The organism is Paraburkholderia sp. 2C, assembly GCF_054589215.1.
The window spans coordinates 479,038-529,670 of the sequence record NZ_BAAILL010000032.1 but is presented as its reverse complement, the minus strand read 5'-3'; the positions used below and the strand labels follow the sequence as shown (position 1 = coordinate 529,670).

General features: G+C 62.8%; 44 protein-coding genes and 1 pseudogene (1 of these 45 running past the window's edge). 26 read left to right on the top strand and 19 right to left on the bottom strand.

The annotated features are described in order from the left end of the window. Nucleotides 1-284, bottom strand: a pseudogene (locus ACYPXD_RS10575) (hypothetical protein); the annotation flags it as partial. 191 nt (nucleotides 285-475) lie between these two features. Between ACYPXD_RS10575 and ACYPXD_RS10570 the strand changes: the two are divergent. Further along, on the top strand, nucleotides 476-1,183 hold the full coding sequence (locus ACYPXD_RS10570) for a dienelactone hydrolase family protein (protein ID WP_459710587.1): 708 nt from the start codon (nucleotides 476-478) through the stop codon (nucleotides 1,181-1,183). 86 nt (nucleotides 1,184-1,269) lie between these two features. Here the strand turns inward: ACYPXD_RS10570 and ACYPXD_RS10565 are convergent, their stop codons facing one another. Together ACYPXD_RS10565 and ACYPXD_RS10560 are read right to left on the bottom strand one after the other, a co-directional pair. Beyond that, the gene (locus ACYPXD_RS10565; protein WP_459710585.1) at nucleotides 1,270-1,620 is read right to left on the bottom strand and encodes a c-type cytochrome; all 351 of its coding nucleotides are present in this window, start codon (nucleotides 1,618-1,620) and stop codon (nucleotides 1,270-1,272) included. Beyond that, the gene (locus ACYPXD_RS10560) at nucleotides 1,617-2,885 is read right to left on the bottom strand and encodes a PQQ-dependent sugar dehydrogenase (RefSeq protein ID WP_459710583.1); all 1,269 of its coding nucleotides are present in this window, start codon (nucleotides 2,883-2,885) and stop codon (nucleotides 1,617-1,619) included. Before ACYPXD_RS10560 ends, ACYPXD_RS10565 begins: the two co-directional genes overlap by 4 nt. A gap of 272 nt (nucleotides 2,886-3,157) precedes the next feature. On the opposite strand from ACYPXD_RS10560, the gene ACYPXD_RS10555 reads away from it, so the two are divergent. Continuing rightward, nucleotides 3,158-3,979, top strand: coding sequence for an enoyl-CoA hydratase/isomerase family protein (locus tag ACYPXD_RS10555; RefSeq protein WP_459710581.1), 822 nt, complete (start codon nucleotides 3,158-3,160; stop codon nucleotides 3,977-3,979). 135 nt (nucleotides 3,980-4,114) lie between these two features. Here the strand turns inward: ACYPXD_RS10555 and ACYPXD_RS10550 are convergent, their stop codons facing one another. The 5 genes from ACYPXD_RS10550 to ACYPXD_RS10530 form a co-directional block, all read right to left on the bottom strand. Next, nucleotides 4,115-5,266 carry an ABC transporter substrate-binding protein gene (locus ACYPXD_RS10550; protein WP_459710579.1) on the bottom strand — a complete coding sequence of 384 codons (1,152 nt, stop codon included), beginning with the start codon at nucleotides 5,264-5,266 and terminating at the stop codon, nucleotides 4,115-4,117. A gap of 101 nt (nucleotides 5,267-5,367) precedes the next feature. Continuing rightward, the gene (locus tag ACYPXD_RS10545; protein WP_459710576.1) at nucleotides 5,368-6,300 is read right to left on the bottom strand and encodes a 3-hydroxyacyl-CoA dehydrogenase; all 933 of its coding nucleotides are present in this window, start codon (nucleotides 6,298-6,300) and stop codon (nucleotides 5,368-5,370) included. 112 nt (nucleotides 6,301-6,412) lie between these two features. Then, a complete protein-coding gene (locus ACYPXD_RS10540; protein WP_459711441.1) occupies nucleotides 6,413-7,150 on the bottom strand; it encodes an ABC transporter ATP-binding protein in 738 nt (245 codons plus the stop codon). After that, nucleotides 7,143-8,936: a branched-chain amino acid ABC transporter ATP-binding protein/permease gene (locus ACYPXD_RS10535; RefSeq protein WP_459710574.1), complete on the bottom strand. Its 1,794-nt coding sequence runs from the start codon at nucleotides 8,934-8,936 to the stop codon at nucleotides 7,143-7,145. The genes ACYPXD_RS10540 and ACYPXD_RS10535 overlap by 8 nt, the downstream gene beginning before the upstream one ends. Then, a complete protein-coding gene (locus ACYPXD_RS10530) occupies nucleotides 8,933-9,814 on the bottom strand; it encodes a branched-chain amino acid ABC transporter permease (protein ID WP_459710572.1) in 882 nt (293 codons plus the stop codon). Before ACYPXD_RS10530 ends, ACYPXD_RS10535 begins: the two co-directional genes overlap by 4 nt. Before the next feature lie 222 nt (nucleotides 9,815-10,036). Between ACYPXD_RS10530 and ACYPXD_RS10525 the strand changes: the two genes are divergently transcribed. Beyond that, complete coding sequence (locus ACYPXD_RS10525) at nucleotides 10,037-10,840, top strand: FadR/GntR family transcriptional regulator (protein ID WP_459710570.1); 804 nt, start codon at nucleotides 10,037-10,039, stop codon at nucleotides 10,838-10,840. 47 nt (nucleotides 10,841-10,887) lie between these two features. Here ACYPXD_RS10525 and otnI read toward each other — a convergent pair whose 3' ends face one another. From otnI to ACYPXD_RS10500, 5 genes are all read right to left on the bottom strand, one after another. Beyond that, entirely contained in the window at nucleotides 10,888-11,670 is a 783-nt protein-coding gene (gene otnI, locus ACYPXD_RS10520; protein WP_459710567.1) for a 2-oxo-tetronate isomerase, read from the bottom strand. Between the two features lie 47 nt (nucleotides 11,671-11,717). Then, the gene (otnC, locus tag ACYPXD_RS10515) at nucleotides 11,718-12,380 is read right to left on the bottom strand and encodes a 3-oxo-tetronate 4-phosphate decarboxylase (RefSeq protein WP_459710565.1); all 663 of its coding nucleotides are present in this window, start codon (nucleotides 12,378-12,380) and stop codon (nucleotides 11,718-11,720) included. Beyond that, nucleotides 12,377-13,672, bottom strand: coding sequence for a 3-oxo-tetronate kinase (otnK, locus tag ACYPXD_RS10510; RefSeq protein ID WP_459710563.1), 1,296 nt, complete (start codon nucleotides 13,670-13,672; stop codon nucleotides 12,377-12,379). The genes otnC and otnK overlap by 4 nt, the downstream gene beginning before the upstream one ends. 10 nt (nucleotides 13,673-13,682) lie before the next feature. Then, on the bottom strand, nucleotides 13,683-14,657 hold the full coding sequence (gene denD / locus ACYPXD_RS10505) for a D-erythronate dehydrogenase (RefSeq protein WP_459710561.1): 975 nt from the start codon (nucleotides 14,655-14,657) through the stop codon (nucleotides 13,683-13,685). A 163-nt stretch (nucleotides 14,658-14,820) separates the two neighbouring features. Beyond that, a complete protein-coding gene (locus ACYPXD_RS10500) occupies nucleotides 14,821-15,693 on the bottom strand; it encodes a FadR/GntR family transcriptional regulator (protein ID WP_459710558.1) in 873 nt (290 codons plus the stop codon). A gap of 221 nt (nucleotides 15,694-15,914) precedes the next feature. Here ACYPXD_RS10500 and ACYPXD_RS10495 point away from each other — a divergent pair, with 221 nt between their 5' ends. The 6 genes from ACYPXD_RS10495 (at nucleotide 15,915) to ACYPXD_RS10470 (ending at nucleotide 24,377) form a co-directional block, all read left to right on the top strand. Next, nucleotides 15,915-17,225 carry an MFS transporter gene (locus ACYPXD_RS10495; protein WP_459710556.1) on the top strand — a complete coding sequence of 437 codons (1,311 nt, stop codon included), beginning with the start codon at nucleotides 15,915-15,917 and terminating at the stop codon, nucleotides 17,223-17,225. 24 nt (nucleotides 17,226-17,249) lie between these two features. Continuing rightward, complete coding sequence (locus tag ACYPXD_RS10490) at nucleotides 17,250-19,205, top strand: D-apionate lactonase (RefSeq protein WP_459710554.1); 1,956 nt, start codon at nucleotides 17,250-17,252, stop codon at nucleotides 19,203-19,205. Between the two features lie 2 nt (nucleotides 19,206-19,207). Further along, the gene (locus ACYPXD_RS10485; protein WP_459710552.1) at nucleotides 19,208-21,169 is read left to right on the top strand and encodes a sugar ABC transporter ATP-binding protein; all 1,962 of its coding nucleotides are present in this window, start codon (nucleotides 19,208-19,210) and stop codon (nucleotides 21,167-21,169) included. Next, nucleotides 21,166-22,272 (top strand): ABC transporter permease, encoded by a 1,107-nt coding sequence (locus ACYPXD_RS10480; protein ID WP_459710549.1) that lies wholly within the window; start codon nucleotides 21,166-21,168, stop codon nucleotides 22,270-22,272. The genes ACYPXD_RS10485 and ACYPXD_RS10480 overlap by 4 nt, the downstream gene beginning before the upstream one ends. Before the next feature lie 43 nt (nucleotides 22,273-22,315). Next, entirely contained in the window at nucleotides 22,316-23,329 is a 1,014-nt protein-coding gene (locus ACYPXD_RS10475; RefSeq protein ID WP_459710547.1) for a substrate-binding domain-containing protein, read from the top strand. 181 nt (nucleotides 23,330-23,510) lie between these two features. Then, complete coding sequence (locus ACYPXD_RS10470) at nucleotides 23,511-24,377, top strand: class I SAM-dependent methyltransferase (protein ID WP_459710545.1); 867 nt, start codon at nucleotides 23,511-23,513, stop codon at nucleotides 24,375-24,377. Nucleotides 24,378-24,455: 78 nt separating this feature from the next. Here ACYPXD_RS10470 and ACYPXD_RS10465 read toward each other — a convergent pair whose 3' ends face one another. Next, a complete protein-coding gene (locus tag ACYPXD_RS10465) occupies nucleotides 24,456-24,770 on the bottom strand; it encodes a hypothetical protein (protein WP_459710543.1) in 315 nt (104 codons plus the stop codon). Here ACYPXD_RS10465 and ACYPXD_RS10460 point away from each other — a divergent pair. Next, nucleotides 24,760-25,056, top strand: a complete 297-nt coding sequence (locus ACYPXD_RS10460) for a hypothetical protein (protein ID WP_459710541.1) — start codon at nucleotides 24,760-24,762, stop codon at nucleotides 25,054-25,056. The two genes, ACYPXD_RS10465 and ACYPXD_RS10460, sit on opposite strands and share 11 nt — an antisense overlap. Next, nucleotides 25,016-25,387, top strand: coding sequence for a hypothetical protein (locus ACYPXD_RS10455; protein ID WP_459710539.1), 372 nt, complete (start codon nucleotides 25,016-25,018; stop codon nucleotides 25,385-25,387). Before ACYPXD_RS10460 ends, ACYPXD_RS10455 begins: the two co-directional genes overlap by 41 nt. Here the strand turns inward: ACYPXD_RS10455 and ACYPXD_RS10450 are convergent, their stop codons facing one another. Next, nucleotides 25,388-26,113, bottom strand: coding sequence for a GntR family transcriptional regulator (locus ACYPXD_RS10450; protein WP_459710537.1), 726 nt, complete (start codon nucleotides 26,111-26,113; stop codon nucleotides 25,388-25,390). Between the two features lie 173 nt (nucleotides 26,114-26,286). Here ACYPXD_RS10450 and ACYPXD_RS10445 point away from each other — a divergent pair, with 173 nt between their 5' ends. The 7 genes from ACYPXD_RS10445 (at nucleotide 26,287) to ACYPXD_RS10415 (ending at nucleotide 36,981) form a co-directional block, all read left to right on the top strand. Continuing rightward, nucleotides 26,287-27,507: a pyridoxal-phosphate-dependent aminotransferase family protein gene (locus ACYPXD_RS10445; protein WP_459710535.1), complete on the top strand. Its 1,221-nt coding sequence runs from the start codon at nucleotides 26,287-26,289 to the stop codon at nucleotides 27,505-27,507. Then, nucleotides 27,504-28,310 carry a 2-keto-4-pentenoate hydratase gene (locus ACYPXD_RS10440; protein ID WP_459710532.1) on the top strand — a complete coding sequence of 269 codons (807 nt, stop codon included), beginning with the start codon at nucleotides 27,504-27,506 and terminating at the stop codon, nucleotides 28,308-28,310. The genes ACYPXD_RS10445 and ACYPXD_RS10440 overlap by 4 nt, the downstream gene beginning before the upstream one ends. 109 nt (nucleotides 28,311-28,419) lie before the next feature. Continuing rightward, nucleotides 28,420-31,434 (top strand): FAD-binding and (Fe-S)-binding domain-containing protein, encoded by a 3,015-nt coding sequence (locus ACYPXD_RS10435; protein ID WP_459710530.1) that lies wholly within the window; start codon nucleotides 28,420-28,422, stop codon nucleotides 31,432-31,434. A gap of 325 nt (nucleotides 31,435-31,759) precedes the next feature. Next, nucleotides 31,760-33,049, top strand: a complete 1,290-nt coding sequence (locus tag ACYPXD_RS10430) for an MFS transporter (protein ID WP_459710528.1) — start codon at nucleotides 31,760-31,762, stop codon at nucleotides 33,047-33,049. A gap of 148 nt (nucleotides 33,050-33,197) precedes the next feature. Further along, nucleotides 33,198-33,980: an enoyl-CoA hydratase/isomerase family protein gene (locus ACYPXD_RS10425; RefSeq protein WP_459710525.1), complete on the top strand. Its 783-nt coding sequence runs from the start codon at nucleotides 33,198-33,200 to the stop codon at nucleotides 33,978-33,980. A 1-nt stretch (nucleotide 33,981) separates the two neighbouring features. Continuing rightward, nucleotides 33,982-35,229: a CaiB/BaiF CoA transferase family protein gene (locus ACYPXD_RS10420; RefSeq protein WP_459710523.1), complete on the top strand. Its 1,248-nt coding sequence runs from the start codon at nucleotides 33,982-33,984 to the stop codon at nucleotides 35,227-35,229. 177 nt (nucleotides 35,230-35,406) lie between these two features. Next, entirely contained in the window at nucleotides 35,407-36,981 is a 1,575-nt protein-coding gene (locus ACYPXD_RS10415) for a methyl-accepting chemotaxis protein (protein WP_459710521.1), read from the top strand. 33 nt (nucleotides 36,982-37,014) lie between these two features. On the opposite strand, the gene ACYPXD_RS10410 is transcribed toward ACYPXD_RS10415, so the two are convergent. From ACYPXD_RS10410 to ACYPXD_RS10395, 4 genes are all read right to left on the bottom strand, one after another. Next, on the bottom strand, nucleotides 37,015-37,317 hold the full coding sequence (locus tag ACYPXD_RS10410) for a nucleotidyltransferase family protein (RefSeq protein WP_459710519.1): 303 nt from the start codon (nucleotides 37,315-37,317) through the stop codon (nucleotides 37,015-37,017). Between the two features lie 209 nt (nucleotides 37,318-37,526). Beyond that, entirely contained in the window at nucleotides 37,527-38,297 is a 771-nt protein-coding gene (locus ACYPXD_RS10405; RefSeq protein ID WP_459710517.1) for an energy transducer TonB, read from the bottom strand. Further along, nucleotides 38,294-38,713: an ExbD/TolR family protein gene (locus ACYPXD_RS10400; protein ID WP_459710514.1), complete on the bottom strand. Its 420-nt coding sequence runs from the start codon at nucleotides 38,711-38,713 to the stop codon at nucleotides 38,294-38,296. Before ACYPXD_RS10400 ends, ACYPXD_RS10405 begins: the two co-directional genes overlap by 4 nt. A gap of 21 nt (nucleotides 38,714-38,734) precedes the next feature. Beyond that, on the bottom strand, nucleotides 38,735-39,346 hold the full coding sequence (locus tag ACYPXD_RS10395; RefSeq protein ID WP_459710512.1) for a MotA/TolQ/ExbB proton channel family protein: 612 nt from the start codon (nucleotides 39,344-39,346) through the stop codon (nucleotides 38,735-38,737). A 1,055-nt stretch (nucleotides 39,347-40,401) separates the two neighbouring features. Between ACYPXD_RS10395 and ACYPXD_RS10390 the strand changes: the two genes are divergently transcribed. From ACYPXD_RS10390 to ACYPXD_RS10355, 8 genes are all read left to right on the top strand, one after another. After that, nucleotides 40,402-43,062, top strand: a complete 2,661-nt coding sequence (locus ACYPXD_RS10390; RefSeq protein WP_459710510.1) for a TonB-dependent receptor plug domain-containing protein — start codon at nucleotides 40,402-40,404, stop codon at nucleotides 43,060-43,062. A gap of 216 nt (nucleotides 43,063-43,278) precedes the next feature. Next, nucleotides 43,279-44,895, top strand: coding sequence for a peptide ABC transporter substrate-binding protein (locus tag ACYPXD_RS10385; protein WP_459710508.1), 1,617 nt, complete (start codon nucleotides 43,279-43,281; stop codon nucleotides 44,893-44,895). Between the two features lie 15 nt (nucleotides 44,896-44,910). Further along, nucleotides 44,911-45,849, top strand: a complete 939-nt coding sequence (oppB, locus tag ACYPXD_RS10380) for an oligopeptide ABC transporter permease OppB (RefSeq protein ID WP_459710506.1) — start codon at nucleotides 44,911-44,913, stop codon at nucleotides 45,847-45,849. A gap of 4 nt (nucleotides 45,850-45,853) precedes the next feature. Beyond that, nucleotides 45,854-46,768: an ABC transporter permease gene (locus ACYPXD_RS10375; RefSeq protein ID WP_459710504.1), complete on the top strand. Its 915-nt coding sequence runs from the start codon at nucleotides 45,854-45,856 to the stop codon at nucleotides 46,766-46,768. 1 nt (nucleotide 46,769) lies between these two features. Further along, on the top strand, nucleotides 46,770-47,765 hold the full coding sequence (locus ACYPXD_RS10370; RefSeq protein ID WP_459710502.1) for an ABC transporter ATP-binding protein: 996 nt from the start codon (nucleotides 46,770-46,772) through the stop codon (nucleotides 47,763-47,765). Beyond that, complete coding sequence (locus tag ACYPXD_RS10365) at nucleotides 47,762-48,796, top strand: ABC transporter ATP-binding protein (RefSeq protein ID WP_459710500.1); 1,035 nt, start codon at nucleotides 47,762-47,764, stop codon at nucleotides 48,794-48,796. The genes ACYPXD_RS10370 and ACYPXD_RS10365 overlap by 4 nt, the downstream gene beginning before the upstream one ends. Before the next feature lie 148 nt (nucleotides 48,797-48,944). After that, nucleotides 48,945-49,592, top strand: coding sequence for a GTP cyclohydrolase I FolE (folE, locus tag ACYPXD_RS10360; RefSeq protein ID WP_459710498.1), 648 nt, complete (start codon nucleotides 48,945-48,947; stop codon nucleotides 49,590-49,592). A gap of 97 nt (nucleotides 49,593-49,689) precedes the next feature. Next, on the top strand, nucleotides 49,690-50,633 hold the 5' portion of the coding sequence (locus ACYPXD_RS10355) for a S1C family serine protease (protein ID WP_459710495.1). It continues 88 nt past the right edge of the window; the window shows 944 of its 1,032 coding nt (coding positions 1-944); it begins with the start codon at nucleotides 49,690-49,692; its stop codon lies beyond the right edge, outside the window.

Genomic DNA, 50,633 nt, shown 5'->3' with positions numbered 1-50,633 from the left:
ACCGTGGTGGTCGCGACCACCACGGCCCAGTAGATGGCGGGGTGATAGCGGTCGCTGCGCACCTGAAGTGTCAGCGTGATGACAAAAAACGCAAGGAAGATGAGTGTGGCGACCGCATAGCCGAGATTCAGCGTCATCGATAATGCATCGCCGCCTGTTTCGCCGACTGTGGTCGCAAGGATCTTTACGATCCAGAAAACCGCGGTGGCTTGCGGCACCTTGCTGAGCAGCCCGTCCTGACTGCTGGTTGTGCTGTTGCGGTACGTTGATGCTGATTGCGTCACTTTGCGCCTCCAAAGACCTATTCCACGTACGTGCGTCGTTTGTATCTGCATATGGAATAAGCACGATGTTGAAGGAAGGCGGCTTAAGGCTCCCTTAGCTGCACTGCACCAGAATCTGCACGGGCGCGCGGGCGGCGCTATGCTACTGCTTTCGCTGCTCCTCCTCCTTTTTCTGTCACTAAGGACTTTTCATGAAATCGCACCTCGGATCGATGGTCGGCTTTCGCCGGCCCGACGGCAAAGACGTCAACGGCTATCTGGCGAAGCCCGAAAACCCGCAGGGCGCGCCCGCGGTGGTCGTGCTGCAGGAATGGTGGGGCGTCAACGACCAGATTCGCGGCGTGGCCGACCGCCTCGCGCAATGCGGCTATCTCGCGCTGGTGCCCGATCTGTACCGCGGCAAATCGACCGTCGAGGAAGAAGAGGCGCACCACCTGATGTCGGGGCTCGACTTCGGCGATGCCGCATCGCAGGATATTCGCGGCGCCGTGCAGTATCTGAAGCAGCAAGCGCCGCGCGTGGCCGTGATGGGCTATTGCATGGGCGGCGCGCTCGCGTGGCTTTCGCTTTGTCAGACGCCGGAGCTCTCGGCCGGCGTGATCTTTTATGGCTACCCGCCAATCGACTATATCGACGCGTCGAAGATCAAGGTGCCGGTGCTCGCGCACTGGGCCACGCAAGACGCATTCTTCGCCGAGGCAGGCGTCGATACGTTGGCCGCGAAACTCAAGGAAGCGAATGTCGATGCGCAGTTCCATCGCTATCTTGCGCATCATGCGTTCGCGAACGAGACGGCCGTCGGCCCAGGCCGCATCGCCGGCACGCAGTTCGATCCGGTGTGGTCGCAACTGTCGTGGGATCGCACGCTGACGTTCCTTGCGCGCAAGCTTTGGGCTTGAGCCTTCGGAGCCGCAAGCATAACCCGCGTTGGTTTAACTGACGGGATGACAAGGGCGCGCGGTGCAGGCATCGCGCGCCCTTTTTGTTACGGCTTCAGGCTGTGATAGAACGCTGCGAGATTGGCGATATCCGTATCGGACAGCGGCTTGACGACGGTCGACATCATCTCGTTCTTGCGCTCGTCGCTTTTGAAGTCGTGCAGCGCCTTCACCAGATAGTCCTCGTTTTGCCCCGCCAGATTCGGCGCCTCGGGAAGCTTCGAGAGGCCGTCGAGCCCGTGGCACGCCTGGCATTGCACGGCCTTCGCGCGACCGGCGGCGATATCGGCCGCGAATGCCGCATCCGCGGCAGCGCCTGCAGCCGCGAATGCAGCCGCGAATGCAGCCGATATCGCGAGCAACGCGGCCGCCGATCCCGGTCGCGCCAGACGCGTCATTTCGCCCCCGTGTACGAGATGCGGTAAATCGCGCCCGCATAGTCGTCCGATACGAGCAGCGAGCCGTCCTGCAACTGCTGCACGTCGACCGGGCGGCCCATGTATTCGCCGTCCGGCGTGAGCCATCCCTCGGCGAAAACTTCGGCGGTGCCGGCCGTGCCGTCATCCTTGATCGGGATGTACATGAGGCGCGCCCCGATCGGTTTCGTGCGGTTCCACGAACCGTGCTCCGCATCGAAGATGCCACCCTGGTACTTCGCCGGGAACATCTTGCCCGTGTAGAACGACATGCCGAGATCGGCCGCGTGCGCGGCGAACTCGACCTGCGGGAAGACCACGCCGGCGGGCGGCGTGCTGTCCTTGTACTCTTCGGTGCGGACCTTGCCGCCGCCGTACCATGGGAAGCCGAAGTTTTCGCCCGCCTTCGTCGCGTGGTTCAGTTCGCCCGGCGGGATATCGTCGCCCATGCCGTCGACCTGATTGTCCGTGAACCACAAGGTGCCGTCTTTGGGGTTGAAGTCGAGGCCGACCGAATTGCGCACGCCGTGCGCGTAGACCTCGCGATTCTTGCCGTTCTGGTCCATGCGGATGATGCCCGCGAGGCCATTCTTGTCAAGCTCGCTTAGCTTGTCCTTGGGCGGCACATTCCAGGGCTGGCCCAACGCGATATAGAGCTTCTTGTCCGGCCCGATGCGGCACACGCGTGCGCCGTGATTGAAGCTCTCGAACTGCGTCGGGATCAGCTTGCCTTGCGGCACGACGACGGCCGCCGCGACATCGGGTCCGCCTTCGCCGAAGAACTGCGCGGCGGGGAACGCCAGCACACGGTTCTGTTCGACCACATACAGCACGCCGTCGGGCGAGAAGCACACGCCGTTGGGCACCTTGAACGTGACGGAGCTCGCGAACGAGACGACGTCGTCGGCAACCCGGCGCTTCGTGCGATCGGTGACTTGCCAGACGCGCGCGCGGCGCGTGCCGACAAACACGACGCCGGTCGACGGCTCGATTGCCATATGACGCGCATCGGGCACCACTGCATAAAGCTCGATCCTGAAGCCGGGGGGCAGCTTGATCTGCTTGAGGTTCTGGCGCAGCGCGTCGGCGCGCTCGCCGGTTTGCGGCACTGTTTCGGGCGGCGTCTTGTTGCCGGTCTGCTGGAAGTTGGACAGTGCGGTGACGTTATCTCCCGCCGCTTGCGCGGCGGGCAGGGTCGCGACGAGCGTCGCGACGGCGAACGGCAGAAGCTTGAGCGTTGCCTTCATTGCTGTGTCTCCATGGAATTGTGCTTTTGGCGACTGCAACTGCTGACTCGACTTTCTTTTACTTCATGCGCAAATCAGTAGCGTTATAGGTGATTTCACGTGGCGCGGCGCGGGAAAAACTCCCGACTTTCCCTACAGATTGCCTGCATTTTTTTCAGGCCGGAACGGTCGCATCGTCTTAAGCGGCATCGCGTCGGGGCGGTGACTTGACATTCCTTGCGGTGGGCGGCGCAATGAAAGCCTATTCCGATCTTCGACAGGGACGTCACGCAATGACTCGACCCAACGAGCAGTTTTCGATCGACCGGCGCAGCGATGCATATTGGCGCGTGACCTTTAGCAACCCGCCCATCAACATGCTCGATCCCGACACCATCAAGGAGTTGCAGGCGTTGCTCACGCAGATGGAAACGGACGAAGCGCTGAAAGTGGTGGTGTTCGACAGTGCCGATCCGGACTTTTTTATCGCGCACTACGACGTATCGCGTGCCAAAGACGCGTCGCGCGACCCGGGGCCGAGCGGCTACGCGCCGTGGATCGACTTTACGCATCGGCTCGGCAGCGTGCCGGTGCTCAGTATCGCGGCGGTGCGCGGCCGCGCGCGCGGCGTGGGCAGCGAGTTCGCGCTTGCATGCGATATCTGCTTTGCGAGCCTCGAGAGGGCGGTGTTCGGTCAGCCGGAGGTCGGCGTGGGTCTGATTCCGGGCGGCGGTGCGCTCGAGCGCTTGCCGCTCGCGGTGGGCCGCAAACGTGCGCTCGAAATCGTGCTCGGCGCCGACGATTTCGATGCCGCCACCGCGGAACGCTACGGCTGGATCAATCGCGCGGTGCCCGATGCGCGGTTCGATGCGTTTGTCGAACAGTTCGCGCAGCGCATTGCGCGCTTCGAACGCAATGCATTGCGTACATGCAAGGAACTTATCAATCGCACGACGCTGGCGTCAGCGGAGCATCAGAACGAATCGGCGCTCGCATTCAGAGGCGCGTTCGCATGGCCCGGCACGCAGCGTATGGCGGCGGCGTTGATGCAGCAGGGCCTGGGTACGCGCAGCGAGCTTGAACTCGATTTCGGCGAGTATTTGACGAAGCTCTGAAACGCTCGCTGTTGCGAGGTTCGAGCCCATATTTCAGACTCGGGAAGTAAAAAAGCCGCTGCGGCCAACCGGCCGCAGCGGCTTTCGTTTCATGCAACGAATGCAGCAATACAACGAATGCAGCAACGCTTCGCGTTATTGCGCGAAGTCGATATGCTTCACGAACACGATCTTGCCGTTGTCGTTCTTCACGATGTTGTAGCCATGCAGGCCGTCGCCGTTCGCATCGAACGAGTACGTGCCTTCCACGCCCTTATAGCCCTTGATCGCGTGCAGCGCCTTGGCGATATCGTCCGGCTTCGCGCTGTTCGCGTTCTTGATGGCGAGCGCGAGCAGCTTCACTGAATCGTAGGCCCACGCCGAATAGAAGTCCGGCTCAACCTTGTACGCGGCGCGATATTTCTGCGCATACGCTTGCGCTTCGGGGCTCGAATCGGGCGCGAAGTCGGCGATCGAATACGAGCCGTACAACGCGTCGCCGGCCAGCTGCATCGCGGTCGCGGTCGAAACCGACGGCGAGCCGATCCATGCCGCCTTCACGCCAAGCTGACGCAGCTGCTTGCCGAAAATCGCGACGTCGGTCGAGTTCGCGATATATGTGGCCACGATATCGGCGCCCGAGTTCTTCACCGCCAGCACGATCGGCGTGAAGTCCTGCGAATTGCTCGTGAAGCCTTGCACGATCACCGGCGTGATGCCCGCCGCCTTCAGCGCTTCGGTCAGCGCCTTTTCGCCGCCGTTGCCGAATGCATCGGTCGAATGCACGATCGCCCACTTCTTCAGCTTCAGCGTGTTCACGCCGTAGTCGGCGATCACCCGGGCCGAGTAACCGTCGTTCGGCCGTGCGCGGAAAATCCACGGGTTGTTCGCATGCGTGAGGCCGACGTCGGTGCCGCCCACCATGATCGGCAGCTTCGCGCGCATCACGGTCGGCGAAATCGCCTGGATCTGCGTGCTGCGCACCGTCGCGATCAGCGCCGAGAGATTGCCCGCGCTGGTCAGCTTCGAGATGGCGAGCACCGAGCCCGGGTTCGTGCTCTGGTTATCCTCGTTGCGCACTTCGAGCTGGCGGCCCAGCACGCCACCGGCCTTGTTGACTTCGTCGACGGCGAGCTTCGCGCCGTTCGCCTGATAGATACCGGCTTCGGAGCTTGGGCCCGTGCTCTCGGTCATCATGCCAAACGTGATCGGGTCGGCGGCGAATGCCGTCGACGTTGCAAGTGCGAGAGAGGCGGCGGCAGCCGTGGTGGCCGCGATCGCAGCCAGCCATGACGATGTTTTTTTCATTGAGGTGTGTCTCCGTACGTTCCGGGCCGGATGGCCCGGTGTGATGGTCAAGTGTTCAACTTCACAACGTCCCCAGCTTCAGACTTCATTGATTCGAACGTTCATTCGTTAGGCGCGCCGCGTTTGTGCACGACGAGGTTCATCAGCCGCTCGTCGCGCCATGCCGAGCGCGCGGGCCGCTTGTCGGCGGGCAGTTCGGCGAGGCGTTCCTGCTCGAGCTTGCCGAGCAGCGCGTCGTGCCATTTGCGCGGTGTCGCTTGCGTGGCGATGTCGAAATACAGCGGACCGTAGCGGCCGCAGTAATCGCGAATGCCGCCCGGCGCGTTCAGATCGATCGTTTCCATCGGGCCCATAAACGACCAGCGCAGGCCAAGGCCATCCTTGACAGCCTTGTCGATATCGCCGCCGCTTACATAACCGTCTTCGACGAGACGGAATGCTTCGGCAAGCAGCGCGCCTTGCAGACGGTTGACGATAAAGCCCTGAATTTCGCGGTTCACGACGATCGGCACCTGGCCCACGCGCGCATACAGCGTGCGGGCGCGCTCGATCACGGCCGGATCGGTCCACGGCGCCGGCACGAGTTCGACGAGCGGCACGACCGAAGGCGGATTGATCGGGTGGCCGACGAAGCAGCGTGCGCGGCAGGCGAGTTCTTCGGTAAATGCGGAAGCCGGAATGCCCGACGTCGAACTGGCGATCAGCGTGTTCGGGCCGACCAGCTTGTCGAGCTTCGCGTAGACCTCTTTTTTCGCATCGACAGTTTCGCGCACGTTTTCCTGGACGAAGTCCGCGCCGCGCAGTGCTTCTTCGAGCGAGGCCGTCGCGCTCACGCGCGCGATCACCACGTCAGGTTCTTCGTTGATCAAACCGACCGCGCGCTGTTTGACGAGACCGGCCATGACCGTGTCGCGCGCGGTTTCGACGGCTTTCGCATCGATGTCGAACAGCGTGACCGTGTGACCGGCGCGCGCGAACACCGACGCCCATGCACAACCGATCAAGCCGGCGCCGATGATTGCGATTTTTTCCATCTTCGACTCTCCTGTGTGTTCCGCAAACGGAACGAATAAGCGTGAATGCGAAGCGTCGCCGCGGCCAAAGCGACAGTGGCCGCGAGCGCCGGCGACGCAGCGTAAGAACGGGTTAGCCGGCCGCCGGCGCGGGCGTCTTGCCGCCGCCGAGATAGGCCGCGCGCACTTCTTCGTTGTTGAGCAGCGCGCCGGGCGTGCCTTCGACGATCACCCGCCCCGTCGACAGCACATAGCCGCGATCGGCCACCGACAGCGCCATATTTGCGTTCTGCTCGACGAGCAGCACCGTGGTGCCGCGCTCGCGAATCGTGCGGATCGTCGCGAACAGTTGCTGAACGATGATCGGCGCGAGGCCCAGCGACGGCTCGTCGAGCAGGATCAGCTTCGGCTTCGACATCAGGCCGCGCGCGACCGCGAGCATTTGCTGCTGGCCGCCCGACAGGCTCCAGCCGAGCGCGTTCGACAGGCGCTTGAGATCCGGGAAAATCGCGTACATCTCTTCGACTTCCGATTCGAGCGCGCGCCGCGGCACGTGGCCGCGCGGCGACGAGCCGATCATGATGTTTTCCTTGACCGTCAGTCCCGGAAAAATGCGGCGTCCTTCCGGCACATGCGCGATGCCCATCTTCACGATCTTTTCCGGCGATGCGCGCTCGATCGATGCGCCGTTGAAGCGGATCTGCCCGCGCGTGGCCGGCACGAGGCCCGAAATATTGCGCAGCGTAGTGGTCTTGCCCGCGCCGTTCGCGCCCAGCAGCGTGACGATCTCGCCTTGCTCGACGTGCAGCGACACGTCGTTCAGGGCCTGCACGTGGCCGTAGTGGCTTTCGATATTCGACAGTTCAAGCAGCGGCATGCGCGTTCTCCCCGAGATAGGCAGCAACCACGTCCGGATGGCGCATCACGTAAGCGGGCTCGCCTTCGGCGATCTTCTTGCCGAAATTCAGCACCGTGATCGTGTCGGATACCTGCTCGATCAGGCTGATGTCGTGTTCGATCAGGAAGATCGTCATGCCATGGCCTTTCAGGCGTTTCAGCAGTTCGCCGAGGTTCTTCTTTTCCGTGAGGTTCAAGCCGGCGGCCGGTTCGTCGAGCAGCAGAAAGCTCGGATGACCCGCCAGCGCGCGGGCGATTTCGACGAGACGCTGATGCCCGTAGGGCAGGTTCTTCACCGTCATATGCATCTGCTCGGCCATGCCGACGAACTTCAGCGCCGACATCGCGCGCTCGGTCAACGCGGCGCGGCTCGTACCGATCGGATTGTTCGCGCGCTGCGCGCCGACCATCACGTTCTCGATAACCGACATCGAGGCAAACAGGCGAATGTTCTGGAAGGTGCGGCCGATGCCGAAGCTCGCGCGCTGATGCGGCGACATCGCGGTAATGTCGACGTCGTCGAACAGAATGCGGCCGCTCGTCGCCTTGTAGATGCCGTTGAGCACGTTGAGCGTGGTCGTCTTGCCGGAGCCGTTCGGCCCGATCAGCGTATGCACGGTGCCGCGCGACACTTCGATCGAAATACCATCCACGGCTTTGACACCGCCGAAATGCTTCGCGACGTTTTCGAGCCGCAGAATCGGCGCGGGGTTCGCGATCGACACATCGAGTTCGAGCGGTTTGATGTGCTCGAGGTCCACTTTCGGCGCCTTTTTAAAGCGGTCGAAGCGGCCGCGCACGATGCCCCATATGCCGGCGGGCAGAAACACCATGATCAGGATCACGGCGAGGCCGTAGACGGCGAGGTAAATGTCCTTCAGAAAGCGCAGCCATTCGGGCAGCACGATCAGCAGGCCGGTGCCGAACACGCCGCCGAAGGCGGAGTCGGCGCCGCCCAGCAGCGTCATCGTCAGGAATTCGATCGAGCGCGCGAAGTTGAAGTTGTCGGGGCTGATGTACGCGAAGCCTGCGGCGTAGAACGCGCCGCCGACGCCGGCGAGCGCCGCGCTCATCGTGAATGCGGTGACTTTCACGCGTAGTGTGTCGACGCCGGTGACTTCCGCGGCGAGTTCGTTTTCGCGCACGGCCCGCATCGCGCGGCCGATGCGCGTATGCGGCAGCCACCAGACCAGCGCCACGGCCGCGTACAGAAACACGAGACACAGCACGACGTAGACGCGGTCGTCGGCGAACTGGAAGCCGAAAATCGACGGCCGCTGAATGCCCGCGACGCCGTCCGGACCTTGCGTCACGCTCGCCCAGTTCACCATCACGAGATCGAAGATCTGCTGAAAGCTGATCGTGATCATCGCGAGATAGTGGCCGCCCAGACGCAGCGTCGTGAGGCCGAGCACGAAGCCGGCGATGGTCGCGAGCCCGATGCCGAGCAGCAGCGTGATCCAGAAATTCAGGCCGAGCACGACGGTGCCGAGCCCGACTGCATAGGCGCCAAGGCCGAAGAACGTCGCCTGCGCGAGATTGATCTGCCCGGTATAGCCGAGCACGACGGTCATGCCGAGCACGGCGATCGCATACGTCGCCGCCTGCATGAAGATGTTCAGCACATACGGCGTAAGCGGAAACACGAACGGCACAAGTGCGAGCGCAACCGCGACGATGATCGCCGCGACGCCGCTGAAGGAAAACCGTGTGGCGCGCGTGCCCGGCGCCGGTCCGGTGGAGGCAGGTGCCTGGCTCATGCTTTCTCCGAAATCTTTTCGCCGAAGATGCCTTGCGGACGCAGCATCAGGAACAGGAACAGCAGCAGAAACGCGAACGCGTCCTTATAGGCAACCGAGATGTACTGGGCGCCGAAGCTCTCGACGACACCGAGCAGCAGGCCGCCGATAATCGCGCCCGTGATGTCGCCGAAGCCGCCGATGATCGCCGCGGCGAACGCCTTCAGCGCAATGATCGAACCCATGCCGATCGACACGAACAGGATCGGCGAGACGAGCGCGCCGGCCAGGCCGCCGAGCACCGCGCTATAGAAGAACGTGAACGCGATCATCGCCGCGACCGGAATGCCGACGAGGCGCGCCATGTCCTTGTCCTGCGACGTGGCCTGCAGTTTCTTGCCGAGCATCGTGCGTTCGAACAGCAGGTACTGGAAGGTCACTGCAATCGCGGTGAAACCGAGAATGGCGAGGTATTGCGTGTCCATGAACACGCCGCCGACGTCGATGCCGGGCGTGTCGAACAGGCGCTTCATCGCGCGCGGCTGCGGACCGAAGATATAGAGCGCGGCGTTCTGCATGAAGATCGACGCGCCGAGCGTGCTGATGATCACGGGCAGAAACGAGCGATGCCGCAGCGGGTAATACACGCCGAGCGCGAAGATCACACCAAAGATGCCGAGCACGACGAGCGCGAGCACGAATGCAAGCCAGTAGGGCAGGCCGCTGCTCAGAAACGCGACCATCGCGAAACCGCCGGCCATCGCAAAGTCGCCTTGCGCGAAATTGACGACGTTGGTGGCTCTGACGATCAGCACGAAGCCGAGCGCGACCAATGCATAGATCGAACCCAGCGCGAGTCCGGCAAACAGCACCTGGACGTTGTTGACCACGAAGCTCATGCGCTTCTCTCCTCTCTTGGGCGGCGCGGCCTGATTGCGCTGCACCGCTGACGTCGCGGCCATGATGCGGGCCGCGAACCGTGTCTCCCCGGGTGGTGGACTTAAACGACTACATGTATAAAATCTGTATGCGGATGGTATAAACCTGTTCCAATGCTGTCAACAGAAATCGGATTTGCGTACAATGACCGGATGGTCAAAGACTTTGAAAGGATGGGAAGAATGAGCCCGGCGACCCCACGCGTTGCGGCCGAGACAGACGAAACGGGTGGCACGTTCGATGCCGGCACGCTGGGCGAACGCGTCGCCGAAAAGCTGTTGTCGAAAATTCGTGGCGACGGTCTCGCACCGGGCACGCGCCTGCCTTCCGAACATGCGATGGCGCAGCACTTCGGCGTGAGCCGCACGGTGATGCGCGAAGCGATTGCGCTGCTGAAGGCAGACGGCTTGTTGACCACGCGCAAGGGCAGTGGTGCGTTTATCAGTCAGACCGCGTTTCCGCACGCGGCCAAGGGCGATCCGCTGACCGAGCAGTCGGTGCAGTCATTGTTGAACCTGACTGAAGTGCGGCGCGGGCTCGAAGCGGAGATTGCGGCGCTGGCGGCGGTGCGGCGCACGCCGGGGCAGCTCGCGGAGATCGAGCATGCGCTGCGGCGCGTCGAAGATGCGATGCGCGCGGGCGGCGATGGTGTCGAAGAAGATGTGCAGTTTCATCTGCGCATCGCGGAGGCGACGGGCAACCCGTACTGGGTGCGTTTCGTCGAGATGTTCGCGCAGCAAATCCGGCTGGCGGTGAAGGTCACGCGCGCGAACGAAGCGCGCCGGATGGACTTCGTCGGCCAGGTCAAGGAAGAACACGAGCGGATCGTCGCGGCGATCGTCGCCGGCGATCCGGACGAGGCGCGCGTCGCGGCCGGCGATCACATGCTGTGCGTTGCGGAACGCGTGCGGCTTGCGGACCGCGACTTCTGGGCGGGCAGCGGCGGCAAGCTCGCGCGCGATCTGGTGAAGGACTTCGGCGTTTGATTACGCAGACGCGCACGCAAACGCGTACGCAAAAACCGTCCAGGCGTCTAGCCGAGCCACTTCTTTGCCCAGCCGAGGCCGGCCGAGGTCGGGCCCTTCGGAATGTACTCGCAGCCGATCCATCCGTCGTAGCCGAGTTCGTCGATGAGGTCGAACAGGTACGGGTAATTCACTTCGCCGAGGTCCGGTTCGTGACGGTCGGGCACGCCGGCAATCTGCAGGTGGCCGATATCGTTTTTCATCATCTGCTTCAGTTTCACCGCGAGATCGCCTTCCATGATCTGGCAGTGATAGAGGTCGAACTGCACCTTCAGGTTCGCCGCGCCGGCTTCGTCGCAAATCTTCTTTGCGTCGCCTTGCAGATTCAGAAAATAGCCGGGCATATCGCGCGTGTTGATCGGCTCGATCACCACCGTCAAGCCATGCTGTGCCGCTTGCGATGCCGCATATGCGATGTTGCGCACATAGACGTCGCGATGCCGCGCGCGGTCCGCGTCGGCGGCCACCAGGCCCGCCATGAAATGAAGCTTGCGATTGCCGAGCACGTGCGCGTATTGCAGCGCGGTGTCGACGCTGCGCTTGAACTCGTCTTCGCGGCCCGGCAGGGCGGCGATGCCGCGCTCGCCGTTCGCCCAGTCGCCGGGCGGCGCATTGAACAGCGCTTGCTCGAGGTTGTGCCGCTTGAGCAGCGCCGCGAGGTCCTCGGCCGGATAGTCGTACGGAAACAGATATTCGACAGCTTTAAAGCCGTCTGCCGCGGCCGCGCCGAAGCGGTCGAGGAACGCGTGCTCGCGGTACATCATCGTCAGGTTGGCGGCAAAGCGGGGCATGGTCGTCTCTGATAGGTAAGGGTGTGGCCGGGTGCGCGCGGCGCATGTTACCAGCGCGCGCCGAACGTCGTGCGCAGGTCGTCGATTTGCGCGTCCGTGAGCGGCGCGGGTCGCGGGTCGGTCATGAGCCACAACTGCGCGGTTTCCTCGAGTTCTTCGAGCGCCCATGCGGCCTGCGACACGCTTGCGCCCCACACGACCGGGCCAAGCCGTTCCAGCAGCACGCCGCGCACGTCGTTTGCCAGCGCGCGCACGCGCTCGGCGACGCTCGGGTCGCCGGGGCGGCAATACGGAATGAGCGGAATGTGGCCGACCTTCATCACATAGTACGGCGTGATCGGCGGCAGCACGTCGTCCTGCTTCCACACGCCGGCGAGCGTCAGCGCGACGAGATGGGTGGAATGCGTGTGCACGACGCCGTGCATCGCGGGGTTCGTGTCGTAGATGCCGCGATGCAGCGCGAGCGTTTTCGACGGCTTGTCGCCGCTGACCCATTCGCCGTCGCGCCCAACCTTCGCGATCTTCGCCGGATCGAGATGGCCGAGGCATGCATCGGTCGGCGTGATGAGCCAGCCGTCCTCGAGGCGCGCGCTGATATTGCCTGCCGAGCCGACCGTATAGCGGCGCGAATACAGATCGGCGCCGATGCGCGCGATCTCTTCGCGCGCGCGGCTTTCGGCCGCGGCGGCGGACGTGACGGTCGTGCTCATTGCTGCGCTCCAAGCGTGTCGAACAGGCCAAGCGTCTTGCTGAAGAAATCGACGGTGCCGAAGTTGCCGGACTTCAGCGCAAGCGCGAGCGGCGTCGCGCCGATCGAGACGGTGGCCGGCACGCCCGGATCGATTTGAGGCCCGATTTGCAGGGCTTTGACGTCGAGCGCATTGACCACCGCGCCCGATGTCTCGCCGCCTGCCACGACGAAGCGGCGTACGCCAGCATCGTGCATGCGGCGTGCAATCGCGGCGAGCGCCTGCTCGACGAGTTCGCCCGATGCGGCGGTGCCGAGCTGCTTCTGCACGGCGCTGACTTCTTCGGGCGCACTGGTTGCGTACACCAGCACGGGGCCTTTGGCGAGCAGCGGTTCCGCGAATGCCATCGCTTCGTCGACCACTTTGTCGCCGCGTGAGAGTGCGAGCGGATCGACGCGGAACGCGGGGCGTCCGCTGTCGCGCCAGTGCGCGACCTGCGCTTGCGTCGCGCGCGAGCAGCTGCCGGACAGCACAGCGGACAGGCCCGTTACGCCGGGCACGCGCTCGCTGTTCTTCGCGGCGGGCAGCAAGCCTGCTCGTTCGAAATTGCGCGGCAGGCCGAGTGCTAGGCCGGAGCCGCCGGTCAGCAGCAGATCGTTCGCGCACGCTTCGCCCAGCGTGTAGAGATCTTCGTCGGAAATCGCATCGGCAATGGCGAGTGCGGCGCCGTCACGCTGCAAGGCCGCGCGCGCTTCGTTGACGGCCGCGGCGCCGCGTTGCACCGTGTCGTAGCGCAGCAGGCCCACCTTGGTTTGCGTTTGCCGCTGCAGCACGCGCACGAGGTTCGCGTCGGTCATCGGCGTGAGCGGATGGTTCTGCATGCCCGATTCGTTGAGCAGCAGGTCGCCGACAAACAGATTGCCGCGAAAGACGGTGCGGCCGTTTTCCGGAAACGCCGGGCAGGCAATCGCGAACGGCGCGTTCAGCGCTTTCATCAGCGCGTCGGCGACGGGGCCGATATTGCCGGCATCGGTCGAATCGAAAGTCGAGCAATACTTGAAATAGAACTGCTTGCAGCCGAGCTTTTGCAGCCACGCGAGCGCGGCCAGCGATTCGGCGACGGCCTGCTCGCGCGGCGCGGTGCGCGATTTCAGCGCAACCACGATCGCTTCGGCGGGCGTATCGAGCGGGCCGCTCGGCACGCCGATCGTTTGAACGGTGCGCATGCCGCCGCGCACGAGCATGTTGGCGAGGTCGGTTGCGCCCGTGAAGTCGTCGGCGATGCAGCCGAGCAGGGCGGTGGATGAAGTCATGATGGCGGGCCTATTGTGCGGCGTTATCGCGAATGAAAGCATGCACGACGCTGTCGAAATCGGCGTCGAAGACAAAGCCGAGCGAGCGCGCGTAGTCGGCCGAGAAGTTGCCCGGCCACGAATTGACGATGCGCTCGATCGCCGGGTCGCGTTCCATCTTCACGCGGTCCGCCACCTTATCGCCAGCAATGCGCCGCAGCGAAGCGAGCATGTCCTGCACCGATACCGACAGGCCAGGCATATTGATCACGCGCCCTTGCGTGAGCTTTTCTTTCGGCAGTTCGAAGCCGTGCAGCAGATTCTCGATCGCGCGATCGGGCGACATCAGCCAGAGAATGGTTTCCGGCGCAACCGGGCATACCGCGTCGACGCCGTTGATCGGCTCGCGGATGATGCCGCTCGCGAAGCTCGACGCCGCGCGGTTCGGCTTACCCGGCCGCACGACGATGGTCGGCATGCGCAGGCTGCGGCCGTCGATATAGCCGCGCCGGCTATAGTCCGCGAGCATCAGGTCGGACAGCGCCTTTTGCGTGCCGTACGAGCTTTGCGGCGACCACACTTGCGAGTCGGGCACGGTGGCCGGCATTGCGCCGCCGAACACGGCGACCGAACTGGTCATGACGAAGCGCGCCTGCGAGCCGAGCGCGCGAATGCGTTCGAACAGTGCGCGGGTAGCGTCGAAGTTGATGCGCATGCCGAGTTCGAATTCCTGTTCGGCCTGGCCCGACACGATGGCGGCGAGGTGGAATACGGCGTGCGTGTTCGCGTCGATGAGCTTGTCGATTTGCGCGGGGTTGGCGATATCGCCGGTGAGCGGATGCACGCGCGGGTCGTCGATGCCTTCGAGCGGCACCACGTCGAACGCATCGATGCGCTCGATGGCGACCGGTTTGCCGGTCGGGCCGGTCAGTTCGCCGCGCGCAAGCAGCGCGCGAATCAGACGGCGGCCGAGGAAGCCTGCCGCACCGGTTACCAGCACTTTCATATGTGTCTCCATACAGGTCGCGCGAGATTGCGCACGGCGAAGGGTCGCGTATCGCCGCTGGGTCCATGCCAAAGTTGTATGATGATGTTATCTTAGGACGGCGGGCGTGGCAAACTTCATGGTGCGTCTTGGTGCGGGTTGGTGCTTGCGCGCAGGATGTTTTCTAGCTGCGCGAGTTGCTGCTGCGAGTGCTTTTGCCGGCGTTGCCGCCGGGTGTACCACGTTTTGCCGCTTTCTTTTCTTCGTTGATCAGGGGCCGCGCCGCCGCGCTGCCGACATCCTCCCAGAACGCCGAGTCCGCCTCCTGGATGCGCGCGCCGGCGTTGTCGATATGCGTGATGGCGGCCTGCCGCGCGGCGTCTGCGTCTTGCGTGGAAATCGCGTCGAAGATCGCGCGGTGTTCGTTGCGCACCTGGGTCGAAAAATCGTCGCGGCGCGCCTCGTTCGTGCGCGTCACGCGGATCGCCGCATGCGTGAACTGACTGATGAATTCGAGCAGCGACGGGTAGAGCGGATTGCCGGTGGCGCGCGAAATCGCCATGTGGAAAGCGAGGTCTTCGTCGACGCCGTCGCGCTTTTCCCTGGCGGCTGCATCGATGGCGGCAAGCGCGCGCTTGATGTCGGCCAGCTGCGCGCGCGTGCGGCGCTGCGCGGCCAGCGCGGCCGCTTCCGCTTCGATGCCGCGGCGCAATTCGGTGACGCGCAGCACCGCGTCGACCGAATCTTGCGGATCGATGTCGAGCCGGAACGCGGTCGTGCGGTTCGGCTCGCGCACGACGGTGCCGCTGCCCTGGCGCACTTCGACGAGGCCGTCGGACTTCAACCGCGAAATCGCTTCGCGCACGACGGTGCGGCTCACGCCGAAGCGCTCGGAGATCACCTGTTCGGTCGGCAGCCGCGTGCCGGCCGGAAATTCGCCGCCCTTGATCTTGTCGAGCAGAACGGCCGTGACGCGATCGGCAAGCGTGCCGACATTCGTGATGACCGGTGCGTCGAACGTGGCGGAAGAGCGGGGCGTAGAGGTGGAGGTGGCCATGTCGTGTTTCACAGAAGACTGCGCGAAAGACTGCGGAGACGTTCAGTTGTCTTTATAGGCGATGCGTTGACACGGTACCACTTTCTACCTATGATCGGAACCGCATAGATAACACATATGGTTATCATACAAATTCGACCTCGAGCCCATAAGGGCCTCCGAGCCGATAGCCTTCCGAAAGATAAAGCGGCCAGACAGCGCCGCGGTAAGGAGACAAACCGGTGCAGACCGAGTCGGTAGAAGTCGTAACACGCGTCGACGCGCAGGCATTCGAAGCGCGCACCTACGCAAAAGTCACCTGGCGCATCGTGCCGTTCCTGATGTTCTGCTATCTTGTCGCGTATCTCGACCGTGTGAACGTCGGCTTCGCGAAGCTGCAGATGTCGTCGGACCTGCATTTTTCCGACACGGTTTACGGTCTCGGCGCCGGCATCTTCTTTATCGCGTACTTCCTCGTCGAAATTCCCAGCAACATCATTCTTCATCGCGTCGGCGCGCGGCTCTGGATGGCGCGCATCATGATCACATGGGGCGTGATTTCGTCGGGCATGGCGTTCGTCACCACGCCGACCGCGTTTTACGTGATGCGCTTCCTGCTCGGTCTTGCCGAAGCGGGCTTTTATCCCGGCGTCATTCTTTACCTGTCGTACTGGTATCCGTCGCATCGGCGCGGCAAGATGTTCGCGGCGTTTGCCGCGGCGGTGCCGCTCTCGGGTTTGATCGGCGGTCCGCTGTCCGGTTACCTGCTGCATGCGTTCACCGGCGTGATGAACCTCGCGGGCTGGCAGTGGCTGTTCTTTATCGAAGGCTTGCCTTCGATTGCGGCGGGCATCGCGGCTATTTTCGTATTGACCGACGGCATTACGAAAGCGAAATGGCTGACCGCTGAAGAACGCGCGCTGCTCACCATGAACATCCGCGAAGATTCGGCGCACAAGGCCGACCATTCGGTACTCGAAGTGTTCAGGAACGGGCGCGTGTGGCTGCTTACCGCGATCTATTTCTGCCTGATTTGCGGTTTCTATACGGTCGGCTTCTGGCTGCCTACGTTGATCTCGTCGACCGGCGTCAAAGACCCGCTGCAAATCGGTCTTCTGACCGCGATTCCGTACGGCGCCGCCGCTGTGACGATGATGCTCGTGTCGCGCAGCGCCGACCGCCGCCGGGAACGGCGCTGGCATCTTGCTTTTACGGCGGTGCTCGGCGGCGTCGGCCTCATCATGTCCGCGGCGTTCGGCTCGCAGCCGGTGCTCGCGATGATCGGTCTCACACTCGCGGCGATGGGCGGCCTGAGCACGCTGCCGATGTTCTGGAGCCTGCCGACGGCGTTCCTCGGCGGCTCGGCCGCGGCGGCCGGTATTGCGCTGATCAATTCGTGCGGCAATCTGGCCGGCTTCGTGAGTCCGTATCTGATCGGCTTTATCAAGGACACCACGCATAGCGCCAACCTGGGTTTGTACGCGATGGCAGGGGCGCTCTTCGTCGGCACACTGTTGACGTTTATCGTGCCGGGCAAGGTGGTCAACCGTTAGACATCCGGTGCCGAGGAGGGAGCAATGCAAACAGTCGAAGCACTCGCAGTTGCACTCACCGGTACGGCGCAAACCGAATCCGAGCCGGTACGTCTGGCAGCCGGGCCGCTGACCGTCGAGTTCGATGGCGGCGGCCTGCGTTACGTTTGCTACGGGGAAGTGGAAGTCATCCGTGCGATCTCGTTCCTCGCGCGCGATGAGAACTGGGGAACGCATGCGCTGAAGCTCGACGACGTGCAGATCGAGCAGCGCGACGATGCGTTCGAGGTGCGGTTTCGCGGCGCATGCGGGCCGGGCGGCACGGAGTTGCAACTGAGCGCATCGATCGTCGGCAATGCGCGCGGTCAGTTCGAATTCAATGCAAACGCGACGCTGGCGGGCGACCTGCTGACCAACCGCACCGGCTTTGTCGTGCTGCATCCGCTCGAAGTGTCGGGCAAACCCGTAGTGGTCGAGACCGTCGACGGCCAGCGCCAGTCGACGCGTTTTCCGGAAAAGATCGATCCGTTCCAGCCGTTTCGCGATATCCGTGCGCTGACCACGCAGCACAGCGATGCATTGAGCGTGGAAGTGCGGATGGAAGGCGACACGTTCGAGATGGAGGATCAGCGCAACTGGTCCGATGCATCGTTCAAGACCTATGTGCGGCCGCTCGCATTGCCGTGGCCTTATACGCTTGCGAAAGGGTCGACGCTTGCACAGTCCGTGAAAGTAACCGTGCAGGCGGCGCGGCCCGTTGCCGCAAGCCGTGCGTCCGGTACGGCCGCCGCGCCCGCGCGCGTCCGGCTCGATGCCTTTGCCCGCGCGCAAGGTGCCGTGCCGCAACTCGGTATCGGCGTGCGCGCCGGGGATCTCGATACGGCGCTGCAGCATGCCGATGCACTGCTTGCGTTGAATCCCGCGTACTTCATCGCGCATCTGGACCTGCGTCGCGACGACCCGGCCGAAGCCGTGGCGCGTTTCGCGCAACTGGCCGACACGGCGCGCGTGCCGTACGTGCTCGAAATCGTCTTGACCGGCGACGGCGACCCGGCCGATGAAATGCGCCGCGTGGCCGCTGCGGCAAGCGGACGTGCGGCGCCGGTTGCGCTGCAGGTTTCGCCCGCGCCGGATCTGAAAGCCGTGCTGCCGGGCAGCCCATGGCCACCGTGTCCGTCGTTCGACGACGTGTTCGCGGCCGCGCGCGCGGCGTTTCCCACTACGCCGCTCGGCGGCGGTACGTTTGCCTATTTCACCGAACTCAATCGCAAGCGGCCGCCGTTCGACAAGCTCGATTACGCGACGTTTACGACGTGCCCGATCGTGCATGCGGCCGACGACCGATCCGTGATGGAAACGCTCGCGACGCTGCCGTTCATCGCGAACAGCGTCGCGGCGCTCGCCGGCAAGACGCCATATCGCGTCGGACCCGGCACGATCGCTGCGCGCGATAACCCGTATGGCGCGGCGACACTGCCGAACGAAAGCGGCCCCCGCGCGAAGCGGATCTGCCTGACCGACAACGATCCGCGGCAGCGCGCGTTGTTCGGCGCCGCATGGAATCTCGGTTATTTCGCCGCGTTTGCGGCGGGCGGCGCGACGCATATCGCGCTCTCCGAGTTGACCGGCCCGCGTGGCCTGTTCGACAGCGGCAAGCCGACGCCGCTGTTCCGCGTGCTCGCGTCGTTGGCGCAGGCGCGGGGTGCGCAGATGGCGAATCTCGAGGTCGAGCCGGGACGCGTGCCGCTTGCCGCATTCGCGGCGCAGCGGGCGGCGGCGACGACGCTATGGATTGCCAATCTTTCCGCGCAAGCGAATCCGGTCGAACTCGATATCGGCGGTACAGACAAACGCGCGCCGAACGGCGCGACAGTCGCGCGATGGCTGCCAGGCGTCGATTTTGCCGATGCGCCGCCGCCGCATGCGCCGTTGACAGCCGGCACGTTAAAGCTCGAGCCCTACGAAACCGCTGAAATTCGCTTACTCGCGTCAACGTCCTGACGATGAACACCGAAGCCGCCGCAACTGCCGGCATGGCCGGCGCCGAGGCACCTGACGAGATCCTGCGTGCCGAGCACGTGACGAAGCTGTTCGGCCCGGTCCGCGCGCTAAAAGACGGCTCGCTCACGCTGCGCGCCGGTGAAGTGCATGCGCTCGTCGGCGTGAACGGCGCGGGCAAGTCGACGCTCTCGCGCATTATCAGCGGCCATTTGCGCCGTTCCGAAGGTCTGCTGCGCTACAAAGGCCAGGACGTCGACTTCGCGATGCCGCGCGACGCGATGCGCGCGGGTATTTCGCTCGTGTTGCAGGAAACGAGTATCGCGCCCGATCTCTCGGTCATGGAGAATCTGTGCCTCACGCATTTCGGCCAGCCTGAGCGGCTCGACTGGAAGGCGCTCAAGCGCAAGGCCGAAGCGGTGCTCGAGGAGTTGCATCAGGCCGAGCATTTGCCGCTGCACAAGCGGGCTGGGGATCTCTCCATGGCGCAACGGCAAATTATCGAAATCGGCCGTGCGTTGCAGCAGGACTCCGACCTCATCATCTTCGACGAGCCGACTGCGTCGTTTTCGCCGACCGAAGTCGCGAGCCTGTTCGAAGTGATGCGCTTGCTGCGTTCGCGCGGCAAGGCGCTCGCGTTCGTCTCGCATCGGCTCGAAGAAATCTTCGAGATTACCGATTGCGTGACGGTGATGCGTGACGGCCGTACCGTTGCCGCCGACGTCGCGACGCGGGAACTGACGCCCGCGTCGCTGATCCAGCTGATGGTCGGCCGCACGATCGAGAATCTCTACGAGCGCGGCAGCGCGCCGCCCGCGCAGGCACGTGTTGCCGACGCGCCGTTGCTCGAGGTCAGCCATCTCGCGTCGGGCTCGATGGTGCGCGACGTGTCGTTCACGCTGCACGCGGGCGAAATTCTCGGGCTCGCGGGTCTCGTCGGCGCGGGCCGCTCGGAGACGATCGAAACGATCTTCGGGCTGCGCAAGCGCGATAGCGGCACGGTCCGGTTGAACGGCGAGCCGTTCGCGGCCGCGTCGCCGCGCGATGCAATCGCGCGCGGTATCGGCCTGATCGGCGAGGATCGCAGGCGGCAGGGCATCGTGCCGGACTTCTCGGTGACCGAGAACCTGCTGCTTGCGCATCTGGGCCGCGACCGCGGCATTCATCGAAACTACGAGCAGCATTTCGCCGAGATCGACCGGCTGATGACCGAGCTCGACATGCCTGAGCACATTCTGACCGCGCCGATGCTCGGCCTGAGCGGCGGGCAGCAGCAGAAGGTGATCTTCGCACGCTGGCTGTTGCTGAGTCCATCCGTGCTGCTGCTCGACGAGCCGACGCGCGGCGTCGATATCGGCACACGCAATACGATCTACCAGATCATCCGCAAGATTGCGGCGCGCGGCATCGGCGTCGTGGTCGTGTCGTCGGATTTCGATGAAGTGCTCGGTTTGTCGGATCGCGTGGTCGTGCTGAGCGACGGCGTTTCGGTCGCGCAGGCGACGAGCGATCTGCTCGACGCCGAGATTCTTGCGACTTATGCGGCGCCGCGCTCGTCCGCGCAAGGCGTGCACGATGCGCTCGGCGACCTGTCCGCGCAGTTCGGTGCGACGAGCTACTGGCTGCAGGTCGAGCGTGGCCGGGTGTTCTGCTTCGATGTCGTGGCGCATGCGAATGCACCGGTCGGTATCGCCGCGGAACGCTTTCCTCTGATCGACGAAACCGCGATACCGCGCGCGCTCGATACACAAAAGGCCGGAACAGTGATCGACGATGGCCCGCTGCATTCGGTGCTCTTCAGGCTGGTGAACCAGAGCGGCCACTCGTTCGGTTATATCGGCGTGAGCGCGCCTTTGTCGGCGGCGCTCGATGCGCAGGCGGTGCGCAAGCAGATGACGCAGAACATGACCCGTCACGGCGTGGGGCAACTTCTTGTCGCGGCGCAAGGGGAGGAGACAGCGGTATGAGCAGCAACGATCTGAAAGCGCAGGGCCACGGTCGTAATGCCGGCGGTAATGGCGTGCAAACCCCGGGTGCGCAAAGCGCTGGAGAGGGTGGCGCGGCCGCCGCCGCGCTACCGGCCACCCCGGCCACCCCGGCCGCGCGCCGCCGTCATGCGGGCTTCGTCCATCGCTTTGCGCTCGAAATACGCATGCTCGTGGTGCTGATCGTGCTGTCGATCGCGCTGTCGCTGATCTCGTCGCACTTCTTCTCGCTCGGCAACCTGTTCAACCTGATGGACCAGTCGGTCGTGACCGGCATCGCCGCGATCGGGCAGACGTTCGTGATTCTGGTGGCCGGCATCGATCTGTCGGTCGGCGCATTGACCGGCGTGGCCGGCATCGTGCTCGGCCTCGCGCTGACATCGGCCGGTTTGCCGGTGCCGGTCGCGATCGCAGCGGCAATCGTGTTCGGCGGCCTGATGGGGCTTGTCAACGGCTTGCTCGTCACATTCGGCCGCATCGCGCCGTTTATCGTCACGCTCGGCATGATGTCGGTCGCTCGTTCGCTCGCGTACGTGATCAGCGACGGCAATTCGATTTCATCGCTGCCGCAAGGGCTTTCCTATATCGGCTCGGCCGACGTATTCGGTATACCCGCGAACTTCCTGTTCGTCGTGTTGCTGTTCGCGCTCGCCTGGTACTACCTGACCTTTACCAAAGGCGGCCGCACCATCTATGCGATCGGCTCGAATATCGAAGCGGCGCGCGCATCGGGTCTCAAGGTGACGTACTACACGACGCTCGCCTATGTGCTGTCCGGTGCGCTGTCGGCGCTCGCGGCGGTGATGCTTGCCTCGCGTCTGCTGTCGATCGATCCGATTGCCGGCAACGGACTCGAGCTCGATTCCATCGCGGCCGTCGTGATCGGCGGCGCGAGTCTTTTCGGCGGACGCGGTTCGATGATCGGCACGTTTTTCGGCGTGCTGATCATGGGCCTGATCCGCAACGGTCTGAACCTGCTGAACGTGGGACCTTACTGGCAGGGCAGTGCGATCGGCGCCATCATCATCATCGCCGTGCTTGCCGAACGCATCGTGACCACGCGCATCAATCGTCGTGGTCAATGACGTACGTATCGTCGACCAACAATTCATCCAAGGAGACATCGATATGAACCCCATGCACAAGCGGGCATTTCTCGCGCGCACCGCGAAGACGTTCGGCGCCCTGGTGCTCGGCGCGGCATTGAGCGCGTCGTTCGCCAGCGGCGCGTATGCGCAGCAAAGCGCGTCGGGCAAGCGCTTCGCCTATCTGACGCCTGGGCTCGATCTGCCGTTCTGGCGCATCGTCGGCAAGGGGGTGACCGATACGGTCAAGGCGCAGGGCGGTACCGTGACGATCTACGATTCGCACAACGATGCCGCGACGCAATTGAAAAATGCGCAGGACGCGGTTGCGCAAGGCGTGGCCGGCATCGTGATTTCACCGACCGATTCCTCGACGGCGCCGAGCGTGCTGCAGGTCGCCGCGCGCGCGAAGGTGCCGGTGGTGATTGCCGATATCGGCACGAACTCGGGCGAGTATGTGTCGTTTATCAGTTCGGAGAACGAGAAGGGCGCGTACGAAACGGGCAAGAAGCTCGCTGAAGTGATGAAGCAGAAAGGCTGGGATAAGGGCGGCTACGGCATTTCGTCGATTTCGCTCGCGCGGCAGAACGGCAAGCTTCGCACCGAAGGTTTCCGCCGTGCGATGAAGGAAGCGGGCATTCCCGAAGTCGCGCTGAATCAGATGCAGCGCTACACGGCGGACGAAACATTCCGCTTCGTGCAGGACATGATCACCGCGCATCCGGATATGCACGGCGTGTTTGTGCAGACCGACGCGCCGACGCTCGGCGCGGCGCGTGCGATCCAGGTTGCGCACAAGCAGTCCGATATCGCGCTTGTCGCGTTCGACGGAATTCCGCAATTCGTCGACATGATCAAGGACGGTACGCTGACCGCCTCCGGCATGCAGCAGCCGTATCTGATGGGGCAGAAGGCGGCGGGCGCGATGCTCGACCATCTCGCCGGCAAGGAACCGCCGAAGAGTATCGTCGTGCCGGTCGTCGTGGTGTCGAAGGACAATCTCGACCAGCAACTGCCGGTGATCAAACAGACGGTATTCGGCGGCGAGATGAAGTAAAGCCCGCGTGTGCGGGCGCGAGTGCAAAGGTGGAATAAGGCATGGCTGCGCGACGTTCGATGCGAGGTAGCCGCCATGCGTTTATGCTCTGGCTTCGGGGAATAACTGCTGAGGATGCGTATCTGAATGCGTATCGGCGGTTATCCCCCTCATGTCCACCTTTCATGACTGCCCGCCCACAATGACCGTTCCGACACGCCGCAATGCCATTCGACGTCTTGCGCTCGCCTTTGCGGCGAGCGCTTCGCTGACTGTTTTTACCTCGGTCTTTCACGTTGCGCATGCTGCGGATTCGGTATCGCTCGCCGATGCCATTGCGGGTCCGCAGCGCAGCGACGCCAATCGCGCTCGCGACGCCTACCGCCATCCCGCGCAAACGCTGAACTTTTTCGGCCTGACCGACCGCCAGACGGTAATCGAAATCGCGCCTGGCGCGGGCTGGTACACGGAGATTCTCGCGCCGTATCTGCATGCGCACGGCAAGCTGTATGAAGCGCCGTACATCGAGACCGATTCGGAAAGCGCCGCACACCTCGCGCCGATGATCGACCGCTACCAGCAGAAGCTCGCGCAGGATCCCGCGGACTACGGCGGCGTAACGGTGGGTGCGCTGCAGGCGGGTCGCCTGAGCGGCGTCGGCGCACCGGGTACGGCGGACATGGTGCTGACCTTCCGCAATATCCACAACTGGATCAAGGACGGCGATCTCGATGCTAACCTCAAGGCCTTCTATACGGCATTAAAGCCAGGCGGCGTGCTCGGCGTCGAGGAACATCGCGCGAAGCCGGGCACCTCGCTCGCGCAGATCATCGTGACCGGCTATGTGACCGAAGACTTCGTCATCGAGCATGCGCGCGCCGCCGGCTTTGAACTGGCCGGCCGCAGCGAGATCAACAGCAATCCGCGCGATACGAAGGACTATCCGAAGGGCGTGTGGACCTTGCCGCCTACGTACGCGGAAGGCAACACCGATCGCGCACGCTATGCGGCAATCGGGGAATCCGACCGGATGACGTTGCGCTTCGTGAAGCCCGCTGGCGCGCACTGAGGCGCACTGAGCGGCTGCGCTCAGGTCTGCACTGAGGGGCCCCACTGAGGGGCCCCACTGAGGGGCCTCACTAAGCGCCTATTGCTTCATCGAACCGCTCGAGTCCTGCGTTCCCCGAGTGCCGTTTCCTTGCGGCGACATCCCCTGTTCGCGCTTTTGCATCAGCGAGTTTTGCGGCGACGATGCGCCGCTTTGCGGACTGCCGAGCTGATTCATGGTGTCGCCGGCCTTGCCCGGTTCGATACCCTGCTTCACGCCGGGCGTGACGCCTTGCGCCGGCCCTTGTGTCGAACCGGCGCCTGTCACATTGGCACCGCCTGAGTTGGTTTGAGCCATTGCGTTAGCGCTGCCAAGCAACGCAAGCGCACACAGCATCGCAGTGATGCGTTTCATTTTCGCCTCCCGATCCCTGCCCGCGTCGTGTTTCGCCGGCCTGTTCCTTTCAGCTTGCATACGGCGTGCCTTGTGGCTATCTGAACGGAACGAGACCACACTGCGCGAAAACCGGGCCGGTGAAACGCCCTATGTCGACACCGGAAGTGATGGGGTAACGCTTTGCGGAGAAAAAGAAATGCAAAATCACCGCATGTACGGCACGTACGAGATATACGATACCGACGATGAATTTCAAATGACCGTTGCAATTAAAAAAGGAAGCGGATTCAGAAAATATCGATAAAGACGCGCGCGAAATCGATAACGTGGTTCGATTTCCATGGCGCGAAAATCCGATCTCGCAAGATACGGGACGCGCCTTGATTAGCCGCAATAACGCTTCGATCGATTTGCGGACGCCAACCCGCGATGCCGACCCGTGCTTGAAGAAGCGGCGGCTGCGCGCTCACTGGGAACACATCGAGGGCGTCGGTTTGCAGTGCACCTGGATGGAGGAGCCCGAACGCGAACTCGACGCGGCGCCTGAGGCTAAATCCGAAGCGGACAGCAAGACGGACAGCAAAGCGGACGACCCCGCCGCCGCCGAACCCGATTCGGACGCAACTGCAAAATAGCTATGTATCGTCGCGCGGCGTCAGTTTGACAGTCGACATCGTCCGTTCGGCGAGCACCGCATCGCGCTTCGAGAGCAAATGCGCGCGCAGGATCGCGCCCATCTTCTTGCCGTCGCGCGCCTCGAGCGCCTCGATCATCTCTTCGTGATCGCGAATCGCGCTATCCCACTTCTGCGTTTGAAAGTTCGAACGGAACCGCAATGCCTGCAGACGCCGGTTGATCGACAGGTACGTCTGCCGCAGTGCCGAGTTACGCGCGGCTTCGTTGATCTTGTCGTGAATCTTGTGGTTGCGGCTGTAGTAGCCCGACAGGTCGTTCTGCGCACGGCACGCGAGCATCGCGTAATGGAGCGCCTTGATTTCCGCCAGCTCGGCGGGCGTGATGCGCTCGCATGCGAGTTCGCCTGAAAACGACTCGAGCCCGCTCATCAACTCGAAGGTCTCGCGAATCTCGGCGTCGGTCATTTGAGAAACCGTTGCGCCCTTGTTCGGCGAGATATCGATCAGACCTTCGGCGGCCAGCACCTTCAGCGCTTCGCGCAGCGGCGTGCGCGAAATACCGAGCGTCTCGCATAGCTGACGCTCGTTGAGCTTCACGCCGGGCGCGAGCAGCCCCTCGACGATGAAGTTGCGCAAATGGTCGACCACGGTGTCGTGCAGACGCTGCCGTTCGACCTTCGGCAATGACGGCGGCAGCATTGCCTCCGGCATGTCAGCATTTTGCATGCAAAGACCTCATTATTGGTTCGACCGCATTTTATCGCAGGTCGGCGCGCCGTAAGGCGTGCGGGTTTATACCTGGGCGATTCGGACGAATTTCGCTTCCCGCAGCCCGATCCCTGCGCTAGAGTATTTTGCATGCAAAATTCAAACGCAAGGTTTCCAATAAAGGACCGCACATGCTGAAACTCGACTTCCACCCGGCCGGCCGTCACTTTCTGCAGATCCCGGGGCCGAGCCCCGTACCCGATCGCATCTTGCGGGCGATGAGTTATCCGACCATCGACCATCGCGGCCCGGAGTTCGGCGCGCTGGGGTTGAAGGTGCTCGACGGCATCAAGAAGATCTTCAAGACCTCGCAACCGGTTGTTATCTATCCCGCATCGGGCACGGGCGCATGGGAAGCCGCGCTGTGCAATACGCTGAGCGCGGGCGACACGGTGCTGATGTATGAGACCGGCCACTTCGCGACGCTCTGGAAAAAGATGGCCGAGAGCCTGGGCCTGAAACCGGAGTTTCTCGGTTTGCCCGGTGTCGAAGGCTGGCGCCGCGGCGTGCAGGCGGACATGATCGAAGCGCGTCTGCGTGCCGATGCGAATCACGTCATCAAGGCGGTATGCGTCGTGCACAACGAAACGTCGACCGGTGTGACCTCCGATATCGCGGCCGTGCGCCGCGCGATCGATGCGGCGGGCCATCCGGCGCTGTTGATGGTGGATACGATTTCGGGCCTCGCGTCGGCCGACTACCGGCATGACGAATGGGGTGTCGACGTGACGGTGTCGGGCTCGCAGAAGGGCTTGATGCTGCCGCCGGGCATCAGCTTCAACGCGATCTCGCCGAAGGCGATGAAGGCGCATGAAAGCGCGAAGTTGCCGCGTGCGTTCTGGGACTGGGCCGATATCGTCGAGATGAACAAGCAGGGTTATTGGCCGTACACGCCGAACACGAACCTGCTGTATGGGCTTTCCGAGTCGCTCGAGATGATTCTCGGCGAAGGGCTCGACAACGTGTTCGCGCGCCATCAGCGGCTCGCGGCTGCGTGCCGCGCGGCGGTGACCGCGTGGGGCCTTGAAATCCAGTGCGCGGACCCGGCTGTCTATTCGCCGGTGCTGACGGGCGTGATCATGCCCGAAGGCGTCGATGCGGACGCGGTGCGCAAGCTGATCTACGAACACTTCGACATGTCGCTCGGCACGGGCCTCGGCAAGGTGAAGGGCCGCATGTTCCGCATCGGCCACCTTGGCGAATGCAACGACCTCACGCTGATGGCGACGCTGTCCGGCTGCGAAATGGGCCTGAAGCTCGCCGGTGTGCCGTTGAAGTCGAGCGGCGTGACGGCGGCCATGGAATATTTGACCCGCCACGTCGCGAAACCGTCGCTGAAGGCGGCTGCATGACGGCGCGCGAACCGCAGGTCGAGGCCGCGGCTGCTGGCTTGACGCACGAATCGCTCGAGGCGCTTGCCCGGTTAGTGGTCGACGTCCGTGCGCGGCGGGCATGGCTCGATACGCTGCCGCAAGACGCGCGACCCGCGAACGCAGAGGATGCCTACACAGTCCAGCATGCAACGCTTCATGCGATGCGCGATGCGATCGGCGGCTGGAAGGTCGGGGCGAAAACGCCGACTGGCGGTCCGATTCAAGGTTCGCCGTTGCCGGCCTCGTGCGTGCATCGAAGCGGTGCGGCGTTGTCGCGCAGTTCGTTTAACCAGGCGGGCCTCGAGCTCGAAGTTGCATTTGCGCTTGGGCGCCGTTTCGAAGCCGCCGGTGGACCGTACACCGACGAACAGGTGCTCGATGCGGTTGAATCGATGCACGCGACCATCGAAGTCGTGACGAGCCGCTTCAGCAATTGGCCTGACGTGGACAAGCTGTGGCAACTCGCCGATTTGCAGAACCACGGCGCGTTGATCGTGGGCGAAGCGGTGCCGTACGACGGCAAGTTTCCGTTTCTCGCACCGACGGCAAGCTTCACGATCGACGGAGCCCCACTGTTCGACGGCGCGCCGGCGAATCCGGCCGGCGATCCGCGCAGGCTGCTCGGCTGGCTGGTCAATCACGGCGTATCGCGCGGGCTCACGTTCGAGCCCGGCACGGTGCTGACCTGCGGCTCGTACACGGGCATGGCGTTTCCGGAGCAGAGCGGCGTCGTGCGCGGTGTGATCGACGGCTTGCCGCCGGTGCAGTTCACGCTCGGTTGAAGCTCGCTTAGTGCTTGCCAAGTGCTCGCCAAGTGCTCGCTTAAAGCGCCATCACGCCGATCCGTTTATATCGAGCGAACGCCTATCCATTTGAATCGTTGCGACGCCCATGCTGAATTCCCGTCCCCAGGCACTCGTTCAACCGATCCACCTGATGCCCGCAGCGGCGCGTGCGAAGCTCACGCCGCTTGCCGCGCGTCTGGCGGCCGAACTGAAAGGCGATGTGCTGTTCGACCGCGCGGCGCGCGGCCGCTATGCAACCGATGCGTCGATCTATCAGATCATGCCGCTTGGCGTCGTGGTGCCGAAGGATCAGGCGGACCTGAAGCTCGCGCTCGACATCGCGCGCGACAGCAAGGCGCCCGTGCTCGCGCGCGGCGCAGGCACGAGCCAATGCGGGCAGACGATCGGCGAAGCGCTGGTTATCGACACGAGCAAGTGGCTCAACAACGTCGTTCACTTCGATAAGGACGCACGCACGGTTACGGTCGAGCCCGGTGTCGTGCTCGATCACCTGAACGCCTGGCTCAAGCCGCATGGGCTGTGGTTTCCGGTCGACGTATCGACGAGCGCGCAATGCACGATCGGCGGCATGGCCGGCAATAACTCGTGCGGCTCGCGTTCGATGGAATACGGGATCATGGTGCACAACGTCGACGCAATCGACGCGGTGCTCGCCGATGGCCACGAAGCGTGTTTTACCAGTTTGTCGAAGATGACCGGCGATGCGCGCACGCGCGCGCTTGTCGAAGAGGTGCGCAAGATCGCGCAGCGCGAACGCGATGAAATGCGCGAGCAGATTCCGAAGGTGTTGCGACGCGTGGCCGGCTACAACCTCGATCTGTTCGAATGCCAGAGTCCGCTGCCGTTTTCGGCCGATGGCGAGCCGAATCTCGCGCACCTGCTGGTCGGCTCCGAAGGCACGCTCGCGTTCAGTCGCACGCTCACGCTGAAGCTCTCGCCATTGCCGGCGCACAAGACGCTCGGCGTCGTGAATTTTCCGACGTTCTACTCGGCGATGGACATGACGCAGCACATCGTGAAGCTCGGCCCTGTGGCGGTCGAACTCGTCGATCGCACGATGATCGATCTCGCGATGTCGAATCCGGCGTTTCGTCCCGTCGTCGAAAAGGCGCTGGTGGGCGAGCCGCAAGCGGTACTGCTCGTCGAATTTGCCGGCGCTGACAAAGATACGCAACTCGCGAAGCTTGCTCAGCTCGTCGAATTGATGGGCGATCTCGGCCTGCCCGGCTCGGTTGTCGAAATGCCGGACGCCGCGGCGCAAAAGGCGCTGTGGGATGTACGCAAGGCCGGGCTCAACATCATGATGAGCATGAAGGGCGACGGCAAGCCCGTGTCGTTTATCGAAGACTGCGCGGTGCCGCTCGAACATCTGGCCGACTATACGAGCCGCCTTACCGAGGTGTTCCACAAGAACGGCACCGAAGGCACCTGGTACGCGCATGCGAGCGTCGGTACGCTGCACGTGCGGCCGATTCTCGATATGCGCCGCGACGGCGCACAGAAAATGCGCGCGATCGCCGAAGAGGCGGCCGCGATGGTGCGCGAATACAAGGGCGCCTATTCGGGCGAACACGGCGATGGCTTGTGCCGCGGCGAATGGGTGGCCTGGCAGTACGGCCCGCGCATCAATGAGGCGTTTCGCGACATCAAGAAGCTGTTCGATCCGGACAACCGGTTGAGCCCCGATCGCATCGTCAATCCGCCGAAGATGGACGACGCAACGAATTTCCGCTTTCCGCCCACATATCGGGAACGCGAATGGAAGCCCGCACTCGACTGGTCCGCGTGGAACGTCACGCGCGATCCGCTGACGGGTGTGGAAGGCGCGCGGGGCTCCGGCGGCGATCGCGCGAACGGTCTCGCCAAAGCGGTCGAGATGTGCAACAACAACGGCCACTGCCGCAAGTTCGACGCGGGCACGATGTGTCCGAGCTACCGCATCACCAAGGACGAGCAGCATGTGACGCGCGGCCGCGCCAATACGCTGCGCCTTGCGATTTCGGGTCAACTCGGTGAAGACGGTCTGGCCGGCAGCGATGTCAAGGAAGTGCTCGATCTGTGTGTGTCGTGCAAGGGCTGCAAGCGCGATTGTCCGACCGGCGTCGATATGGCGCGCATCAAGATCGAGGCGCGCGCGGCATGGAATGCGCGTCACGGCACGACGCTGCGCGAGCGGTTGATCGCGTATCTGCCGCGCTATGCGCGTTATGCGAGTCGCATGCCGGCGCTTGCCGGTTCGCTCGAGCGCATGCCGTTCGCGCGCTGGATGAAGTCGCGAATCGGCCTTGCGGCAGAGCGCTCTTTCCCACGATTTGCGAAACCGTTCCTTCCGGCTATGCAGCCGCGCGTGAATATTGAAGCAGGCGCTAAAGAAGTTCTGCTATTTGTCGATACCTTCAACAACTACATGGAGCCCGATAACGCGCGTGCCGCACAGCGCGTACTCGAAGCAGCGGGCTACACGGTGCACTTCAACGTGAAGGATGGCGAACGGCCGTTGTGTTGCGGCCGGACATTCCTGTCCGCGGGTCTCGTCGACGAGGCGAAGGCCGAAGCGCGCCGTGCGCTCGATGCGCTGCTGCCGTATGTGGAGCGTGGCGTGTCGATCGTCGGTCTCGAGCCGTCGTGTCTGCTGTCGCTGCGCGACGAGTTTCTCGGTTACGGGTATGGCGACGCGGCACAGCGCCTTGCGAAGTCGTCGTTCCTGTTCGAGGAGTTTCTGGTGCGCGAGCAGGCGGCCGGCCGCTTCAAGGTGTCGCTCAAGCCGCTCGACACCGCGAAGGCGCTGCTGCATGGCCATTGTCATCAGAAGGCATTCGATGCGGTGCGTCCGGTAGAGGCCGTGCTTGGCTGGATTCCGGGGCTCAAGGTCGAAGCGATCGAATCGTCGTGCTGCGGTATGGCGGGCAGCTTCGGCTACGAGGCCGAGCACTACGACGCGTCGAAGGCGATGGCGGAACTGTCGCTGTTGCCCGCCATTAGAAAGGCAGGCGATGCGCTGATCGTTGCCGACGGCACGAGTTGCCGTCATCAGATCGCGGACGGCACGCAGGCTGAGGCGCTGCATGTCGCAAGGGTGCTTGCCGCGGCGCTCGCGTAGTGGACGTAGTAGAGGATCACTGAACGATAAACGAAGGGGAAAAAACAGAAGAAGCAGGGACGCAGCAAACGCATCGTGCGGAAATTCCGCGGAATTCCGTCATCAGCGAACGGTAACAGCAAGTACTAGCAGACAGGAGACAAAGCCATGACACGACTGTGCAATCCCCATCCCGGCCGCCTGCCGGGTCGAATCCGAATCCGCATCCGGTAACCGCGGTAGTCAAGGCGGCCACACGCTGCTGCCACGCTTTCGAAGTTCGTTTTGCGATGCCTTCGGTGTGCGGCAGCACGCTGCGGCCGCTCGCACACAACTCTAGGAGAGGATGATGTTCCGTCGAGCCACGACGCGCGTTCTACTGCTTCTCTGCGCGATGTATTTCATCACCTATATCGACCGGGTCAACGTCAGCACCGCCGCCAGCGCATTCGGCGCGGAACTGGGTTTGAACCATACCGAGGTCGGTTTCGTATTTTCCGCGTTCGCTTATCCGTACCTGATCTTCCAGATTATCGGCGGCTGGGTGGGCGACCGCTTCGGGCCGCGCCGCACGCTCGGTATCTGTGCGGTGATCTGGGCAGGCGCCACTGTGCTGACGGGTCTCGCAGGCGGCTTCGCGTCGATGATCTTCGCGCGCGTGCTGCTCGGCCTCGGCGAAGGCGCGACGTTCCCGACCGCGACGCGCGCGATGTCGAACTGGATGCGCTCCGATCAGCGCGGCTTCGCGCAGGGCATCACGCACGCGGCATCGCGTATCGGCAATGCTGTCGCGCCGCCGCTGATCGTCTGGCTCATGGTCGCGACGAGCTGGCGCGGCGCATTTATCGTGACCGGTATCGTCAGCTTTCTGTGGGCGCTCGCGTGGATCTGGTACTTCCGCGACAATCCGCGCGATCATCCGCGTATCACCGATAGCGAATGCGCGACCCTCTCCGCGTATAGCGGCGCCAAGCAGCGCACGCCGGTGCCGTGGCGCGCACTGCTCGGCCGCATGGCGCCCGTCACGGCGGTGTACTTCTGCTACGGCTGGGTGTTGTGGCTCTTCCTCGGCTGGATTCCGCAGTACTTCCTGCACAACTATCACATGGACCTCAAGAAGTCCGCGCTGTTCGCGTCGAGCGTCTTTTTTGCCGGCGTGATCGGCGACTGGCTCGGCGGCTCGGTGACGGACCGCATCCTGCGCAAGACCAGCAACATTCGCCTTGCGCGTAACGTGATGGTTGGCATCTGCATGTTTCTGACGCTGCTATCGCTCGCGCCGATCATGTTTATTTCGAACATCTCGATCACGATGGCCGCGTTGTGTCTTGCCGGCGGCTTCTTCTTCAACGAGATGACGATCGGGCCGATGTGGGCCGTGCCGATGGATATCGCGCCGAAGCATGCCGGTACCGCGAGCGGCATCATGAATACAGGGTCTGCGCTGGCGGCGATTATCAGCCCGGTGGTCGGCGGCTGGCTCATCGATTTGACCGGTAACTGGAATTTGCCGTTTATCGTATCGATGGCGTTGATGGCGCTCGGCATTCTGCTGTCCTTCACGATGCGCCCGGACCACATGCTCGGTGCCGACGGCGTCGAGCAACCCGCCAGCGAAGCGCGCAAGTTCGTCTAAGGCCGGCGCCCCCGCGCCAGCGTGCCGCACGCAGCCCCGTGCGGCACGCGCCGGCGGCGGGCCATCAGTCCGCGACTACGGCCGCGGCGACGCGTTGCGGCCACGGGTCGCAGCCAACCCGGGCCGATTCATATCCGAGGGAGACGACATGGCAGAACCTTCGATTTCGATCGAACGCGAAGGGACGATCGCCACGGTCACGATCGACCGTGAAGCGAAGCTCAACGCAATGACCAAAGATTTGTGGCGCACGCTCGGCGAACGCATCGACGAATTGTCGGCGGACGACGCGCTGCGCTGCATCGTGTTGCGCGGTGCCGGCGAAAAGGCGTTTTCGCCTGGTAACGATATCGGCGAATTCGCCACCGACCGCTCGAACGTCGAACAGGCGCGCGCCTACGGCGCGATCATGCATCGCACGCTCGAGTCGATCAAGGCGTGCCGGCATCCGCTGGTTGCGATGATTCACGGCATTTGCGTCGGCGGCGGGCTCGAAATCGCGGCGATGTGCGATTTGCGCATCTGCGGCACCTCGAGCCGCTTCGGCGTGCCGATCAAGAATCTCGGCCTCGTGATGGCGCATGCGGAGCTCGAAGGGCTCGTGCGTCTCGCGGGCCCCGCGGTTGCGCTGGAAATTCTGCTCGAAGGGCGTATCTTCGATGCACAGGAAGCCTTGGCGAAAGGACTCGTCACGCGCGCGGTGCCCGATGCGGACGTGACCTCGCACACCTACGAAACCGCGCAGCGGATTGCCGATGGCGCGCCGCTCGTCGCGCGCTGGCACAAGCAGTTCGTCAGGCGTGCGATGGACCCGGCGCCGTTGACCGCAGCCGAGCGCGACGAAGGCTTCGCATGCTTCGGCACCGAAGACTTCCGCACCGGCTATCGCGCGTTTCTCGACAAGGTCAAACCGGATTTCAAGGGGCGCTGACATGACGAATACGACGAACACGAACACAGGGCACGCGGCCGGTTCGGGGCCGCTTGCCGGTATGCGTGTGATCGAACTCGCGCACATTATGTCAGGACCGATCTGCGGCATGATGCTCGCGGATATGGGCGCGGATGTGATCAAGGTCGAGAAGGTTCCGGGCGGCGACGACTGCCGTCGCTTTGCTCCGATTATTGAAGGCGGCGAATCGGCGTCGTTCATGATCGTCAACCGCAATAAGCGCGGCATTGCGCTGAACCTGAAGACCGAGGGCGGCAAGGAAGTGCTGCGCAAGATGCTCGCGAGCGCCGACGTCGTGACGGAGAACTATCGCGGCGGCACGATGGAGAAGCTCGGCATGGGTTACGAGACGCTGAAGCTCGCGAATCCGGGTCTGATTTACTGCGCGATTTCAGGCTTTGGACGCAGCGGTCCGTACGCGGAAAAAGGCGGCTTCGATCTGATCGCGCAGGGCATGAGCGGCCTGATGAGCATGACCGGCGAACCGGGTCAGGCGCCGATCAAGGCCGGTTCGCCGGTAACCGATATCAATGCGGGCATTCTCGCCGCACTCGGCATCAGCGCGGCCTATGCGCACAAGCAGCGCACGGGCCTTGGCCAGATGGTGGATACATCGCTGTTCGAAGCCGGATTGCAGCAGATGTACTGGGCGTTCGCGAACTATTTCGCGGACGGCACCGTGCTGCCGAAAGCCGGCTCCGCCAATCCGACCAGCGCGCCGTATCAGGCGTTTCGCACGCGCGACGGCTGGATCAATATCGGCGCGGCGAATCAGAGCAACTATGAGCGGCTGATCGGTGTACTGAAAATCCCAAATCTTGAGCAGGACGAACGCTTCGCTACGAACGCGGGGCGTTTGAAGCATCGCGAAGCGCTGGTCGAGATTCTGACTGCGCGCCTTGTCGAGCACACCACGGCCGAATGGCTCGCCGCGTTCGATGAAATCGGCCTGCCGTCGGGCGCCGTGCTCGAAGTGCCGGACGCCGCTGCACACGAGCAGGCGCTTGCGCGCGGCATGATCGTCGAGACGCAGCATCCGATTGCGGGAAGAACGCGCGGCATCGGCTTGCCGATTCATTTTTCCGACGGCTGTACGCGCGAATCGCGGCCCGCGCCGCTGTTCGGCCAGCATACGGCCGAGGTGCTGCGCGAATACGGTTTCGACGACACGCGCATTCGTGAGCTGAAAGACGAAGGTGCAGTGATCGAAACGGAAGCTACTGCATAGAAATCGGGGCTATTGCGGCATCGGCGTGCCGCAAACGGGGACCTGATGGTAGCCCTCCAACGCCGGTCATCGGCCTACGCGACCTAAAGTTTTGTAAGCTACGTGCCGATGACCCATGAGAAGTGTCGCGAAGGAGACTTAAGCATCGCGGCATCTGTCTGCTTACGCCGGATAATCATGAAAAAAAATCTGTCGATTCGATCTTGCCTGACCCTGATGGTGGTTGCGTTCGCGATTACGTTGGTAATCGGCGCGGCCATCGGGCTTCTCGCGTTGCGCTCGGAAAACCACGCGCTTCAGCAAACCTACACGGTCGATACGCCGGCGGTCGCGAACCTGGAAAACAGTGCTGGACAGCTGCTGCGGCTGCGTCTTGCGCTTGCCACGTACGCAGCGCTGACCGACCTTCACGATGCGAAGGGCGCGGAGGCCGTGCTCAAACGTTCGGATACCTACCTTGAGATTTCGAACGACAAGTTGACGAAATTTCTGGGCGCGGCTGTCGATAGCGACGAAGCGCGCAATCAGATCCAACTGATGCAGACCGCCCGCAATACCTTGCTCAAGGAAGGCATCGAGCCTGGCCTCGCGGCATTGCGCTCGGGGGACCGGGACGCGTTCCTGCAGATTCAGGCTTACAAGCTGCCGAAGCTCTATAGCGCGTTTGAAAAAGCGATGCTTGCGGTCGAGAAGGTGCAGATGGACCAGGGCGAGGATCGTTACCGGAAAGCACAGGATCAGTTCCAACTGGTGATGACACTCGTCGCGGCCGGGCTGGCGGCCGCGCTCGCGCTGGGGTGGCTCATGCGCATTGTGTTGCTGCGCGCAATCGTTAAACCGGCCGATGCAGCGATTGCGCATTTCGAGCGGATCTCGGCGGGCGATCTCGGCGGCGCTATCGTCGTCGACAGTACGAACGAAATGGGTGTGCTGACCGCGGCGCTCAAACGCATGCAGGAATCGCTGATCTCGACAGTCGGCGACGTGCGCAGCGGCGTGCAATCGATTCACACCGGCGTGAGCGAAATTGCCGCAGGCAATTCGAACCTGTCGCAGCGCACTGAACAGCAGGCCGCTTCGCTCGAAGAGACCGTGGCGAGCATCGAGGAACTTGCCGCGACGCTCAAGCAGACGGCCGACAACGCGAAGGTCGCAAGTTCGCTTGCGACGGGGGCGTCGTCGCTTGCGAGCCAGGGCGGCGACCTCACGCGCGATGTGGTCGGCGCGATGGAAAATATCGTCAGCGATTCGCACAAGATCGGCGATATCGTCGGTGTGATCGAAGGCATTGCGTTCCAGACGAATATCCTCGCGCTCAACGCGGCCGTTGAAGCGGCGCGGGCCGGTGAGAACGGTCGCGGTTTTGCGGTCGTGGCGAGCGAAGTGCGGTCGCTTGCACAACGCAGTGCGTCGGCGGCGAAGGAGATCAAGGATCTGATCGGCGAATCGACAGGGCGTATCGAATCGGGCGCCACGTTGGTGACGCGCTCGGGCGATACGATGCGCGAGATTCTCGATTCGATCACGCGCGTGAGCGCCATCATGAGCGAGATCGAAACCGCGTCGTCCGAGCAAAGCGCGGGTATCGGGCAGATCAACGTCGCGATCGCGCAGATGGATCAGGTGACGCAGCAGAATGCGGCTCTGGTTGAAGAGGCCGCGGCTGCCGCGGGCGCGCTTGAAGATCAGGCGAACCGGCTGAATGCGGCGGTGGCGATATTTGAACTGGGCGGCACAGCTCGTCGCGCCTAAGGCATTGGAGAGGGCGCTGGCCGGTGTGAATCGCTAGCGTGGCGAGTCTTGCCAGCAGATGGCGCGCAGATGGGGCCATTGCCGTATCCATCGCGCGGTTTTGATCTGGTAAGGCTCGGGGATGTCCAGCGCGCGATTGGGAACGAGCACGCCCGAAAACAGATTGTCGAGGCCGAACGGTGCATAGATTTCATACCGTCCGTGAGCTTTTCGAATACCGATGGCGGTGGTGGCGCAAGGGAAGCGATCGATACCGTCCGATGCCTTGCTGACGGCGCCGAACTGAACGCCGAATTTTCCCTCGTACCAGAGTGGCACGCGCGCCTGATTCCGCACTTCGATTTCAATGGGCAGGTCGCTGAAGTTGCTGCGGACGCGCTGTAGATAGTATCGAATAAGCGTCGGGTTTTCGCTCGCGGAGTATCGTGCAAGCCGTTACAGGCACGCGGTGACATTCGCGCGCCGGCCCATAACCGGCGCGCGCTCATCCGAACCAGCGCGCGGCGACGCGTCGCCGCCCTCACCCGACGAATCGTGTCGTAGCGTTACTCGTCGTCCGACGCCGTCGTCTTGAACGAAAACTCGACTTCGCCCACATAGGGCTCCGCGTTCTTTTCGCACTTGTACGCGCGTCCCGCAGCAATCACCGCCTGATTGAACACAGACGTCGGCGGCGTGACCCGTACGATCTTCACGTCACCGACACTACCGTCCGTGTTGATCGCGAGATGCGCGATCACATCCGCGGAAATGCCTTCCTGAAGCGCCTTCTGCGGAATCTGCGGTTGCACCGACTGGCAATGGCCGCGGCCGTCGACAACACCATGCAGGGCCGGCACCGGGGCAGGCGTCGCCGGCGCGGCGGCGGCGGTCGGTGTCGACGGAGCCGAGGTTGCAGGCGCCGTCGCGAGCGCAGGTGCGTTCTGCGTGGGATTGGCGGCCGCCGGAATCATCGCTTCCTTCGGCGCCGGTGCGGGCTTCGCGGGCGGCGGCTTGGGCGTCGGTAACGGCTTCGGCTGCACGGTCTTCGGCACGGGCTTCTGCGGTTCCGGAGGAGCGGGCGGCGGCTCCAGCTTCTTGACCTCGGGCGGAGGCGGCGGTGCCATTTGCACACGCATTTCCTTCGGTGGCGGCGGAGGTTCCTGCTCGAACTTCAGGTGCGAGAGACCCGTCACAAGCAGGACTTCGACGAGCAGCGCAACGCCGACCGCGGTCTTCATCGAGAGACCGTGATGACGCGTGGGCGCGGACGAAGCCCAGAGTGCGCCGTTCAAAGGCCGTTGCGGATCGTTCATATCGAGGGCCGGCGAGTTCATGTCGTCGGATTCGTTGCCAGAGCAACCGAACTGATGCCCGCCGCGCGCACCAGGTCCATTACCTTGACGATATTCTTGTAGCTCGTGCCTTCATCTCCTGCGATCGCGACGTCGACCTTCTTCGCGTCGTGCACCAGCCCTTGCAAATGCGCGGTGAGTTCTTCCGGCGTAATTTCCTTGGCGTCCAGATACAGCTGATCGGACTTCGTGACGCCGATCGACACCTTCACGGTTTGCTGCAACTGCTCGGCCGTGCTCGATTGCGGCAGATCGAGCTTGATGCCTGCGCCCTGGATCATCTTCAGCGTGGCGAGCATGAAGAACACCAGCAGGAACATCATGATGTCGATCATCGGAATGATCTCGATGCGGGCCTTTTCTTCGCCGCCGAGATAGTGACTGCGATGGTTGCGCATGATTCTGTTCTCCTGCGTCCGTCAGGCCGCAAAGCGTGAGACGAGCAACGACTTGATCAGGTCGAACTGATTGACCGTCATGCGGATCCGCTTGTTGAAGTAGTTGAGGAAGACGACGCAGATGATCGCGATGGTCAGTCCGCAAGCGGTGGCGGTGAGCGCATGGCCGATGCCGCCCGTCACGCCGTTCGGGTTCGCCGTGCCGCTCGTGCCCAGCACGTTGAACGATTCGACCATGCCGACGATGGTGCCGAGCAGGCCGAGCAGCGGCCCAAGCGTGACAGCGGTGTCGAGAATCCACAGGTTACGGTCGAGGCGCGGCAACTGGAACATGATCGTTTCTTCGATCTCGCGTTCGACCAGCGCTTCGCTCTTGCCCTTTGCTTTCATCGCCGTTCTGACGAGTTCGGCCTGCACGGTCTTGCTGTAGTGGTCGGCAACCTTGGCAGCGTCGTCAAGGTTGCTCGTATCGACGAGCTTCAGATCGTGTTCGAGCGTGTGGCCTGCGCGCACGGCTCGCGAAAAGAACACGAAGCGTTCGATGATGATGGTGATGCCGATCAGAAAGATGAAGGCGAGCAGGGGAATGAGACCCATGGACTGGATCGAGTAGGTGATGAGCGTGTTCAGCACTGCAGACTCCTGTTGGAACAAATCGACCGTTGCATGACGGTGGGGTTTCTCGTTGTCGGTTCCCTTATGGGTGGCCGGCTCTAAAGCGCCGCGAACAATGCAAGGGGCGTACCAGCGCAGCGCTGCGCGGATCGGGCACGACGTGCGGGACGGCTTCGTGTGACAGGTAAAGACACGCAGCCACGGGCTTTGGCGAACGATTTGAATGTGCAAGCATCGTTTTAAAGTGTTCTTTCGCACCCGCAAACACAGATCGAAGCGCGTTTATGGATCCAGTGCAAATCGCATTTAGTGAGTCGCCGCGCACGATTTAACGGATTCACGGAACTGACTTGGTGCCAACGTATAAGACTGCAGTTGCGTGGTGCAAATTACACCGCTCGAGTAGACAAGTTTCTTACAAATATTTTAATAAGAAAGCTTGCTAAAATTGTGGTGAGAATTTCGAGAAGCCTTGTTGGATATGGCTAAACAAAGAGAACGACGGAAATGTTTACAACGTTTTCTTTCAGTTCATTTTTGCCCGATTTCGGTGAATAAATGCATTTAGACTAATCAAAAACGCATGCACCGCTTTGAAATAGTTCGCATATGTCAGGTGCGGCAAACGCACCATTGCGTGAACTAGAGTAAACGCTCTAACTCACGATTTCATATCACGCTTTATCGCGCCTTGTGTTAAATGCGCGAGCGCGAGCCGGCGCTTCACCGGCCTCCCTGTTGATCGTGCATTAAAGCGCGATCAATCAATCACTTGCGTGCAAATCAATAGCTCATGACGAGGTAGTTGCGTTCACAACTACTTTCACTTGGCATGCGTCCTGCTTCCGCTGCGCTCGCTTTAAAAGCCAGGACGCGCCCGACACGATCGGCAAGACGTTCTGGACGGGACGTGCGAGACCAGGGATAGGTACCGGCGGCGACGAACTCGCCGATCACATCGGACTTCGCACGGCCGCGCAGTGCGCGACTCGCGCGCCGTGCGGATCGTTCAATGAAGGTGGCCTCTACAACAAGCAGGAGAGCAAGTGAAAAAGAAGAAACTGGTCTCGGCCATGACGAGAATCATAGGTGCCGAGCTCGTGTTGACGGCCGCGTGCATACCAGTTGCGTATGCGCAAAGCGCGCCTGACAGCACTGCCGCCCCCGCAGCAGCGGCAAGCAGCACACCGGCCGCATCGGCACCGGTCAGCAAGCTCGAAAAAGTGGAAGTGACGGGCTCGCTGATCCGCACGTCGGACAAGGTCGGCAATGTCGAAGTTCAAACCATCACCGCAAAGGATATTCAGGCGAGCGGTTACACGACGGTCGCCGACTTCCTGCGCGGCCTCTCGGCAAACTCGGCGAGCAGCTGGTCGCAAACGACGATGAATACGACCGCGCCTGGCGGTGCGGGCATTGCGCTGCGCGGCCTGAGCGAGAAGTACACGCTGGTGCTGGTCGACGGTCAGCGCGTCGCGAACTACGCGTTGCCGGTGAACTTCACCGATACGTTCTTCGACGTCAATGCAATTCCGTTGAATGTCGTCGACCACATCGAGGTGGTGAAGAGCGGAGCCGTGTCGGAGTACGGTTCGGACGCGATTGCAGGCGTGGTGAACATCATCACGAAGAAGAATTTTCAGGGCTTGCAAATCGATGGACAGCTCGGCAAGGCCCAACATCCGGGCGACGGCCAGGGTAGCTTCAGCGTGCTCGGCGGATTCGGCGATCTCAACTCGGACCGCTTCAACATCACGGGCGCCGCGAGCTGGTATCGCGATTCCGGTTCGACCCTCGGTGACCGCTCGATGAGCGCGAACCAGGACTTCTCGCAGTTTGCCGGCGGCGTCAAAGGTCCGCTGGGTCCGAACCAGCAGTCGAACTTTGTGTTACCTGACGGCAGCACCGTGCCGATCAATCCATGTCCGCCGAGCACGAGCTCGAACGGCGAGGTGTGCGTGCACAACCCTGCGTCACAGACCTCCCTGATACCGGCGACTACGCGATTGAACGCAAAGCTGCATGGTACGTTCAAGGTCAACGACGACACCCAGGCCTACGCGGACCTGTGGTTGAGTCACGACGAGACCGTGCAGTTGCAAGGTCCTGCTGCTATCACCAGTCTGTCGAACGTGTTCGACCCGACGTCGGGCTCGGTATCTCCGTTTCCGCGAACTGTGTCGGCGACCAATCCGTTCAATCCGTTCGGCGCTCCGACCACCATCAACTATACGTTTCCCGGTAATACCATCATCGCGGATACGGTATCGACGTTCTGGAAGGCGTCGACGGGCGTAAAGGGGTCATTTACGACGCCGAAAGTCGGTGACTGGGACTGGTCGGTCGACTACGGCCACTCGCAAAGCACTGTCGACACGAGCTACTCGAACGAGTTGAGCGTCGCGGGCGCGGAGAACATTCTCGCGAACGGTGTATTCAACTTTGCGAACCCGGCGGCGACGCCGAACGGCACCAATGGTCTGTTCCTCACCGACGACCAGCAGGCCATCTCGAAGCTCGATGACGTGACCGCGAAGATGTCGACGGGCAACCTGTTTGCGTTGCCGGGCGGCAACGTCGGGCTGGGTCTCGGCAGTGAATTCCGCCATGAAAGCTCGCTGATCAACCCGCGCACGCTGTCGTCGCAGGGCATCGTCACGCCAGCTCAGGTGCAGACGGTCGACGGCTCGCGTAACGTCGCGGCGGTCTACTACCAGGTCGACATTCCGATCGTGCACAACCTGACGTTCACGCAGTCGGGCCGCTACGACCACTACAGCGATTTCGGCGGCGCGTTTTCGCCGAACTTTGCGCTGCGCTTCCAGCCGGTCCAGGCGTTGACGACCTACGCGTCGTATGGCCGCGGCTTCCGCGCGCCGACGCTGGTGGAAAACTCGCAAGCCGCCTTCATCGGGCACCAGAACCTGACCGACCCGAATGACCCAAGCGGCACGCCGACGACGAACTTCACGACCGAGAAGACCAACGGCAATCCGGATCTGCAGCCGGAGCACACGAAGAACTACAACATTGGCTTCGAACTGTCGCCTGACCGCTCGACTGACATCGGCGCGGCGTTCTACAAGGTTCATATTGACGGCGTGATTGGCTCGGACGATCCGCTTGCGCTGCTGCAGCAGAACGACCCGTCCGTCGTGGTGCGCAATCCGGACGGCTCGATCCGCTTCATCAACCTGCAGTACAAGAATCTCGGGTCGCTCGACACCGACGGTTTCGACTTCAACTTCCGCAAGTCGGTCGGCACGAAGTACGGCACGTTTACGCTCGCAGGCGATTGGGCGTACGTGTGGCACTTCAAGCTGAATTCTCCGGGCAGCCCGACGCAGGATTTCGCCGGCAACAACTTTGCATTCGATCAGCCGTTCGGCGCGAGCAACCCGCGCTGGAAGGGCACCACGAGCCTGTCTTGGGACTATCGCAAGTTCACGACGACGTTCACGTGGCTGTACACCGGCCCGTACACGAATGCGGTGGCGGAAGAGTCGGGTTTGACAGACGGGCTGTCGGTCGCCTCGTATAGCCAGTTCAACCTGATCGCTCAGTACACGGGCTTCAAGCATTGGACGATTTACGGTGGCATTACGAACCTGTTCGACCGCGAGCCGCCGTTCGACGTCGAATGGCAGTCGCAGCCGGACATTACCGGTTACGACCAGTCGCTATACACGAATCTGGGCCGGACTTTCCAGATCGGTGCGACGTATCGCTTCTGAACGAAGCGTATCGAATCGCCGGCATGCAGTACGCCGGTGGCAGTGCGGTGTGATGTAGATGGTGATGTGGTCTCCTCTCGCTCTTTCTGCTTTCGCTTTGGATGAAGGGGCTTGGCGGCGGTGCTGCGCGCACCGCCGGTTTTTTTGTTCGATGTAACGAGACCGGCTTGAGGCGCGCAGCACGGTTCGTTTGTGGAGTCCCCGTTGAAATCGCCTATGAAATTGAAGCTATGGTTCGTGACGGCGCTCGGCGCGCTCGTCGTTTCGTTTGCCGGCCGCGCGCCGGCTGCCACGATTCCCGCGGGTGTGACGCTCGCCGCGCAGCAGGAAATGACGCGCGATGCGCAATCGGAGGTCGAGTCGCTCGATCCCGCGCATATCGAAACCGTCATCGCCAATACGATCGGCTGCGATCTGTTCGAGGGGCTGACGCGCGTCGATGCGGCCGGCGATGTCGTGCCCGGTGTTGCACAATCCTGGACGCGTACCGCGCCCGATACCTGGGTCTTCAAACTGCGTCACGACGCGCGCTGGAGCAACGGCCAGCCTGTCACGGCGGCCGATTTTATCTACGGGTGGCAGCGCAATGCCGATCCGAAGACCGGCTCGAAATACACGATCCTCGTTGAATTCGTGAAGAATGCAAAAGCGATTATCGCGGGCAAGGCGGCGCCGTCTTCGCTCGGCGTGCGCGCGCCCGACCCGTACACGCTCGAAGTGAAGACCGAAACGCCTGTGTCGTTCTTTCCCGACGTCGTAGCGAAGTCGAACATGGTGCCTGTCAATCGCGATGTCGTGGCGAAATTCGGCGATGCCTGGACACGCCCCGGCAATATGGTGAGCAATGGCGCGTATGTGTTATCGGACTGGCAGCCGAATAACCACATCGTTCTCGTTAAGAACGACAAGTATTGGGACGCGCGCAACGTGCAGATCACCAAGGTGACGTACTTGCCGATCGAAAGCGACGAAACCTCGCAGCGCATGTACCAGGCGGGGCAGTTCGACTTTACTTACTCGATTCCCTCGGGCGGTTATCCGCAACTCAGCAAGCAGTTCGGCAGCGAACTGAAGCCCGGACTCGCGCTCGGCACGTATTACTACAACCTGAACAACAAGGATCCGGCACTGCGCGACAAGCGGGTGCGGCAGGCTTTGTCGATGGTGATCGACCGCGATCTGCTGACCTCGAAGCTGGTACAGTCGGGCGAATTGCCCGCGTACGGTCTGGTCGTGAAAGGCACGAAGGGTGCCGAACCGTTCAAGCCCGATTGGGCGTCCTGGCCGATGCAAAAACGCGTCGACTATGCACGCGGCCTGATGAAGGACGCGGGCTATGGGGACGCAAAACCGCTAACGCTTACGCTGACGTACAACACGAACGATCGGCACAAGAAGATCGCGCTATTCGTCTCGTCCGAATGGCGCACGAAGCTCGGCGTCAACGTGAAGCTGGAAAACGTCGAATACAAGGTCTTGCTCAAGATGCGTCATGACGGCAAGACGCAGGTCGCCCGCAATGGCTGGTTCCTCGACTACAACGATGCGATATCGTTCCTCGACCTCGTTCGTTGCAATAGTCCTCAGAACGACGAAAATTACTGCAATCCCCAGGTGGACGCGCTGATCGAGCAAGGCAACGAGCAGATCGACGATGCGAAACGCACCGCGCTGCTCACGCAGGCGCATGCGCTTGCGATGAGCGACTATCCGGTCATTCCGCTTTACCAGTACACGACGGACCGGCTGGTAAAGCCCTACGTGGGCGGCTATTCATTGACGAACTACATCGACCAGCGCGTGACGCAGGACATGTACATCGTCAAACACTAGGGGCGAGGTGCACAGATGTTCGCTTATACGCTGCGCCGTACGCTCTGGGCGATTCCGACCATACTGGCGGTCATTACCGTTTGCTATCTGCTGTTGCATCTGACGCCGGGTGGGCCGTTCGACTCGGAACGCAAGCTTTCCTCGGTCGTCATGCAAAACCTGAACGCGAAGTATCACCTCGACGAGCCGCTGTGGCGCCAGTATTTCCGCTATCTCGGCGCGCTGCTGCACGGCGATCTCGGACCTTCGTTCCGCTATAGCGATTGGAGCGTCAACGATCTCGTGGGCAAGGCCTTGCCGGTCAGCCTTGGCATTGGCGGCGTCTCGGTGCCGATCGCACTTGCGCTCGGTGTCGGCTTCGGCACGCTCGCCGCGGTGCGGCGCGATAGCGTCGTCGATCACGGCGTGATGGTGCTTGGCAATATCGGCAACGTCGTGCCTTCGTTCGTGCTCGGGCCGATGCTCGTATGGGTTTTCGCGATTCTGCTGCATACCACGAGCGGACAAGGCTGGTTGCCCGCGGGCGGCTGGGGCGACGGTGCATGGTCGTACCGCGTGCTGCCCATCGCCTTGCTGACGCTGGTCAACGTCGCGACGATCGCGCGTGTCATGCGCGGCAGCATGATCGAAGTGCTGAGCAGCAACTTCATTCGTACCGCACGTGCAAAAGGGCTGCCGACACACACGATCGTGCTCCGGCATGCGATGAAGCCGGCATTGATGCCGGTCGTCTCGCTGATGGGCTCCGTGTGCATTTCGTCGATCACGGCCGCGATCGTCACCGAATCGGTGTTCGCGTTGCCGGGGCTCGGTCAGCTCGTCGTGAACGGCGCGATCAACCGCGATTACACGCTCGTGCTCGGTCTCGTCGTGCTCACTACCGTTGTGGCCGTTCTGTTCAATCTGCTCGTCGATCTTGCTTATGCATGGCTCGACCCGCGCATCCGGTATTAACGCCATGAGCCGTTCATCCTTCGTTGCCGGTGTGGCTTCGTCTTCGCCGTCGCCCGCACCCGCTCAGCCGCGCTCGCGCAGTCCACTCGCCATGGCAGGTGCGCGGTTCATACGCAACCGCGCGGCGCTGGTTGCGCTCGCCGTGCTGCTGTTGGTGGTGCTCGCGTGTTTCGTCGGCCCGCTGCTGCTGCCCAATAACGCGATCGATAACGACTGGTCGGCGATCAGTCTTGCGCCTACGTTGCAAGGCATGCACTGGTTCGGCACCGACGAGGTCGGCCGCGACCTGCTGGTGCGCACGCTCGAAGGCGGTCGCGTGTCGCTCGAAGTCGGCTTGCTGGGGACGTTCGTGTCGGGTTTCTTCGGTGTCGCGTACGGCGCGATTGCCGGTTACGCCGGCGGCCGGACCGATTCCGCCATGATGCGTGTCGTCGACATGATGTACGCGATTCCGTACATGCTGATCGCGATCCTGATGATGACGCTGTTCGGGCGTTCGTTCTACCTGGTGGTGCTGACGATCAGCGCATTTTCGTGGCTCGACATGGCACGCGTGGTACGCGGCCAGACGCTGACGTTGCGTACGCGCGAGTTCGTCGACGCGGCGCGCGCGACCGGCGTGAAGCCGCTCGCGATCATTGTGCGCCATATCGTGCCGAACCTGATCGGCGTGGTGGTCGTCTATGCGAGCGTCACCGTGCCGGGGATCGTGCTGACCGAATCGGTGCTGTCGTTTCTCGGCCTTGGTGTGCAGGAACCGATGACGAGCTGGGGCGTGCTGGTCGAAGATGGCGCGCAAAAGCTCGAAGCGATGCCGTGGTTGCTGCTCTGCCCGGCGACGATGCTGTGCCTGACGCTCTATTGCGTGAGCTTTGTCGGCGACGGCCTGCGCGACGCGTTCGATCCGAAGGAGCATTGACATGGCGCTGCTGGAAGTGAAGCGCCTCGGCGTGCGTTTTGCGCGTCACGGCGGCGCGCCGGTCGATGCGGTGCAGGATGTGTCGTTTGCGCTCGACAGCGGCCGCACGCTCGGCATCGTCGGCGAATCGGGTTCGGGCAAGAGCCAGACGGTGATGGCGCTGCTCGGCCTGATCGCATCGAACGGCGCGGTTTCGGGTGAAGCGTCGTTTCGCGGGCAGAACCTGTTGAATCTGAACGCACGCGATCTGAACCGCATTCGCGGCGACCGCATTGCGATGATCTTTCAGGATCCGATGACGTCGCTCAATCCGTTCCTGACCATCGAGCGGCAGATGACCGAGGCATTGCAGTTGCACAGGCAACTTTCGCGACGCAAAGCGCGCGACCTTGCGATCGAAGCGCTCGAGCGCGTGCGCATTCCCGATGCGGCGCGCCGTATCGGCATGTATCCGCACGAGTTCTCCGGCGGCATGCGGCAACGCGTGATGATCGCGATGGCCTTGTTGTGCGAACCCGATATTCTGATTGCCGACGAGCCGACCACGGCGCTCGACGTGACCGTGCAGGCGCAGATTATCGAATTGCTGCGCGAGCTTAATCGCGAGCGCGGCACCGCGATTATCGCGATTACGCACGACATGGGCGTGGTTGCCGGTCTTTGCGACGACGTGATGGTGATGTATGCGGGTCGCACCGTCGAGCATGCGAGCGCACGCGCATTGTTCAAGAGTCCGAGTCATCCGTACACGGTGGGGCTGCTCAACGCATTGCCGCGACTGACCGACGAAGGCGATGCGCCGCTGCGCACGATTCCCGGCAATCCGCCGCTGCCGGGCATGGTGGGCGCCGGCTGTGCATTTGCGCCGCGCTGTCCGCATGCGGGCGACGTATGCCGCGCCGAGCGGCCCGTATTGCTCGCGTTCGAAGGCGGATTGCGTGCGTGCCACAAAACAGCCGCTGAAATCGAAGGCTTACGCATGGGAGTGCAGGCATGATGCGTCATCGTCATCTGATGGAATTCGAGGACGGCGACGCGCCGTTGCTGTCTGTCGAAGATCTGACGGTTCATTTCAGTGTCGCGCGCGCGGGCCGCCGCGCGCTGCCGTGGTCGAAGCGGGCGACGGTACACGCAGTCGAGCGCGTGTCGTTCGACGTCGGGCGCGGCGAGACGGTCGGCCTCGTCGGCGAATCGGGCTGCGGAAAGTCGACGCTTGCGCGTGCCTTGATCGGGCTCGTGCCGGTCACGGGCGGCAGTGTGCGCTGGCGCGGCGAGGAAACCGTATTCGGCGCGCGGCGCGATATCGCGCAGTTGCGGCGCGAGGTCCAGATGATCTTCCAGGACCCGCTTGCATCGCTCGACCCGCGGATGACGATCGAACAGATCGTCGCGGAGCCGCTGAAAACGCAGCGTCCCGACATCGGCCGCACGGAATTGCGCGCGCGTGTGCTGGCGATGCTCGAGCGCGTCGGGCTCAATGCGTACCATTTGCAGCGTTATCCGCATGAATTTTCGGGTGGTCAATGCCAGCGGGTCGGCATTGCGCGCGCGCTGATCGGGGAGCCACGGCTGGTGATCTGCGATGAGCCGGTGTCCGCGCTGGACGTGTCGATCCAGGCGCAAATCGTCAACTTGCTGCGCGATCTGCAACGCGAGTTTTCGTTGTCGATGCTGTTCGTCGCGCACGATCTCGCGGTGGTCAAGGCCATCAGCCATCGTGTGCTCGTGATGTATCTTGGACGCGTGATGGAGTTCGGTACGAAAGCGTCGGTCTATGGTGCGCCGATGCATCCCTATACACGCGCACTGCTGTCCGCGGTGCCGGAACCGGACCCTGCCGTCGAGCGCACGCGCGCCCATTCGCTGCTGCGCGGCGAAATTCCCTCGCCGCTCGATCCGCCGTCCGGTTGCGTGTTTCGCACGCGCTGCCCGCAGTCGATCGATGCGTGTGCGGGCGAAGTGCCCGTTGCGCGTGCGTGGCCACCCCGACCCGGCAAGGTTGCCTGCATTCGCGTGAACGAAGGCTAGTTGCTTCGCTTCGGCGCACGCCATATCGCATCCGAATTCGCTCCTCTGTGCCGTATAGGAATATCCGCCTGGTCAGCCTGTTATCGCTTATGCAAGCGTCTTTATTTCGGGCGGTAAGGTCCGCCCGATTCTGCGCGAGGAGCGATCGATGGCTTACCCCGGATATCAGTACGTGCGCGACGATCAAGCGCGCGAGCACCCCACGACCGGCATTGCGCGCATCAAGCCATTCGATGCGGCGGCGTTCGAGAAGGCGGTGACCGCGATGCTGACGGCAGCGGGCGTCGACATGGAAAGCGAACACGTGCGTACGTCGGCGCAGACCGTGCGCGAACTGTGGCAACGACGCTTGCTCGATGGCTACGATATCGAGCCCGCCGATGCGCTCGGCTCCGGTTTTGCCGATGCGCGCCGCGATGTCGTGATCATGAGCGGCATTACCGTGCATGGGATGTGTCCGCATCATCTGCTGCCGTTTCGCGGCCTTGCGCATATCGCGTATCTGCCGGGCGGACGTCTTTATGGCTTCGGCGGCCTGACGCGGCTCGTCGACGCGATGTGCCACCGGCTCGTCTATCAGGAGTGGGCGACCGATGCGATCGCGAATGCGCTGGTGACGCATGGCCATGCGCGTGGCGCGGCCTGCGTGATCGAAGCTGAACAGTTGTGTCAATTGATCGGCGAAGTACGGCGCGGCGACGAACGGGTGGTGACGCAGTCGTTTGCCGGCGAATTCGCGAGCGATAGCGCGGCGCGGGCCGAGTTTCTGCGGGTGATCGGCGCACGCGGGGTGTAGCGCGTCGTCACGGCCGCGCGACGCTACGCGGCCCCCGACCCTTGAAAAACGGCTGAAAAGCCCTGCATGTGCGAACCCATTTATCTGGAGCCATGCCATGGGAAGCCGTCCCCGTTTCATCGATCTGTCGGGCGTACCTCAGGCCGGCCCTGAACCGGCCGCACCTGGTCTCTCCGCGTCGTCCGACGACACATTACTCGATGCTTACTCGCGCACCGTGATCGGTGCGCTCGACCGTGTCCGCCCGGCCGTTGTGTTCATCAGCGTCGACCGGCGCCTGCCCGACGGCCGCACCGCGCGTGCCGGCACCGGCTCGGGCTTTCTGTTCACGCCAGACGGCTACCTGCTGACGAACAGCCACGTCGTGCACGGCGCAACGCATATTGACGTGACGCTCGCCGACGGCTCGAAGTTCGACGCCGATCTGGTCGGCGACGATCCGCACACCGATCTCGCCGTGCTGCGTATTGGCTCGGCCGAGCCGTTGCCGCACGTCGAACTCGGCGACTCCGGCAAGCTGCGCGTCGGGCAGATTGCGATTGCGGTGGGCAATCCGCTTGGGCTCGAGCAAACCGTCACGACCGGCGTCGTTTCCGCGCTGGGCCGTTCGTTGCGTGCGAATTCGGGCCGGATGATCTATGACGTGATTCAAACCGATGCCGCATTGAACCCCGGCAATTCAGGCGGTCCGCTCGTCAATTCGGCGGGGCAGGTGATCGGCGTGAACACCGCCATCATTCCCGGCGCACAGGCGATCTGCTTTTCGACCGCGATCGATACCGCGAAGTGGGTCATCATGCAGATCTTCGCGCACGGCCGCGTGCGGCGCGCGTATATCGGCGTGGCCGGTACGACCGTCGCGTTGCCGCGGCGCGTGCAGCGCTACTTCGGTTTGACGTCCGGGAGCGCGGTGCACGTGATGGAAGTCGTCAAGAGTAGCCCCGCCGCGCTGGCGGGCCTTCGAACCGATGACAGGATTGTGTCGATCGACGCGCTGCCGGTGGATGGGGTCGATACGCTGCAGCGAGTGCTCGACGCGTC

Coding starts and splice junctions, on each gene's coding strand:
- ACYPXD_RS10570 (WP_459710587.1), top strand. CDS start 476: ATGAAATCGCACCTCGGATCGATGGTCGGCTTTCGCCGGCCCGACGGC.
- ACYPXD_RS10565 (WP_459710585.1), bottom strand. CDS start 1,620: ATGACGCGTCTGGCGCGACCGGGATCGGCGGCCGCGTTGCTCGCGATA.
- ACYPXD_RS10560 (WP_459710583.1), bottom strand. CDS start 2,885: ATGAAGGCAACGCTCAAGCTTCTGCCGTTCGCCGTCGCGACGCTCGTC.
- ACYPXD_RS10555 (WP_459710581.1), top strand. CDS start 3,158: ATGACTCGACCCAACGAGCAGTTTTCGATCGACCGGCGCAGCGATGCA.
- ACYPXD_RS10550 (WP_459710579.1), bottom strand. CDS start 5,266: ATGAAAAAAACATCGTCATGGCTGGCTGCGATCGCGGCCACCACGGCT.
- ACYPXD_RS10545 (WP_459710576.1), bottom strand. CDS start 6,300: ATGGAAAAAATCGCAATCATCGGCGCCGGCTTGATCGGTTGTGCATGG.
- ACYPXD_RS10535 (WP_459710574.1), bottom strand. CDS start 8,936: ATGAGCCAGGCACCTGCCTCCACCGGACCGGCGCCGGGCACGCGCGCC.
- ACYPXD_RS10530 (WP_459710572.1), bottom strand. CDS start 9,814: ATGAGCTTCGTGGTCAACAACGTCCAGGTGCTGTTTGCCGGACTCGCG.
- ACYPXD_RS10525 (WP_459710570.1), top strand. CDS start 10,037: ATGAGCCCGGCGACCCCACGCGTTGCGGCCGAGACAGACGAAACGGGT.
- otnI (WP_459710567.1), bottom strand. CDS start 11,670: ATGCCCCGCTTTGCCGCCAACCTGACGATGATGTACCGCGAGCACGCG.
- otnC (WP_459710565.1), bottom strand. CDS start 12,380: ATGAGCACGACCGTCACGTCCGCCGCCGCGGCCGAAAGCCGCGCGCGC.
- otnK (WP_459710563.1), bottom strand. CDS start 13,672: ATGACTTCATCCACCGCCCTGCTCGGCTGCATCGCCGACGACTTCACG.
- denD (WP_459710561.1), bottom strand. CDS start 14,657: ATGAAAGTGCTGGTAACCGGTGCGGCAGGCTTCCTCGGCCGCCGTCTG.
- ACYPXD_RS10500 (WP_459710558.1), bottom strand. CDS start 15,693: ATGGCCACCTCCACCTCTACGCCCCGCTCTTCCGCCACGTTCGACGCA.
- ACYPXD_RS10490 (WP_459710554.1), top strand. CDS start 17,250: ATGCAAACAGTCGAAGCACTCGCAGTTGCACTCACCGGTACGGCGCAA.
- ACYPXD_RS10485 (WP_459710552.1), top strand. CDS start 19,208: ATGAACACCGAAGCCGCCGCAACTGCCGGCATGGCCGGCGCCGAGGCA.
- ACYPXD_RS10480 (WP_459710549.1), top strand. CDS start 21,166: ATGAGCAGCAACGATCTGAAAGCGCAGGGCCACGGTCGTAATGCCGGC.
- ACYPXD_RS10475 (WP_459710547.1), top strand. CDS start 22,316: ATGAACCCCATGCACAAGCGGGCATTTCTCGCGCGCACCGCGAAGACG.
- ACYPXD_RS10470 (WP_459710545.1), top strand. CDS start 23,511: ATGACCGTTCCGACACGCCGCAATGCCATTCGACGTCTTGCGCTCGCC.
- ACYPXD_RS10460 (WP_459710541.1), top strand. CDS start 24,760: ATGCGTTTCATTTTCGCCTCCCGATCCCTGCCCGCGTCGTGTTTCGCC.
- ACYPXD_RS10465 (WP_459710543.1), bottom strand. CDS start 24,770: ATGAAACGCATCACTGCGATGCTGTGTGCGCTTGCGTTGCTTGGCAGC.
- ACYPXD_RS10450 (WP_459710537.1), bottom strand. CDS start 26,113: ATGCAAAATGCTGACATGCCGGAGGCAATGCTGCCGCCGTCATTGCCG.
- ACYPXD_RS10445 (WP_459710535.1), top strand. CDS start 26,287: ATGCTGAAACTCGACTTCCACCCGGCCGGCCGTCACTTTCTGCAGATC.
- ACYPXD_RS10440 (WP_459710532.1), top strand. CDS start 27,504: ATGACGGCGCGCGAACCGCAGGTCGAGGCCGCGGCTGCTGGCTTGACG.
- ACYPXD_RS10435 (WP_459710530.1), top strand. CDS start 28,420: ATGCTGAATTCCCGTCCCCAGGCACTCGTTCAACCGATCCACCTGATG.
- ACYPXD_RS10430 (WP_459710528.1), top strand. CDS start 31,760: ATGATGTTCCGTCGAGCCACGACGCGCGTTCTACTGCTTCTCTGCGCG.
- ACYPXD_RS10425 (WP_459710525.1), top strand. CDS start 33,198: ATGGCAGAACCTTCGATTTCGATCGAACGCGAAGGGACGATCGCCACG.
- ACYPXD_RS10420 (WP_459710523.1), top strand. CDS start 33,982: ATGACGAATACGACGAACACGAACACAGGGCACGCGGCCGGTTCGGGG.
- ACYPXD_RS10415 (WP_459710521.1), top strand. CDS start 35,407: ATGAAAAAAAATCTGTCGATTCGATCTTGCCTGACCCTGATGGTGGTT.
- ACYPXD_RS10405 (WP_459710517.1), bottom strand. CDS start 38,297: ATGAACTCGCCGGCCCTCGATATGAACGATCCGCAACGGCCTTTGAAC.
- ACYPXD_RS10400 (WP_459710514.1), bottom strand. CDS start 38,713: ATGCGCAACCATCGCAGTCACTATCTCGGCGGCGAAGAAAAGGCCCGC.
- ACYPXD_RS10390 (WP_459710510.1), top strand. CDS start 40,402: ATGACGAGAATCATAGGTGCCGAGCTCGTGTTGACGGCCGCGTGCATA.
- ACYPXD_RS10385 (WP_459710508.1), top strand. CDS start 43,279: ATGAAATTGAAGCTATGGTTCGTGACGGCGCTCGGCGCGCTCGTCGTT.
- oppB (WP_459710506.1), top strand. CDS start 44,911: ATGTTCGCTTATACGCTGCGCCGTACGCTCTGGGCGATTCCGACCATA.
- ACYPXD_RS10375 (WP_459710504.1), top strand. CDS start 45,854: ATGAGCCGTTCATCCTTCGTTGCCGGTGTGGCTTCGTCTTCGCCGTCG.
- ACYPXD_RS10370 (WP_459710502.1), top strand. CDS start 46,770: ATGGCGCTGCTGGAAGTGAAGCGCCTCGGCGTGCGTTTTGCGCGTCAC.
- ACYPXD_RS10365 (WP_459710500.1), top strand. CDS start 47,762: ATGATGCGTCATCGTCATCTGATGGAATTCGAGGACGGCGACGCGCCG.
- folE (WP_459710498.1), top strand. CDS start 48,945: ATGGCTTACCCCGGATATCAGTACGTGCGCGACGATCAAGCGCGCGAG.